We start from the raw sequence: 53,526 nt of genomic DNA, 5'->3' as shown, positions 1-53,526 counted from the left end.
ATCCGGAATCGATTCGATCAAGGCGGTACTGCTGGTGTTGTGCAGCTGGCTGGCGATGGCGGGCAGCGCGCTTGCCGCTGGCCCGGCCGGGCATTGGGATATCGGCCTGTACGGCAATCTGTTCGGCGCCCGCGAGTACCAGGTATGGGTGCCGGCCGGCTATGACGACAGCCGGCCGCTGCCGCTGCTGCTGGTGCTGCATGGCTGTGTGACCGGGCCGAACCTGATGGGCGAGGCGTCAGGCTTCAATGATGTGGCCGACACGGAGGGGTTCATCGTGGTCTACCCCCGGCAGAACGTCACCTCCAATCCGGCCCGCTGCTGGAACTGGCAGCTGCCGATCAACCAGGCCCGCGACAGCGGCGAAGCATCGATCCTGGCCGGCATCGTGGACAAGGTGAAAGCGGGCTACAGCGTGGATCCGCACCGGGTCTATGTCACCGGCATTTCCGCGGGCGGCGCGATGACCTCGATCATGCTGGCCTGCTATTCGGATGTGTTCGCTGCCGGCGCCATCCATTCCGGTGGCATGTTCAAGGGTGCGACCACGATTTCCGGTAGCGCCTATGCGTTGCTGGCCGGCAGCATCTATTCGCCGGACAGCAATGGCCGTCTGGCCTGGCAGTGCTCGGGATCGCCGTCGCCGCGACCGCTGCCGGTGCTGGTGTTCCATGGCAGCGCCGATCTCACCGTCAATCCGGTGAACGGCCAGCAGGCGGTGCGCCAGTTCCTGCAGACCAATGATCTGGCCGACGACGGCCTGGACAACGACTCGGTGAAGTACCTGCCGACCAGCACCTATCACGGCCAGGTGCCGGGTGGACGTGCGTATACGGTGGATACCTACGCCTACGGTGGCAGGACGCTGGTGCAGCACTATGTTGTGCAGGGCATGGGCCATGCCTGGAGCGGCAGCCAGTCCGGCCTGCCGTTCACCGACCCGAAGGGACCGGATGCCACGCTGATCACGTGGTTGTTCCTGAAGGATCAGCAGCGCTGAGTGATCGCTGCGCCCGGGCGCAGCCTGGGCGTGCCCTTGCCAGCCGCCGGGCGCACGATCAACCGCAGGCGGGCCACGCCCGCGGTTGATCGCCTGCGTCGGGCGCCTGCAGCCAGGCCCCGCGTTCGGCGAGGAAGCGCTTGGGCGGGGCGCCGACCGCCTTGCGGAACATGGTCACGAAGGCGCCAGCGCTGTCGTAGCCAAGGTCATCGGCAATGGACTGCACCGTCCTGCCCCTTGCCAGCATCGGCAGGGCAACCATCACATGCATCTGCCGCCGCCAGCGCCTCACGCTCAATCCGGTTTCAGCGCAGAACAGGCGGGACATGTTGCGCTCGCTCATTCCAATCCGGCCGGCCCACAGGTCGAGCGTTTCGCGCTCGGCCGGTGCAGCCAGCATGGCATTGGCCAGGGTGCGCAGTCGCGGCTCGGAAGGCATGGGCAGGTGAAGCCACTCCGGCGGCGCCGCAGCAAGCTCATCCAGCAGCACGGTCATCAGCCGGGCATGGGCGCTGCCGTCCTCGTACTGCAGCGGCAGGCGTGCGGTGCGTTGCAGCAGGGCATGCATGAACGGGGTGATCGCCATCGCGAAGCAGTGGGCTGGCAATCCCGGAACCGCCTCGGGATCAATGAACACGACGAACCCATGGGGTTTTCCGCTGCTGCTGGCGCGGTGGGTCAACCCGCCGGGAATCCAGATCGCCCCCTGCGGCGGCACCACCCACAGGCCGGCTGGCGACTCTAGCGTGATCAGGCCATGCGTGGCCACCAGCAGCTGCGCTTTCCGATGCGAATGAAAGTCCATTTCCCACGCATCCGGGATCGGGTCCAGTTCGAACACCATGACCGTCTGCGCGACCCGATCCGGGTAATCGGCGCCCACGTCATTGCGCCCGGCAACCGCCTTGGTCACGCCTGCACCTGCGCAACCCTGGTCGGCCGGGCGCCACAGCGTGCCTCACTCCTCATCACGGGCCTGCCCGGGTTCATGTCGGTGCCAGACGCAGATGAATCCCATCAGGACGTGAATGATGGGCAGACTGCTGTGTGTTGCTTCAGTGGCGGGGGCGGTGTCATTCATGCGGGCATCCTCTGGAACCGAGGAGGGGAAGCGTATTCGGCGGGCCGGAGACCGTCATTCGACAGTTCCGCCAGGTGATTCACCAATCCGGCCATCTCTGTCGACGTGGCCCCAGGGAAGGGAGGGTTCGGCCCAGGATTACAGCGCCGGAACCGCGATCCTCTGCAGGTCGAGCGTGGCCCGCAGGGCGTAGTGCTTGCGGGTGACCGGCACGACGCAGGTCAGGCGGGGATCGACATAGTCCTTGAACAGCGGCGGACGCGGGGAAGACAGGTAGAACCCGCGATCCTGCTTGACCGCCGCCGGCAGCAGAACCTCGCTGAGGTCGCTGTCGGAGGCATCGGTGACGAGGCAGGGCGCATGGCGGAACCCGAGCCGGCGCAGCAGGTACAGGCGATGGGAGCCATTGGTCAGCACAATGCGCCTGCCGAACCGGGTGGCGCTGATCAGGTTGTCACTGAAACCCAGATAGATGACGACGGCGTGGCTGGCTGCGCCGAACGGCTCGTAGTCGGCGATGGCAGCCGGATCGAGGGTCGCCACATCGAGGAAGCGCAGGTCGTTCGAGGTGGACGCGAAGGTGTAGCTGCCATCGGACTGGGTGAAGCGCACTTCCGGATGTGCATGGCTGCCGCTGCGCGCGACAAGGTGCATGACCTCCTGCGCGCTGGGCGAGGCGGTCAGGGATGCCGCCAACTGATCGATGTGACGCAGGTTGATGCACTCCTGGAAGATCACCAGTCGATCGATCTCGACCATCTGCCAACTGCGTGGCAGAACACTCGTCATCCGGTGCATCGAGGGTTGTCGCAGCGCCTGCTCAGCCAGCGGCAGCATCTCATCCGGCAACGCATGGACATTGATGGCTTCGGCCTCACCGGCTTCCTCCTGCTGTAACTTGGGCACCTCGGCACGTGCCGTCCGCCATTCCTCCACCAGCGCAGCCTCGTCGAAGCGTCCCGGTGGGCAACGCTCCCGTACGAAACGGATGAGCTTCGGCAAGGGAAACATCCCTTTCAGCAGAAGCGTGGGATCCAGGCCGTCGTCTCTGATCTCGCTGCTCATCCCTCTCGCCTCTCGTAGGTCCTATCGACAACGGGCCACTGGCGTCATTCGTCACGCCAAAATAATATGTTATATCGTAACATTTGGGTGCCTTGGCGGCAATCGCCCTGCAATGTCGCGGCGATGGTGGCTTGGCTGCTCCGTATCCAATGCAACGCGATCCAACGCAATGCGCGGGTACATCCACTGACGATAGGAGATGTTCATGAACGAGCTGATTGAGCTGGGTGTAGTGGCAGGACAGCAGAACCCTGAGGATCAGGGCATGGGTGGCGAACTGATCGAGCTGGGCTCGGTGGTTTCGGAAACGAAGGCGCACAACCACGGCACGTTGTGGGATGGCGTGTTCCCGACCACGTCGCCCTGATCTACCGCGCAATGTCGCATCTGCGGTGCATGCCCTGCATGCACCGCTTCTCCGGTTCCGGCGCAGGAGCGCATGATGGAGCAGGCTGCCGCCCCGTATTTCCTGTCAAAGCACGCCCACGTCTGTGTCACCGGCGATGCGATGGTGATTCTGGACCAGGCCACGGGAAAGTATCTTTCCCTCGAAAAACGCGGCGCCGCAGGCCTTGGCAAGCTCGTTCTCGATTGGCCCCTGCAGGCCGATGACGCAAGCACGCCAAGGCTTCTGCAGGCCTTGATCGACCGCCGCTTGATCACCGCGGATCCGCAGCAGGGGAAATCCGCTGCCAGCCCTGCCATTGCGCTGCCTCGGTACTGGGCGCGCGAAGGCGCGCCGCGAGGCCGTCCGCCCATCATGGCGCGCGACCTGCGTCGATTCATCGCCTCGTGCGCCCATGCCGCCTGCAGCAGAACGTTCCTTCCTTTCAGTTCCACGGTGTCGGCCGTGCGCCGTCGGGCGGATCGCGGCCACAGCCGGCCGGTAAGCGCTGAAGAACTGGCCCTGCGGGTGCGGGTGTTCGACTGGCTTCGACCCCTGGCCTTCAGGAAAACCGATGAGTGCTTTCTCTACTGCCTGGCGATGCGCGGATTCCTGTCGAACTACGGCATCGTTCCGGCCTGGGTGTTCGCCGTCAGAACCCAGCCGTTCGCCGCGCATTGCTGGCTGCAGTATGGCGATCAGGTGCTGACCGACATTCCCTTCAACCTGCGCCGGATGGTTCCCATCCTGGTGCTGTAACGAAACCTGCCATGTACCGATACCTCGCCGTGCTCTGGAACACCCACTCGGAATCCGCGACAGCGCAGGCGGAACGGATCGTGGAAAGGATCGGCGCCAGGCTGCCCGGCATCGCCTGCGTGATGAACGGCAATGGCGCAGCGATCCATGCGCAGAGTGACAACCACGGCTATTTCGAATGCCGCCGTGCGAACTCCCTGGTAGTACTCGGCAAGCTGTTCCACAAGGATTTCGGCGCAGGCACCGTGCCTGGGTGCGCTAACCTGGATGCCGAAACAGCGGACGACGCCTGCAGCAGCCAGGGCCGCAGCATCGTAGAACACTACTGGGGCCGCTACGTGGCGTTCGGCTTCCAGCAGGAAACGTCGAGCTGGTTCGTCCTGCGCGATCCCACTGCGGAGATCCCGTGCTATATGACCACGGTGGGCCAGTTGACGCTGGTCTTCTCCAACATGGAAGACTGCCTGATGCTGGGTCTGCGCGAATTCAGCGTTGACTGGTCCTTCCTGTCGTACTCGCTGCTGTACCCGTTTCGTGATGGCCTGCAGACCGGCTTCGAGGAGGTCACGGCGGTCGAAGCGGGTGAAGCGGTTTCAATCCGCGATGGAGAGCCGGTGGGCCGGCACTGCCAGTGGGACGTGGTGCGGCTGGCCCGCGACGCGCCGATCGAAGATCTTCAGGAAGCCGTGTCGCTGGCGCGTTCCACGCTGCTGGGCTGCATCGGTGCACTGGCCAGCCCGCACCGGCGCATCCAGCTGCAGCTGTCGGGCGGGCTGGATTCCTCGATCATCCTGGCCGGCCTGTTGCAGGCGCCGTCGGCACCGGAGGTGACGTGTGTCCACCACTACGATGATGGCATCGGTGCCGACGAGCGGCTGTTCGCGCGGATGGCAGTGCAAGGGGCCAGTGATTCCTCGGGCAGGCGTTGCGAGTACATCGAGTATCGAAGGCAACCTCACTGCGCGCTGGAAGAGATCATGACCTTCCCGCGTACAGCCCGGCCGGCGCATTGTTCCGGCTATCTTCTCCACCGCCGTGACGTGGCCTTCGACGGTGACACCGTGCAGTTCACCGGCGTTGGCGGTGATGCGGTGTTCCTGCGTTTCAAGGGCAATGCCGCTGCGATCGACTACGCCTGGCGGCGCGGCATCGACCGGGATTTCTTCCGCGTCGCCTTCGAAACCGCGCAGTCCGGCGATTGACTGTACGGGGTGCTGAAGGATGCGATGGTCCATGGTCTGCTCAAGCGGCCAGGCAGCATCAATGGCCGTTGGGGCAAGCCCTGCCCATGGGTGCGGGTGGACCGCGCCGAACAGAATGGCATGCAGCCGGCCTGGTTGCGGCATGCGCAGGCGCAGGGGCATCGCGTATCACCCTACAAGCTGGCCCATATCGGCCGCATGGTGTTTCCGACCAGCGTCCTTGATCCCCTCGAAGGTGCAGGCCACTGGCATGGCGTATCGCCGATCAGTGCGCAGCCGCTTGTCGAACTGTTCGCGCGCATTCCGCTGCACCTGCTCATCGCGGACGCGGAAGACCGCACCATCGCGCGGCGTGCAATGAAAGGCCTGTTGCCGGAGGTGCTGCTGTCGCGGAAGGTGAAATCCTATCTGGATGATCACTCCGTGGCGGTCACCCAGGGGCACCAGCAGTTCATCAGGAATCTTCTGGTCGATGGAATGCTGGCCAGGCGCGGCTATCTCGACAGCGCGCTGGCCGATGCCGGCATCCAGCAGGTCGGCCCGGACCACTCGTCGCAGGTGCTCGGCATCTTCGGCCCGCAGATCAACATCGAAGCGTGGCTGCGGCGCTGGTCCGGCCAACGTGGCGCGCAGGCGGCCGCCGTGGCCTAGGCGCTGCGGCTCATTTCTTCCAGGTACAGGCTCTCAAGATCGTTCGCGGTGATCGTGCTGGCATCAAGCGTTCTGCGCAGGCGGCCGGCCCGCATCAGGCCGATCGTGGTCGCCACCTCACGGGCACGGAACAGATCGTGGGTGGCCATCAGGATCGCTGTGCCGCGATCGCGTTCCCGCACGATCAACTCATGGAATTCGGCTGACGCCGTAGGGTCCAGGCCCGAGGTGGGTTCATCCAGCAACAGAGCCCTGGCTTCCTTGACGATGGCCAGTGCGATGCCGACCTTCTGCCGCATGCCCTTGGAATAAAGGCCCACGCGTCGCCCGAATGCGTCGGTCGCCAGCCCGGCCGATCTGAGCGCGTCCTTCAGCCGCGCCGGCGAGCGCTCCTCGACACCGGCCAGGCGGGCGAAGTAGTCCAGATTCTCGTAGCCGGTCAGCTCGTCGTACAGCGCCACGGTCTCGGGGATGTACAGCAGCCGCCGGCGTACCTCCTGCGGCTGCTGGTGCGCACTGAGACCGTCCACTTCGGCCGCACCGGAGGTGGGTTTCAGAAAGCCAAGGAACAGCTTGATGGTGGTCGACTTGCCGGCTCCGTTGGCGCCCAGCAGGCAGAAGATCTCGCCGGGCTTCACCTCGAAGCTGACGTCATCCAGCGCCCGATGTGCACCGTGTTCCATGACCAGGCTTTTTGCAGACAGCATGCGGACGTCTCCTCAGGGCGTTGCCAGCCGGCTGCGCAATGCACCGGCTGCAAGCAGGACAAGCAGGGTGGCAATGATCAGTGCGGCGAGATCGGCCAGGACACCACGTTGGGCGACGCCGGCTGTTTCGTGGAACTGGAAGCGGGGCAGGGTGTCGTACTCTTCGAAGGTCTGCGGCGCGTCACGATCCAGATAGGCCTTGTGCAACAGCCGCCGCGCCTGCCAGAAGGAGTGGACCTGCCCCTGGAAGTCGAGCGCGCGGTCGGCATCCGAGCCTGCGATGCGGTCGAGCGCGTCCTGTGTCACGACGGCCGGCAGCAGCAGCCGCACCTTGTCCAGAACCTGGCGATGTGCGGCCTCGGCCTGCGCATGCGAGGCGATCAGACGTTCCAGTTCCCGGTCAGCTGCAACCCGATCGGCGTAGGCCTGGCGCACAGTGTCGGAGATGACGGGGGGCGGCAAATTCACTGGCGCCGACGTCGCATGCTCGCGCCGCTGGCGCGTGGCGATGTCGGACTGCATCGCCTTTACTTCGGTGGCGAACTGCATCTGTGACGGCGGCGGCGCGATCAGATTCACCGTGGCCAGCGCCAGCGACGGCGCCATGACCACGATCAGCAGCCACAGCGCGCCGGCGGCGATGGCCGCCTCGGTGGTGCGCCGGGCAAGGCAGCCGATCAGCAGTGCAAGGGCCAGCCAGAACGCGCCGTACAGGAGGACGGTCAGGGCCAGCATGGCCAGGCCCGCAGGACTGCGCGCGCCGGCCCCGATCGTCACCGCAAGGAGGATGGCCAGTGCGGGCAGCAGCACCATCAGGCCACGGGCCAGCACCTTGACCACCAGCAGACGCGTTGCCGACACCGGCTGTGACAGCACCAGCGCCGCGATGCCGCGCTCGCGCTCACGTGACCACAGATCGTGGGTGGCCACGAGAATGACCAGCGGCAGCAGGAAGACGATGACGAAGGCGAGGTCGAACCGTCCCGCAGCCCGTGCCGCTGGATTGCCGATGTCGGCCCAGACGTGCTTGAGCATCAGGGTCGGATCGCCCAGCGCGACCACATCGGCGGTGTAGGGGTAGTCGTCTGCCTGGCCGATCGACAGCGTTGCCATGGCGGCGGGCGCCAGCACCGGCTGGGCGCGGGGCAGCACCGAGGGCGCCTTGCCGACGAATGCCCGGCTGCGTTCCTTCGTCTGTTGTTCTTCCTGCTTGATCAGGGCGATGGCCGCCTCGCGCTGGTCCACCCACGCGCGGCCGTTCCACGCGGCGTAGGCACCCAGCCCGAGCAGCAGGACAAGCAGCACCGGCAGCGCTCGATCGCGCAGCAATCGGCGGATCTCATAGCGGGCAATCGACACAACGTTCATGGCGATCTCCCCAGCTTCCGAGCGGAGATGAGCACCACCACGCAACCCAGCATCAGCCAGACCAGCAGAATGACGAGATTTCCGCGCTGCGCGGTAGCGGTACCGGCCAGGGTCTGTTGCGGCGGCCGGTAGTGCACTGAACGGGTGATGCCGGCGATGTCGGCCACATGCTTCCCGCCTTGTGGTGCCTTGTGCAGTTTCACTTCCTGGTTGAGTGCCTGGATCAACCGATAACGGTAGTCCTCCACGCCGCGCAGGAACGCCAGATGCGCCGGGAAATCCGTGCCGGAGAAGGCGCGCGACCAGGACTGCAGCGCCAGCGTCGGCGAGGCAAGGCCAAACAGGCGCTGGGTGGCGTCCTGCTGCTGGTAGGTGGCATGCAGGCGATCGAAATGGCGGTTGTAGACGCGCGTCGAGTTGGCCTCGGCAAACTCAAGCGCCACACCGCGGAAGTTCAGCGGCAGGTCGTCAACGCTGTCGACCCGGTAGCGCGCCATCAACCCCGTGCGCAGGGCATCAAGGCGTTTGTCGGCCGGGTCATGGCCATCCGCGCCGTTCTCCGCTTCTTCGGTCACGCCGGTCCTGAACGCCGGTGCCGAAGGGGTCGGGTACAGGGATTCGGCAACCGCAGGCGCCACCCTCGGCAGCAGCAGCGTGGACACCACCCAGAAGCCGAGCAGCACGACCAGTGACGTCCTTGCCGAGCCGGCAAGTGCCGACACCCCCACGGTAAGTGCACAGAACACCAGCAGATAGAGCAGGTAGGCGGCCGCCAGTGCGAGCAGGGCGGCAAGATCCGTGGCGTCGCCGTACTGGATGGACAGCCCCGGAAGACTGATCAGCAGCATGGCCAGCACCAGCAGCAGCGAGGCGGCCGCCAGGGCAATCAAGCGTCCACAGATCAGCACGCCGGCCGAGGCACCGGTGCCGAGTTCCTGGCGCAGCGTCTCGCGGGCCACATCGCCGGACAGTGTGGCGAACCCGGCGAGGATGATCAGCAGCGGCGCCACCACCTGCAGCGCCCACGCCGCAGAGAAGCCCTCGAAGCGGCTGAGTGCGGTGCCACCATCCACGGCACGGTGCCGGGCCGGGTTCTGCGCGTGGCCTTCGATGAACACCGAGGTTCCCAGGTAGTCCGTCAGCCCCGGGTCCAGTGCAGCCAGTGGCCGCACCGGGGCAGCAACGGCACGCCCCACATGTGCGGCGCTATGCGGGTCGATTGTGCCCTGGCTGTCCCAGAGCCGCGCCTCTTCCTCGCTCATTGCCTGGCGCTCCTGCGCCTGCAGGGTCAGGCGTGCAGCACCACCGAGCACCGATGCTCCCGCAATCAGCAACAGGGCAAGGGCGAGCCACAGCACGCGCCGCTCGCGCCACATCAACGTGAGCTGGGTTGCCGCAACAGCAAACGCCTGCTGGATGGCCATGACGGACCGGGACAGGGCAGGGGCTTCGGTGCGCATGGCGGCTTACCAGCGGTGCGTCAGCGTCATGGACAGGAAGCGACCCAGCGCTGTTGCATTGGTGGGGTCATAGCCGGTGTTGATGCTGTTGACGATGAACGGCGGATCCCGGTCGAGCAGGTTCTGCACGTTGAACGCAAGCGAGGTGCCACGCTGCGGGTCCGCCGATGCACCGAAGTGGTAGGCGAGGTTCAGATCTACGGTCGTCCAGGAGCTGACGTGGGGCCGGGCGACATTGGCGGGGTCGCGATAACTGTCCACGTAGTTCACGAAGATCCCCGCCGCGGCCTGCTGCCGGCTCAGCGCGATGCCAACGCGCATCTTGAGGTCCACCGGGTAGTAAACCGAATTCACCGCATCCACCTCGGGCGACGTACTGGTCACGCGCCGCTTCGACTCGATGATGTACTGCCCGGCCAGGTTCAGCCCGATGTGGGTCTGGCCGGCATCGAAGCCATAGGATCCGCTGAAGTCGACACCACGCTGCCGGGTGAAGGCGTTGTTGCGGAAGCGGTTGTCGAGGATCACCTGGCTGTTGGTTTCGTCCATGCCTGGCGGCAACGCATACGGCCCCACGCGCGAGACGAACAGGCCCAGCCCCGATACGCCCAGCTGGCGTGCCTGCTGGATCTGCTGCTGCGTGGGATTGGTGGTCAGGATGTCTGCGTAAGGTGCGGTGGACTGCAGGAACAGCGACGGGAAGCTGCCGCCGAAGCCGCTGCCGATACGGTCGGCGTATTCGATGTGGTAGTAGTTCGCATCGATCTTGAGCCCCGGCAGCGACGGCGGCGCGAACGAGAAACCGCCGGTCCAGGTCTTGGCCCGTTCGGGGCCCAGATCGGGATTGCCATTGGAGAGCATCATCAGGATGGTGTTGCCGTTGGCTGCGCTCGGATTGGGCACGTTCGCCACCACCACGGTGTTGTTCAACTGCATGTCCTGGTACACCGGCGCCCGGTAGGAACGACCATAGCTGGTACGGAACGAAAGCCCCTGGGTCGCCTCCCACAGCAGGCCGAGCTTGGGGTTCAGCGTGGAACCGAAATCGCTGTAGTCGTCATAGCGCGCTGCGGCGGTCAGGGACAGGCTGCGCACGCCCGGCAGATCCTTCAGCAGCGGAACGTTGAGCTCGGCAAAAGCGGACCTCACGGTACGCTGCAGGTCGAGTGGCTTTTCCAGGCCGCGGTGATCGATCAGTTCATAGCCATCGCGGCGATAGCCCGCGCCGAATGCCGCGCGAACCCCACCGGCGGGCAGGCTGAACAGCTCACCGTCGGCGACCAGGTCCAGGTAACGCGATTCGGAGTTCGTATCGGTCGGTGGCGCCGTACTGGCCGAACTGCCGGTGATGGTGGTGCGCTGATAGGACACATCGCTCCTGCCGAACCCGGAATTCAGGCGCGCCTGCCACCCGCGTGGAAGATCCAGGGTGAGTCCCGCGAACAGGTCGAACTGGCGCGTATGCGGGAACAACCGGGTTTCGTCGGCCGTGCCGGAAATGGTGGTGTCCATCTCGCGCTTGGCGAACGAGCCGGTCACGTTCAGGGTCAGCACATCGCTGAGCTGCTGCACGCCGTCCACGTACAGGCTGTGGCGCTTCGAACCGGGGTAGAGGTCGTACGGCTTGACCCGCACGTTCTTCGAGAAATCCTTGTCCACCGCCGGCAGGTTGCTCTGCTTCAGGAACTCGTAGCTGGCCAGCACATGGCCACCATCCCACGACCAGCCTGCCGACTGCGAGGCCTGGTATTCCTCCATGCCGCCGGTGGTCACGGCGCCGTAGCGCACAGCGGTCTCATACCCGGTGAAGTCGCGGCGCAGGATGATGTTGACTACACCGCCGACCGCATCGGTGCCATAGATGGCCGAGGCACCATCGGTGAGGATCTCCACGCGTTCCACCGCACTCAGCGGTATCAGCGAGACATCCACGTACTGGTAGCGGTTCGACGAGGTCACGCGGTGGCCGTTGATCAGGGTCAACGTGGTGCCGGTTCCCAGACCGCGCAGGTTGATGGCGGTGCCCTGGCCGAAGTTGTTGCCGGTATCGCGGTCGACGCCAAGGTTGGCGACGTTGGCACCATTGGCGCCACCGCCGAAGTTCTGCGGCAGTTTCTCGAACAGCTGCTGCACGGTGGCCACGCCGGTGCGGTCGATGGCCTCCTTGTCGATCACGATGATCGGGGATGCGCCGCCGCCAATGGCATCGCGGATGTTGCTGCCTACCACCAGCACCTTGTCGAGGGTGGCGGTCGGCGCCTCGGGCGCTGCGCCTGCGGCCCGCGAACGCCGGGCATCGCCGGGGTTCTGGGCGATCGCAGGCACGCTGGCCAACAGTGCAGCGGCAATGCTGAGGGCCATGAGCGCGCGTGGCATGGCAGCGGATACGTTCGTCATTCCCCGGTCCATCGATCCCATCCGAAAGTGGCCTGCGACGTGGCGACGTCGCTCCTGAATGGATATGTTATAGCATATCATTCAAGGGTGGAGTCCACGCCGGAACAAGGCCGATGAAGAAGACTGCTGTTCCGCCGCCCGTCGCTGAAATCCTGGGCGCGTACTGGAAGGCTGACCGCAGGCTGCTGCTGCTCATCGCCGGCAGTGTCGTGCTGTCCAGCCTGGCCAGCGTTGCTGCGCCGTACCTTTTCTCGCGCCTGATCGACCGGTTGCCCATCGACGGGGTCGGCGCTCTCGCGGGCGGCTTCCTGCTGTATGCGGTCATGCTTGGCGCTGGCAGCGCCCTGCAGAACACCGTGCAGTACCTGTCGTTCCTCAGCGGCGAGAATCTTGGCTTCATCACCAGTACCCGCTACTTCGCCCGTCTGCTGAAGAAGACCAACAGCTTCTTCCTGGAGTACAACGCCGCCGAGCTGCAGGTTGCAGGGGAGAAGGGCCGTGGCGCGCTGAAGATCGTGGTGCAGTTGGGGCTGGTGGCCTTCATTCCCAGCGCGCTGCAGATCCTGCTGACGCTGATAACGTTGGGTGCGTTGATCAACCTGCAGGTGGTGGCCATCGTGCTGGCCTACGGCACAGTAGCCGTCACGCTTTCCGCCATCGCTACCCGGCGCGCACGCATCCATCGCGAAGCTGCGGTCGAGGCCGGCCAGCAGAACGCGCGCTTCGTCGGCAATGCCATGAATGCCATGGAGACGCTGCGCCAGTTCGGCGGCAGCGCCTGGATGGTGCAGCGCTTCGAGCAGAAGGCCCAGGAGGTGCGCGACAGCTGGCGCGCCTACGTACTGCAGCGGATCGGCTTCATTGCGCTGCTGGGCATCGGCCTGGCGGTCGAGTTCATCGTTACCTTCCATCTGTTGCTGCCGCGCTACCAGAGCGGCGGTCTGAGCGTCGGCGACATCGTCCTGTTCAATCTGCTGCTGCTCCAGCTCAACATGCCGTTCGAGATGATCGCCCGTTCGATCGATGACGTCGCGCGCTCGTGGAGCATGCTGGCTCCGCTTTCCACCTTGTGGGCGGCGCCCGAGGAGCAGCAGGCAGCCGATGCCCAGCGCTTCGCCGGGGAAAGCGGTCGCCTGGCGTTCCAGCAAGTCAGCCACCGCTATGGCAACGGTCGCGGGGTAAGCGATGTGTCCTTCGAGGCCGAACGTGGCGGCATCAATTTCCTGATCGGGCCGACCGGGGCAGGGAAGTCGACGCTGTTCAAGCTCGCCCTGAAATCGATCGATCCCCAGCGTGGCCGGATCCTGGTCGATGGCCTTGACCTGTCCTGGATCGACCGTGCGGCCTGGCATGCCGCTGTCGCGGTGGTTCCGCAGGATGTCATCCTGCTCAACGAAAGCCTGGCCGACAACATCCTGCTCGGGCGCGCGCGTGATGATGATCGGCTGCGGCATGCCGCACGCAAGGCTGCGATCCTGCCGTTGATCGAGGCGCTGCCCGAGGGGCTGGAAACCACGGTGGGCGAGCGGGGCCTGAAGTTGTCCGGCGGGGAACGCCAACGCATCGCGATTGCCCGTGCACTGTATGGCGAGCCGGCGATCCTGTTTCTGGACGAGGCAAGCTCCGCGCTGGATGAGGCCACCGAACGCGAGATCATGGACCATATCCGCGCACTGGCGAACGATGTAACCGTGGTGGCCATCACCCATCGGCGAGGCATCGTGAGCCCGACTGACCGGGTGATTGATCTCGGGGGCGATGCTTAGGGCCAGGAGGCGCTCCGCAGCCAGCGTGTTCGTCTCGACAATCGGCTATCGTGAGCGCTCTTTCCTGATCGCCCTTCAAGCGCCAACGCATGGAAGCCACTTCGATGACCGTTCGAAACAGACGTTGGTTTCATGCCTTCGTCGTGTCCGTCGTACTCCTTGGTGCCGGATGCACGGGCGGGAAGGCGCCATCGAAGGAACCGGGGGCAGAGATCGACGAGGTTGCGGAGACCCTGATCGAGCAGCCCTTGCTGCACTCGGCCTCCATTGGCGTGGTGTACCGGGGCAGGACCTTCATCCGCCATCGCGGCGATATGGTGGCCGGTACAGCCGGCGCGCCGTCCGATGCCACGCTCTATGAGATCGGCTCACTGAGCAAGACGCTGGCCGGCACCTTGATGGCCAATGCGGTGCTGGAAGGCAGGGTGGGCCTGGAGGATGACGTTCGCACGTACCTGCAGGGCGACTATCCCAACCTGCAGTACCAGGGCCAACCCATCCGCGTCCGCCACCTGCTGTCGCACACCAGTGGCCTGCCGAACATGCTGCCGGAGCGCGCGAACACGGTACTGGAGGACTTTACCGATCACCGCACGCCGGGCGAACTCAATGCGCTCTACGCGCACTACGGCAAGACGGATTTCCTCCGGGACCTGCACGCCGTACAGATCCCGCGGATGCCAGGCAAGGAGTACGCCTACTCCAGCGCAGGGACCGAGCTGGCGGCGCATGTTCTGGAGGTGGCCTACAAGACCGACTACGCGTCACTGCTGCGTGGCTTCTTCAGCGACTCCGCGGCGATGACCGGCCTCCGGATCAGGCTGGATGATGCCGAAGCGCCGCGGTTGGCGGCCGGCTATCACAGCGACAATCCCGTACCGACCACGCCGATGCCACAGTTGCCATGGGGCGCTTCCGGCAACGTCAAAGCAACCGTCCCGGACATGGTGAAGTACCTTCAGTTCCAACTGGCCAATGGGCCGGTGGTAAAGCAATCGCATCGCGCCCTGGCCAGATTCGACGACGAGTTCAGCATCGGCTACTTCTGGAACATCGTCGCCGGCGATCGCCAGAAGGGCGTCTACTATGCCCACCACGGTGGCGTACCGCGCTCACAGTGCTACATCTACATCATGCCGGAGCACGATCTGGGCATCTTCGTGATCACCAACCAGAGTGGCGACCAGACCGCGCATGCCATGGAAGCGGCGATCGATGCCCTGGTCGGGAAGATTGCTGCAAGCGAGACCCCATAGTCCGGGTGGCGCCCGGCAGCGCCCGACTAGAGCAGCAACAGCGCCCCGATCAGCGCAGGCGGCATCACCAGCGCACCGACGCGCAGGAAGTCGAGCGCGCTGACATGCTCGCCCTCGCGGCGCAGCGCCACCAGCCACAGCATCGTGGCCAATGAGCCGGTCACCGACAGGTTGGGGCCCAGGTCCACGCCGACCAGCAATGCGGCGCGCGTCTGTGCCGGCAGGTCGGCCATCTGGCCCAGCGAGCCTACGGCGAGGCCGACCGGCAGATTGTTGGCCACGTTGCTCAGCAACGCCGCCGCGCCACCGGCCAGCCAGCTGGCCTGGTGCGGTGATGCCTGCGCCACGGCCTGCAGCGCGCTGGCCGCCGTCTGGATGACACCGGTCTGTGCTACCGCTTCCACCAGCACGAACAGGCCGGCCACCAGCGGCAGTACGCCCCATGACACATGGCGCAGCAGCGGCAACGGACTGCGCCGCTGGCGCATCGCCACCACTGCCACGCTCAGCGTGCCTGCGCAGAACGTGGCCAGGCCGAGCGGACCGTTCAGTGCGGACGTCACCAGCAGCACGGTGCCGGTGAACAACACGCCCAGCGCGCTCAGCCGGCCACCTTCGGTCAGCGGGCGATGCGCCGGCGCCGCCACCAGCGGCTGCGCGATCTCGCGCCGATGCACCCAGCGCAACACCAGATAGGTGGCGCCGATCGCGGCCAGTGACGGCAGCGCGAACTGTGCCAGCCACTGCATCAAGGGCGGCATGTGCTGGCCGTACACCACCAGGTTGGCCGGGTTGGAAATGGGCAGCACGAAGCTGGCCGCATTGGCGATGAACGCACAGACGAACAGATAGGGCAGGGGGTTGGCACGGGCCGCCTTGCAGGCTGCGTAGACCGCCGGGGTCAGCACCACCGCCGTGGCATCGTTGGAAAGAAACACGGTCACCAACGTGCCGACCAGGAACACCAGGTCGAACAGGCGTCGTCCCGAGCCGCCTGCGTGGCGGACCGCGTACAGCGCCAGCCAGTCGAACAGGCCCTCGCGCCGGGCCAGCTCGGCCAGCACCATCATGCCGACCAGGAACAGATAGACATCGCGGCCCTCGGCCACCGCGTGCAAGGTCCTGCCGAACGACACCGCTCCCAGCAGTGGAAGCAGAAGGGCAGCCCCCAGTGCCCACACATATTCCGGAATGCGGAACGGCCGGAACAGCAGGCCGACGGTGGCAACGGCCACGGCCGCCCAGATGAGGAAAGAGGAGTAGGAAACGAGCATCGGGCGGGGTGTCTCAGCGGCGCCGACGCGTACCTCGCAGGAGCGCGCCCGCTGCAATCACGGCAGTTCGGGGAAGGCGGCATCATACTCCGTGAGCCGCGCCCGAGCTGTGGAGCCCAGCCCATGCTTGTCTGCTTGCCGCGTGCCCCCGGCACCCACGCTCCGCGAACGTTTTCTTCGGGCGCTCTTCACCGTCGCTCCGCTTAGAGTGAAGGCCACTCAAAGTGTCACGCATGGAATCAACGATGTCCGAATACCGGGACTGGATCTTCAATGCCAACGGCCGAACCCTGGTGGCCCGGGTGGAGCTGGATGGCGACGGCGGCGGCACCATCAACCGCTACCAGTTGACTCCGGGTCCCGCGCAGTCCGGGCTGTGCATCAAGGTAGCCTCGCAGGCCGAAGCCGCAAAGAAGCTCGAAACCGAGGTGGAGAAGCTGCTCGGCCCAGAGTGGTGAGAGGGCTTCGCTACGGCAGAAGCGTTGAGAGGTCGCCAGCGCAAATCCGCAATCTCATTCCATGCGACGGCCGACCGTATTCTTCGGGCCATGCATTCACCCTCCAGCCCTCCCGATTTCATGACCGCTACCCGGCCCTCCGGCTGGGTGCAGAGCGGTGACCGCTGGGACCTGTGGTGGAACGGCCGCTGTGTGGCCAACGTCGTGCCGCATGCCGTGCTCGGCGTCCGCCTGTTCCTCGACGCGCGGAAAATGTCACAGACCAAGGTGGTGGCTGCCGCGAATGCGCGGCAGGCCAAGCGCTACGCCGAACGCTGGTGCGCCGCCCGGCTCTGCCCGCAGTTGCGGTTGCGCGATGCGGTGGCGCGGCTGTTGGATGCCGGTACTCCACCACCTTCCGCGCTCACGCGGGAGCAGCGGCAGCAGGCCCGCCGCCTGGCCGAGGCCGGGTCGCGCGAGATGGGCCGGATCAAGGAGGCGCTGGCGCTGAGACGGACCCCTGCGATGTCGCGAGCGCAGGAGCAGGCACGCCCGCTACCCAGATAGAACCTCGGCCACGTGGTCCTGCGCGCACCTATAATGCCGCCCCCGGCCCCGATCACTTGCTGACCAAGGCACCTGCCGGGTCTACCTGCGGCATCCATCTGGAGTTGATCAAGAATGCAGACGTTCACGGAAGAATGGATTGGCGCCCTGCGGCGCGTCGCACTCTGTGCGGGACTGGCTGCCCTGGCCTGCAGCACGCCGGCACTTGGCAATGACAACGCAGCCGAGCGGGATCGCGTGATGGCTGCGGCGAAGGCCGGCAACGCGGAAGCCCAGAATGAACTTGGGGACAGGTATCTGCGCGGCGCAGGCGTCGACAGGGACGCAGCGAAGGCAGCGGACTGGTACCGCAAGGCGGCCGATCAGGGCTATGCGCCGGCACAGTCCATGCTGGGTGTGCTGTATCTGCGAGGCAATGGCGTGCCGAAGGATTCCGCTCAGGCCCTGCACTGGGTACGCAAGGCTGCCGATCAGGGCAATGCGGACGCACAGTCCGATCTCGGGATCATGTACCTGCAGGGCCTGGGCCCGCAGCAGGATGATGCCCAAGCTGTCCTGTGGCTCCGCCGAGCCGCTGAACTCGGCTCGCCGGCCGGGCAGTACAGCCTTGCCAATCTCTATCAGAAGGGACGCGCCGGCCTCACGAAAGACGAGGCCCAGGCCATGCAGTGGTATGCCAGGGCAGCCGTGCAGGAGCTCGGCCTGGCGGGAGTCAAGGAGGCCCGTCTGGAGCTGTGCCTGAATCGCAAGGAGAACGAGGTATGGTGTGCCGAGATGGACACGCCCGGCGCATTTGGCCCGGTTGAAGCACTCACAGCGGCTGCCGATGGCGGTGATGTGGAGGCGCAGACCAGGCTCGCCCTGATGCATGCCAAGGGTATCAGCGTAGAGAAGGATGAGGCACGATCCGCCGACCTCTATCGCAAGGCGGCTATGGCGGGCTACGCGCCTGCACAGGCCGAGCTGGGATACCTGTACTCCATCGGGCATGGGGTGCCCAAGGACCAGGATGAGGACATCTACTGGACCTGTGAGGCTGCAGCGCAGGGAAATCGCAGGGCGATCCGTAATCTGGCCATCAAGCAGACCTACGATCTGTTCGATCCGAAGGAGTGCCCCGAGCGACGCGCGCGCAAGCGCTGAGTGCCGATGCGTCCGGACCCCGCACAGAGGTCCGGACGCTGATCTCTTTCAGCGGTTACGCCGAGAGCTCCTCGCGCACGATCCTGGCCCCTTCGCTGAGCGCACGCAGCTTGCCCCGTGCCACGTCACGGGCCAGCGGCGCCATGCCGCAGTTGGTGCTCGGGTAGAGCTTGTCGGCATCCACGAACTGCAGCGCCTTGCGCAGGGTGTTGGCCACTTCCTCAGCCGTCTCCACCGTGCTGGAAGCCACGTCGATGGCACCCACCATCACCTTCTTGCCGCGCACCAGCTCGATCAGATCGATCGGCACGTGCGAGTTGTGGCATTCCAGCGAGATGATGTCGAGGTTGGAGGTCTGCAGCTTCGGGAACGACTCTTCATACTGGCGCCATTCCGAGCCCAGCGTCTGCTTCCAGTCGGTGTTGGCCTTGATGCCGTAGCCGTAGCAGATATGCACGGCAGTCTCGCACTTCAGTCCTTCGATCGCACGCTCCAGTGCGGCCACGCCCCAGTCGTTCACTTCGTCGAAGAACACGTTGAAGGCGGGCTCGTCGAACTGGATGATGTCGACGCCAGCGGCTTCCAGCTCCCTCGCTTCCTCGTTGAGGATCTTCGCGAATTCCCAGGCCAGCTTCTCTCGGCTCTTGTAGTGCGCGTCGTACAGGGTGTCGATCATGGTCATCGGGCCGGGCAGGGCCCACTTGATCGGCTGCGTGGTCTGCCGGCGCAGGAACTTCGCATCCTCCACGAACACCGGCTTGGGGCGGCTCACGGCGCCGACCACGGTCGGCACGCTGGCGTCGTAGCGGTTGCGGATGCGCACGGTTTCGCGCTTCTCGAAATCGACGCCGTTGAGGTGCTCGATGAACGTGGTAACGAAGTGCTGCCGGGTCTGCTCACCGTCGCTGACGATATCGATGCCGGCGTGCTGCTGTTCCTGCAGGGACAGGCGCAGGGCATCCTGCTTGCCTTCGGTCAGTCCTTCATCCTGCAGCTTCCAGGGCGACCAGAGCTTTTCGGGCTCTGCCAGCCAGGAGGGCTTGGGCAGGCTGCCGGCGGTGGAGGTGGGGAGCAGTTTCTTCGTCGACATTGCGTTCTGTGTCCTGGGGCGAATGGAGAATCGGTGGATCAGCGGGCAGCCCACTGCTCAAGCACGGCGCGATACGGCTTGATGAAGTGCTCTTCGGTGAATTTGCCCTGCTTGACCGCCAGCTGGCTGCGCTCTTCGCGGTCGTAGACGATGCGGGTGGAGGAGTAGTCCTGGTGCTTCAGGCTGGGCTGGTAGACCTTGCCGGCCACGGAATTGGCGTTGTAGATCTCCGGCCGGTAGATCTTCTGGAATGCCTCCATCGTGCTGATGGTGCCGATCAGTTCCAGGTTCGAGTAGTCGCCCAGCAGGTCGCCCTGGAAGTAGAACGCCAGCGGCGCGACGCTGCCCGGCGGCATGAAATAGCGCACCTGCAGGCCCATCTTGTCGAAGTACTGGTCGGTGGGGGAGAACTCGCCCTGGCGATACTCCACGCCCAGGATGGGATGGTGGTTCTCGGTACGATGGTAGGTCTTGCTGCTGGAGACGCTGATGCAGATTACCGGCCCCTTGCTGAAATTGGCGCGGTAGGCCTCCGATTCCAGGAAGTGCTGGAACAGCTTGCCGTGAAGATCACCGAAGCCTTCCGGAATGCCGAAGGTGGCCTTTCCCTCGTTGCTGGCCGGCAGTACCACGCTGAAGTCGTAGTCGCGCACATAGGACGAGAAGTTGTTGCCGACGATGCCCTCGGTGCGCGCGCCGGTGTGCGTGTCGACGATGGTCGGGCGCAGCACTTCGATCAGCGGGAACGGATCGCTGCCGTCGGCTCCATCGATGTGCATCTCCACCGAGATGATGTCCAGCTCGACGGCGTAGCGGTCCGCACTCGGGTTGTCCCAGTGCGCCAGATCGTTGAAGCGGTTGTTGATCATGCTGATCGTGTTGCGCAGGTTCTCCCGGCGGGACTCGCCGCGAGCGAGGTTGGCGAAGTTGGTGGTGATGCGCGTGCCGTCAGCGGGCTGGTAGTCCTCGTTGAAAGGGATGCGCGTGATGCTGAAGGTGAAGTTCTCGGTCGTCATGGGCGGCGTTCCGGGTTGCGGAGGTGACATCCGAATGCGGGTCGCTGGCATTCGGCATTCAAAGGACTGCAGCGGTCTCGGCAGTGGCAGGCGCTATGCGATGGGACAGGGCAAGCAGGGGCATCGCCCGCTGCACCGCCAGCCGTGCGCGCTGGATCAGAGCGTCGTTGTGCACGCGGCCCTCGGCGAAATCGCGGTCGGTGGCGTAGACGCCGAGGGGCAGGGTGCGCGCCTGGAAGAAGCTGAAGAGCGGCCGCAGCTGATGATCGATCACCAGTGCGTGGCGCTCGCTGCCGCCGGTGGCGGCCAGCAGGATGGGGGTGTCGACCAGCGCATCCTGGTGGATGAAATCGAAGAAGTGCTTGAACAGGCCGGTGTACGAACCGCGGTAGACCGGCGTGGCCACCACCAGTACGTCTGACTGTTCAACGGCCACCAGCTGCCGCTCCACAGCCTCGGGCAGCTGCGAGCGCCACAGCGCACCGGCCAGCTGCGGCGCCAGTTCGCCCAACTCGATCAGGTGCGGCTCGCAGGCAACGTCCTCGCCGATGAGGTCCAGCAGGTGCTCGGCCAGGGTTGCAGCCCTGGAGGGGCGCTGCAGTCCGCCTGAAACGGCGACGATACGGAGGGGGCGGGTCATCTGTTCGCTTTCAGCAGGGGAGGGGCTCCTTCGGGCAATCTGCGGGGGCGCAGTCCTGCAGGCCGGCGAGGTGACCGGGCTGGCAGGCAACCGAAGGCATGACCCGATCCTAGTCATGCCCTTCCATGACGTAAAATGGTATTACTTCACCAATCCATGAGCGGTATTCATCGTCATGTTGGAACGGATCCACCTCAGCATCGTGCAGCAGGTCGAGCAACAGGGCTCGCTGACTGCTGCCGCCGGCGTGCTCAACCTGACCCAGTCAGCCCTCAGCCACAGCATGAAGAAGCTGGAGCAGCAGCTCGGCACCGATGTCTGGTTGCGCGAAGGCCGCAGCCTGCGCCTGACCCAGGCCGGGCAGTACCTGCTGGCGGTGGCCAACCGCGTGCTGCCGCAACTGGACCTGGCCGAGGAGCGGCTGGGCCAGTTCGCCCAAGGCGAGCGCGGCGCGCTACGCATCGGCATGGAATGCCACCCGTGCTACCAGTGGCTGCTTAAGATCGTCTCGCCCTACCTGGCGGCGTGGCCGGACGTGGATGTGGACGTCAAGCAGAAGTTCCAGTTTGGTGGCATCGGCGCGCTGTTCGGCTACGAGATCGACCTGCTGGTCACGCCCGATCCACTGCTGAAGCCGGGCCTGAAGTTCGTGCCCGTGTTCGACTACGAGCAGGTGCTGGTGGTGGCCAAGGGCCACGCCCTGGCCAAGGTGGACCACGTAAAGCCGCGCCAGCTCGGCCAGGAAGTGCTGATCAGCTATCCGGTTCCGTTCGAGCGCCTGGATATCTACAACCAGTTCCTGCTGCCGGCCGGCATTACGCCGCGGCGCCACAAGACCATCGAAACCACCGACATCATGATGCAGATGGTGGCCAGCGGCCGTGGCGTGGCCGCCATGCCGCGCTGGCTGGTGGAGGAATATGCCGCACGCATGGACGTGGTGCCGGTGCGCCTGGGGGCGAAGGGCATTCCCAAGCAGATCTACCTGGGCGCGCGCGAGGCCGATACCGGTATCGACTACCTGCAGGCCTTCGTCGAACTGGCGCGTAACAGCACGCCGATTGCCGGCAATGTGGGCGGAGCGCGTTGATGCCGGCCGGTACCTCATCGCAGGCGGACGCCTTCATCAACGCCTTTTCATTGGAAGTCAGCGCGAAGGCCATGCCGGCACTGCGCGCCGAGGCGGCCCGCATCCGGCGCGGCACGGTCATCTCCATTCCCTGGCTGGCCAGCGAGGACGACGATGCACGCCTGGCCGCCGCACGCACGGTGCGCGAGCTCGGCTTCGCGCCGATGCCGCATCTCTCCGCCCGCCGCATCGGCTCGCACGCAGCGCTTGAGCGCTTTCTGGAGCGCGCCACCAGCGAAGCCGGGATCACCCGCTGCCTGCTGGTCGCGGGTGACCTGGCCACACCCGCCGGGCCGTTTGCCGACAGTGCTTCAATCATCCAGACCGGTCTTCTGGAGCACTCCGGGATCAAGGTCGTTGGTATCGGCGGGCACCCGGAAGGCCACCCGGTGATGAGCGCTGACGATCGCTGGGAGGTGCTTGGGCGTAAATGCCAGGCCATCGAAGCGCGCGGCATGGCCCCCTTGGTCGTCACCCAGTTCGCCTTCGATGCCGATATCGTGCTGGCCTGGCTGGATGCGCTGCGCGCCCGTGGCATCACGGTTCCGGTACTGGTGGGCGTGCCGGGGCCGGCCAGCATTGCGCGGTTGGCCCGCTACGCCGCGATGTGCGGCGTGGTGGCCAGTGCATCGATGCTGGCGCGGTATGGCATTTCGATCGGTCGGCTGCTGGGAACGGCGGGGCCGGAGGTGTTTGTGGATCGGTTGGTGAGTGGGCTGACGGCCGGGCACGGCCAGATCAGCCCGCACTTCTTCCCGTTCGGCGGCATTGCGCCGTCACTGGACTGGATCGAGCGGTACCGGCAGCGCACGTCGGCCGCCAGCGTCTGATGCTCTATCGATGATCGCGTGGCCGGGCCCTTCAGCCCGGCAGTTCGCACTTCATCTTGCCGTCCACGTAGTACGGCTTGGTACGTTCGGGTTCTCGCTGGTCTTCTCGAAGACCACTTCGAACGAAGCCGCATCGGGTGAGCCCTTGCGGTCGGCGCACGCCTCCTGCAGCTTCTTCTTGACCGCAGCGATGCCCGCATCGCGGTTGGCGCCGTCGGCACTGTTGGTCAGGTTCACGGTCTCGGCTGAGGCCAGTGAGCTCAGTGCCAGCAGGCAGCCGGTCAACATCAGGGTGCGCAGCTTGGTCATGGTCGTACCTCATGGGTCTCCAATGAGGCACCAGCATAGAGCGCAGCTGTTAACGCCCTGTGGCCGCCCCGGCTTCGGGGCAGGTTCTGCGGCATTCGTCGTCGAACATGGGAGGTTGGTCGGACGTTTCCCCTTCGCCGGAGGTGTTCGGCTAGGCTGCAGCAACTGACCGCAAGGATGAAGGCACTCATGATCCGCTGGCTGTTTCTGGCGCTTGCCACGCTGCCGTTCGATGCTGGGGCCGTGGTCATCCGCCACGATGTGGACGATGCCCGATACCGGATCGATGGATCCGCGTTTCCGGCCCTGGCCGACATGCCGGGCGAAGGGCAAGGCGTTCTGATCGCGCCGCAGTGGGTGCTGACGGCAGCGCATGCCGCACCGATGGAGGGGATGGGGCAGACCATCACCATCAAGGGGAAGGACTACGGCGTGGAACGCGTATTCCTGCACCCCGGTTACCGGAGAATGCCTGACGCATTGGGCAAGGAGGCATTGGCAACGGGAAATCCTGCGAAGATCCACGCCTTCCTGGCCGGGTCGGATGACATTGCACTGATCCGGCTCGCAGCGCCCGTGAACGACGTGCAGCCCGTGGCGCTGTATCGCGGCAGCGCCGAAGTCACGCAGATCGCCGCCTTGATCGGGAAGGGCGCCACTGGCAATGGTACGGTTGGACTGGTGCCGGGCGGGCCGCATCGCACCACGCTGCGGCGGGCATACAACGCCATTACCGGCGGCAATGATCGCTATCTCTGGTATCGGTTCGATGCCCCGCCACAGGGCCTCCCACTGGAAGGCGTGCTCGGTAACGGGGACAGCGGCGGCCCATTGGTGATCAAGGATCACGGCGTCTGGCAGCTGGTGGGGCTGGGCTCCTGGATCACCGCCGTTCCCGAGCATGCCCTTGAGGCCGGCTTCTACGGACAGGTGGTGCACAACGTTCGGGTATCGCGCTATGTGGGTTGGATCGAGAGCGTCCTGGGTGCGCCCACTAATCGTCCCGTAACCCCCGAAGACTGACAGCTGTCACTGGTTGCAACCCGGGCGGAAGCGAATAGTGGGCGCCAAGGCGAGGGCACCTCGCCACCAACCACCAAGGCGACCGCTCATGAACATGCTCCAGCAACTCACCTCGCAGACGCCGATCTGGGTCTGGCTGCTCCTGGCGTTTCTGGTCACGCGTGGCCTCGCGGCTATGAAACCGGGTGAGACTTCGTTGCAGAGGCTGGCGATCGTGCCCGTCCTGTTCGCTGTGTGGGGCGCGTGGTCGATCAGTCATCGCTTCGGTGCGTCGCCGACCGCCCGGGGCGAGTGGTTGGCCGGCATCGGCACCGGTGCGGCACTGGGATGGCTGCTGCTGGGCCACGTGAAGCTGACCCTGGATGGCGCTACCGGAAAGCTCTGGCGCAGCGCGGACTTCAGCCTGCTGCCGCTGCTGCTGGTCACCTTCCTGGTGAAGTACGGCTTCGAAGTTGCATTTGCAGTGTCGCCGTCGCTGACCGCCAACGCTGGCTTCAGTGCCGCCTATCTCCTGCTGGCAGGTGGGTTCACCGGCCTCTTCGTCGGCAAGTACTGCCGCTATCTGGCCTCGTTGCGACTGGGCGAGGCAGTTAAAGGGGTTGGGGTCGCAGGCTGAAACCAGCTCCGTCGTGACGCGTCACATTAATAGCCCCAGAGGGTAGTGCCGGCCGCTGGCCGGCCCCCCTTGTCCCTACAGGCTCCAATCAACCCGCATGCCCGCAATCAACGCATTCGGCAGGTCCCGCTGGCGTCCAGCACCATCACTGGTGAGCTGCTGCTTGCATTTCATTACGGCGCCGGGGCGGGGCAAGTGGTTCCAATTGCAAATGACTCTCACTACACTTGCGACATCCCACCCCTTCCGCCGCCTATGGCGGCCAGAACTCCGGCTCCCGACGTGAATTCCCCGCCCCACCTGTGCAGACCGCTGGCATTTGCCCTGAGGGTGATGTGTCCACGCTAGGCCGGGGCACGGGCAGCAACGCGGATCGGGCCTCGTCCACGGAGGCGGGCATTCCGGAAGACGCCTCGCCAATGGGCGGGAACCTCCTTGCGAAAGCCTATGCCCGCTGGCGCGGGCCCATTCTGCGCAGCCTTGCGCGTGTCAGAGGTGCGGACGGTGAGGACGCCCTGCACGACGGTGCAGTCAAATGGCTGGCGGCAAACCCTGCACTGGCCTCGTGCGACCAGCAAGGCGCCTATTTCCGGCGAACGGTGATGAACACCGTGGCCGATGAGTATCGTGAGCACACCGCAGGCCGCCGTCTCCAGACCCTGCCACTGGCAGATGCCGAGGATGCGGGCCAGGCCATCACCAGCGATGAATCACAGTGCCCGTTGCAGCTCAGCGCCCAGCGGCAGCGCCTGGAGCGCCTGCGAGAAGCGCTGGCCGAGCTGCCCGAGCGTCAACGCGAGGCATTCGTGCTCTGCCGCTTCGATGGGCTGACCCAGGAGGACGTGGCCGCTCGCATGCAGATCTCCCGCCGCATGGTGGTCAAGCACCTGTCGCGAGCGGTTGCCTACTGCGAAGTGCGGGTACGCTATGCATCTCTGGCACAGATGCAGGAACTGCATCGCCCGATCAAGGCGGGCGAGGCGTTGGCGCCTGCCATCGATGCTGATTTTCCCTGCCGATGACCGATCTCCCTTCTGCCGCAGGTTCCGACCCGTTTGCCCTGCATGAGGCGGCCGCCGCGTGGATGGTGCGGCGGCAGGATGCGGACTGGCAACCGGAAGAAGAGGCGGCCCTGCAGCACTGGCTGGCCGAGAGCGAAGCGCACCGACAGGCGTTCGCCGACGTGGCCAGAACGTGGGACGACTTCGGCCAGCTGCCGCGCCCCGTACTGGCCTCGGACGCGCATGCGGTGATCACCCCAGCAGTACCTGCGCCTGCCGCTCAACGGCGGGGCAGGGCGGTGCGGCACACTCGCTCGTGGCGCCTGCCCCGCATTGCGGCGGCTGCCGCCGTGGCAATGCTGGCCTTGGGGTACGTCGGCTACGGTTGGTACACCGCGCCCAGCTACGTAAAGGACGTGGCCACCGGCGCGGGCGAGATACGTGATCTTCAATTGCCGGACGGCTCACGGATTTCGCTCAATGCACGCAGCACGCTGGCCGTGCATTTCTATCGATCCCGCCGTGAAGTGGTGCTCAGCCAGGGCGAGGCGTTCTTCGAGGTCGCCCCGGCGGCCGACCGTCCCTTCACCGTCGATGCCCAGCGCAGCCGGGTGACGGTGGTCGGCACGGCCTTCAATGTGCGCAATGGGCCGGGCGAAGTCGTGGTCAAGGTGCTGCATGGGCACGTGCGGGTACAGCCGGATCGCGCCGAAGGCACCGCGCCGGTCAGCCTGCACGCCGAACAAGGCCTGGCCGTTACCACGCTTACAGCCGCCTACCGCTCCATTGCCGCCAGCGCAGACAGCATTGGCGGCTGGCGCAACGGGCGCCTGGTGTTCCGGCGCACGCCGCTGGACGAAGTGGCGCAGGAGGTGGGGCAGTATCTGGGCCATCCCGTTACGCTGGGACAGCCAGGGCTGAAGTTCCTGCCGGTCTCCGGCTACGCAGCCACCGATGCCCCGGCCACCTTCCTGGAAGCGCTGCCGGATCTGTTGCCCGTGCAGGTGACCCGCAATGCGCAGGGCGGCTATCGCATCGACGAACGGCCTGTGACCCGCTGACGCCGGAACGAAAATTTCTTCCGGCGCGGGTTCCCACCCCACCGCCATTTTCCGTTTACCCCAGTGAGGCCAGTAGCGGCCAAGCATGATGGAGCGGTAATGGGGTACATGAAGATCAAGCGCGCACTTGTTGCTGGCGCGTTCTCTACGGGGGTACACGCCAAGCGGCTGCCGTTGCTGGCGCTGTGCATTTCCAGCGCGCTGGCAGCGCCGGCCATTGCACAGTCGCAGCCGGCTGCACGCGTGCAGTTCAATATTCCGGCGCAACCGCTGGATGCCGCACTGCGCCGCTTTTCCGAGCAGTCCCGGCAGCAGGTGCTGTTCAGCGAATCGGCGGTGGCGGGCCGTCGCGCTCCGGCCTTGACCGGCAGTTACACGCCGCAGGAAGCACTGGCGCGCCTGCTGGAGGGCAGTGGAGTGCGTGTCAATGCCACCCGTCCGGGCGTGTTCACCCTGGCCCAGGAAGCAGCAGCGCCTGCGCGCAGCAAGGAGGCCCAGACCACCCTGCAGACGGTGAACGTGACCGCCAATGCCCCAAGCGATGGCGCTTACACGGCACGTGAACTGAGCCTGGGCAAGCTGGGGCAGAGCATCCGCCAGACCCCGCAGTCGGTCAGCGTGATCACCCGCCAGCAGCTGGACGACCGCAACCTCACCACGCTGGACGAGGCCCTGGCGCAGACCACGGGTGTGACCAAGACCGCCCGCAACTTCGGCAACCACAAGTTCTCGATCCGCAGCTTTACCGTGGACGACAGCAACTATCTGGTCGACGGCGTGGCCGGCATCGTCTATGCCCCCGTGGGTTGGCTGCCGATCGACACCGCGGTACTGGAGCGCGTTGAAGTGCTGCGCGGTGCTGGTGGCATGATGCTGGGTGCAGCCGACCCCAGCGGAGCAATCAACATGGTGCGCAAGCGCCCGCGCGACCAGGCTCATCTGGATCTGGCCGCAACCGTGGGCTCGTGGGACAACTACCGCGTCGAGGTGGATGGCGGTGGCCCGCTCAATGCTACCGGCAGCGTGCGCGGCCGACTGGTCGCCGCCTATCAGGACCGCGACTACTTCCAGCGGGGCACCTCATCGAAGACGCCGGTGGCCTATGGGGTGATCGATGCCGATCTGGGCACGGATACCACGCTGACCTTCGGCCTGCGCCATCAGGCCAGTGACACCGACGGCTACTGGCTGTTCGGCCTGCCGCGCTACACCGATGGCGGTGCGCTGGACATCAAGCGTTCCACCTCGCTCATCCAGGACTGGAACCGGCAGGAGGGCTCCGTCGACGAAGCCTTTGCAGAGGCGGAGCACCGCTTCAACGAACGCTGGAAGGCACGCCTGTCGGTGAACCGCACCGAGTCGGACCTGGACCAGCGTGTCGCGGTTCCGCTGGGCGGGGTGGACCGCGCCAGCGGCATCGGTTCGCGCTTCTATGACATCTATTTCAACCGCTCGCGCGTGCGCAGTGATGGCATCGACCTGCACACCACCGGCAGTTTCGACGCCTTCGGCCGCAGCCATCAGCTGCTGCTGGGCGCGATGTGGTCGCGCCAGCGTACCCGCCAGAGCTCGGCGGACCTGGCCATCGACGTGCCGATTGATGTCTACGCACCCGACCACAGCGCCATCGCGCAGCCGCTGCAGCCCGCGTGGGACTGGTCAGAAAACGCCCGCGCCCAGCAGAGCGGCGTGTACAGCAACCTGCGCCTGCAGCTGGCAGAACCGCTGCACCTCACGCTGGGGGGCCGGCTGAGCTGGGTGAAGTACCAGTCCAGCGATGGCTTCACCGGCGCCAAGAGCCGCGACTACGAACAGAAGCACGAATTCACCCCGTACGCCGGCCTTGTCTACGACCTGGGTCCGCAATGGTCGGTCTATGCCAGCTACGCCGATACCTTCCAGCCGCAGAGCTCGTACGTCACCGCGTCCGGCTCGGTGCTGGATCCGGCCATCGGCGCCAACTACGAGCTGGGCGTGAAGGGTGAGTTGAACGATGGCCGCCTGAATGTCTCCGCCGCAGTGTTCTCCATCCGCAAGACCGGCAACGCCGTGGTGGACGAATCCGACCCGGGCAGCTGCCGTGGCTCGCTGGCGTCGTCCGATTGCTACCGCAATGGCGGCAAGCTGCGCAGCAAGGGCTTTGAGCTGGAGGCCAGCGGCGAACTGGCGCCGGGCTGGCAGATGATGGCGGGCTATACCCACGTCACCAGCCGCGACGATGAGGGCGCGACCATCAGCGCCGAGACGCCCCGCCATCTGCTGCGCCTGTCGACGTCCTACCAGCTGCCGGGCAAGTGGAACGCGTTCTCCGTGGGCGGTGGTGTATCGGCACAGAGCAGCTATTCCTATCCGGCCTACGACGACCCGGACTGGCGCATGGGCGCAGCGGGACGTGCCGTGTGGGACCTGCGTGCCGGCTACCGGATCAATCCGCGCTGGAGCGTGGGCGTCAACGTAGCCAACCTGTTCGACACCCGCTACTACGCGATGATCAGCCAGATCCGCCGCGGCAACTTCTTTGGCGAACCCCGCAATGTGATGCTGACGCTGCGCGGCTCGCTGTGACCTTCCGCAACCGGCGGGGCAACGGCCTGCCCGCCACGGGGCAGGCATGAAAGCGGGCTTCCGGCAGAGCATGTCGTGGCTGCACACCTGGTGCGGCCTCACCTGTGGCTGGCTGCTGTGCGCGATCTTCCTGACCGGCACGCTCAGCGTGTTCCGTGAGCCGATCACGCGATGGATGGAGGCCGGCCCCGTGCCGGCCTCCTCGCCGGCGGTGGACACGGGAATGCAGGCGGTACGTGCGCAGCACTGGCTGGCTGCCAACGCCGCCGATGCCCGGGAATGGCAGATCCGTTGGCCTGCCCAGCCGGGCTGGCCACTGGAGCTGTCATGGGAGGATGGCGACGGCACCGCGCACGAACGCTGGGTGGATGCCGGCACCGGCATGCCACAGCCTCCACCTCGTCTTCGGGAAACCGAAGGCGGGCGCCACTTCATGTCCTTCCATTACACCCTGCACGGCGGCATGGCCGGCTACTGGCTGGTCGGCTGGATCACGGCCTGCATGCTGCTGGCGCTGGTGTCCGGCGTGGTGGTGCATAAACGCATCTTCAAGGACTTCTTCACCTTCCGCCCGGGCAAGGGACAGCGCAGTTGGCTGGATGCGCACAACCTGAGTGCCGTGCTGACCCTGCCGTTCCTGTTCATGATCGGCTACACCGGGCTGACCTTCTTCTACAGCAGCTATCTGCCGTGGCCGGTGCATGCGGCCTATGGCGATGCCGATGACGCCTATGCGCGCTACGAAGCCGAGCTGGCGCCTGTGCAGCCAGCTCCGCCAGGCATCCTGGTATCCACCGCGCAACTGCCGGACCTGCAGCAACTGCTGGCACGCGCGCACGCCATCAGCGGGCAGCCACCGGCACTGATCGTGATCCAGGCGCCCGGCACCGTGCACAGCGTGGTGGAGGTGATCGGTCGCAAGCCCGTGGGGCGCGCAGACAGGCATCTGCTGACCGAGGCCAGCCGGGCGGCGTTCGATGCTGCCAGCGGCGCGCTGCTGCAACAGCATGGTGCACATCCGCATGTCATTGGCGCCGTACAGGTGCACGAAACCATCGAAGCACTGCACAAGGCCGATTTCGGCGGCTGGCCGATGAAGTGGCTGTACTTCATCAGCGGCCTGCTGGGCACGGCGATGATCGCCATCGGCACGCTGCTGTTCTCCATCAAGCGGCGCAAGCGCAGCGAGCATGAGTTCGGCGCGGCCACGGCGGGCATCTACCGCTGCGTGGAAGCCTTCAACGTGGCATCGCTGGTCGGGGTGGCGCTGGCAAGCATCGTCTACCTGCATGGCAATCGGTTGCTGCCATTGGGAATGAGCGATCGCAGCGCATGGGAAATACGCATTTTTCTTGCTGCCTGCGCTGCCTCGGTGCTGCACGCGCTGTGGCGCCCACCGCGCCTGGCCTGGATCGAGCAGTTGTGGCTGGCTGCAGCACTGTGCCTGGCGCTGCCGCTGGTGAACATGGCAACCACCGGGCAGGGGCTGCTGATGTATCTGCAGCGGGGCGCGTGGCAGCAGGCCGGCGTGGAGCTGGTCGCACTGGCATTCGGGTTGATGCTGGCAAGAATGGCCCTGATGCTGCAGCGCCGCTGGCCCCGGGCACCGGAGGCGGCGCGTACGGCCAAGCCTCCGGCCGGGCGGGAAGCGGCCTATCGCTGGCAGGTGGCGAGCCGTGTGCTGGCCGCCTCGCTGGGCGGCTACGTGTTCACCGCCGTTACCGCTGCGGCACTGGCGTTGTTGCTGCCCGCGCTGGTGGGGGTAAGGACGTCCGTTTCGGTCCTGGCCAGTTCACTGCTGGGGTTCGTGCTGTTCATTGCCGTTGCTGTGGGCGTCTTCAGTGCCCGCAGTGTTGGGAGGGTGTGGCTGAGTCTGGCGGCGGGGAGTGCCCTGATGGGGTTGCTGGTGGCGATGCTGCGGACGGGGTGAGGCCAGGGGGGGCGTTGGCCTGTCACATGCTTCCGTCCAGGCTCTTCCGGAAGAACGCTCCCAGCGCTGCAAACGGAATCAGATCGGTGCGGTCGTACAGATCCACATGGCCTGCACCCTTCACCCACAGCAGTTCCTTCGGCTGTCCCGCCAGCCGGTAGGCCTCCTCACTGAATTCCTTTGAATGCGCCTGATCACCCGCAATGAACAACATCGGACGCGGGGAGATGGTCTCGATGTCGTTGAACGGATAGAAGTTCATGAACTTCACGTTGCTGGTCAGCGTCGGGTGGGTGGTGAGCTGCGGTGATGAACCAGTCGGCGTGAACTCGCCGCGCGAAGTGCGGTAGAAGTCGTAGAACTCGCGCTGGATCGGATGAGTATCTGCCTCAAGCCTATGCACCGTGCCGGAGGTGTACTGTGCGGCGCCGCCCTCGGCTTCGACCCAACGCTGGCGCGCGGCAGCAGCAATCACGGCCTTGCGCTGCTCAACGCTCTGCGAGCGGTTGAGGGCACTGCGGTTCGCAGCGCCCATGTCGTACATGCTGACGGTAGCAATGGCTTTCATGCGCGGGTCGATCTTGGCCGCACTGATCACGAAACTGCCACTGCCGCAGATGCCAAGCACGCCGATCCGTTCGCGATCCACCTGTGGCTGCGTGCCCAGGTAATCGACGGCTGCACTGAAGGCCTCGGCATAGATGTCCGGCGCAACTGCATTGCGGGGCTCGCCCGCACTTTCACCCCAGAATGACTGGTCGATAGCCAGGGTCACGAAGCCTTGTTCAGCCAGCTTCTGTGCGTAGAGATCCGCACTCTGCTCCTTCACCGCGCCCATGGGATGGCCCACGATGATCGCGGGCAATGCTTGCCCAGGCCTGCGGTTCTTCGGTACGTACAGATTGCCGACGATCTGCATGTGGTACTGGTTGTTGAAGCGCACCTTCTCGCTGGTGAGCTGGGTGCTGCGATAGAAGTTGTCCGCGCCGTGGGCCATGTCCTGTCCAACTGCAGTGAGGGGGATGGCCGCGAGGACCAGAGAAAGCATCAGCGTCTTCATTCGCGCATCTCCGAATACTGTTCGTCGCTTACTTTCTCCAGCCACGTCACCGGGCTGCCATCAACCGCCTCGGCAATCGCGATGTGGGTCATCGCCACTGTGGCACTTGCACCATGCCAATGCTTCACGCCCGGGGCGATCCACACGGTGTCCCCCGGACGGATCTGCTGGCGTGGCTGACCCCACTGCTGCACCCAGCCCACGCCTGCGGTCACGATGAGGGTCTGGCCCAGCGGGTGGGTGTGCCAGGCCGTGCGTGCGCCGGGCTCAAAGGTGACCGTTGCACCTCCTACGCGTGCCGGCGCAGGGCGTTGGAACCCGCCATCGATGCGCACGTTGCCAGTGAAGTAGTCAGCGGGGCCCGCCACGGACGATGCGCTGCCAGCAGGCGCTATGCTCAGATCATCGCTGGCCGGGCCGCCGCCGGTCGCAGGCGCAGCCATGGATATCAACGTACCGAGAAGCATGGACATGGGGAGTACTCCAGGAGTTGGGGGATTACCAGGCGTAGGCATTGGGCGCCTCGCCACCGGGGCCAGGCCAGATCGCATCCAGTCGAGCCAGTGAAACATCTGAGAGCTTCAGCGCAGGGGCCTTCAGGTTCTGCAAAAGCTGGTCCACCGTGCGCGGCCCGCTCAGCGCGGTGGTCACCACCGGGTTGTGCAGCAGCCAGGCCAGCGCCACGGCGGCGGGCGCCTCACCCAGTTCATCGCAGAACGCTTCATACGCTTCCAGCTGAGGACGCAGCTGTTCGATACGCTGCAGGAGGTGCGGGGTAGCGCGTCGGCCATTGGCGACATTCTTCAGCACGCCGCCCAGCAGGCCCATGCCGATCGGGCTCCAGGGGATCAGGCCCAGCCCGTGGTAGCGCAGGGCCGGGATCACTTCCAGCTCCACCGTGCGCTGGGTCAGGTTGTACAGGCTCTGCTCGGCCACCAGGCCGAAGGTGTGCCGCGCGGTGGCCACGCCCTGTGCGGTGGCGATGTCCCAGCCGGCAAAGTTGCTGCTGCCCACGTAGGTGATCTTGCCTTCGCGGATCAGCTGTTCCATGGCCTGCCAGATTTCTTCCCATGGCGTGGCCCGGTCCACATGGTGCATCTGGTACAGATCGATGTGGTCGGTCTGCAGTCGGCGCAGGCTGGCCTCGCAGGCGCGGCGGATGTGGTACGCCGACAACCGGCGATCATTCGGGCCCAGCCCCATCGGCTGGTACACCTTGGTCGCCAGTACCAGACCATCACGCTTGCCACTGCGCTTGAGCCAGCGCCCAATGATCTCTTCGGAGAGGCCGAAGCCCTGCGCCATGTCCGGCGACTGCGGTCCGCCGTAGACGTCGGCGCTGTCGAAGAAGTTGATGCCGGCATCCACGGCGGCATCCATGATGGCGAAGCTGGTCGGCTCGTCGGCAAGCTCGCCGAAGTTCATGGTGCCAAGACCCAGCCGGCTGATCTTCAGGCCCGAGCGGCCCAGAGAGGTGTAGTGCATGGGGAACTCCTTCAGGAATGGACAGGCAGGCGATGGTGCTGCGCCGAGCGCGCAGCGATGCAAGACGTCACCACCGAGCCCAGCAGCAGGACAGCGCTGAACCAGAACGTGGCACGGTAGCCCTGGTGGTCCAGCAGCAGGCCGCCCACGGTCGCACCGATGGCGATGGCCATCTGCACCACGGCTACCATCAGGCCGCCACCGGCCTCGCCGTCATCGGGCAGGGTGCGGGCCAGCCACGACCACCAGGCCACGGGCGCCGACGTGCCAAGCAGGCCCCACAGGGCGAACAACACCGCCACCCTCGGCAGCGTGTTGCCGAGCAGGATCATGCACGCCGCCACCACGGCCATCAGTGCGGGCAGCAGCACCAGTGTACGGAAGAGTGCCTTGTGCACGAAGGGCTCGATCAACAACGTGCCGGCCAGGCCCGCAGCACCCATCAACAGCAGCAACAGCGACAACGTCGAAGGTGATACGTGCAGCGTGCCTTCCACGAACGGGCGCAGGTAGGTAAACAGCGAGAACTGGCCCATGAAGAACAGGCTCACGCCCGCCATGCCCCACGCCACCGGCGGGCGCTTCAACAGCGCGAACACATTCCAGGAAGCGCGACCGGCGGTCGCCTTCATCGATGGCAGCGCGGCGATCTTCCACAGCAGAGCCACCACAGCCACCGGCACCAGCGAGAAGAACGCACCGCGCCAACCGATGATGGCGCCGAAGTAACTGCCCATCGGCGCCGCAATGACGGTGGCAAGCGCGTTGCCGCCGTTGACGATGGCCAGTGCGCGGGGCACCTGGTGCGAAGGAACCAGGCGCATGGCGGTGGCCGCCGACATGGCCCAGAAGCCACCGATGGCCACGCCGATCAGCGCACGGCCCAGCATGAACACCGGGAAGCTGGGCGCCAGTGCCGCCAGCGTTCCCGAGAGGATCATTGCGGTAGTGAGGCCCAGCAGCAGCCATTTGCGGTCCAGCTGTCCGGCCAGTGGCGAGACCAGCAGGCTGGTGACCAGGGCGAACCCGCCGGACACCGCGATGGCCTGTCCGGCCTGGCCTTCACTGACCCGCAGGTCCGTGGCGATGGGCGTCAGCAGGCTGACCGGCATGAATTCGGAAGCGACCAGCGCGAAGGCGCCGAGTGACAGGGCCAGCACGGCACCCCATTCCCTGGGAGATGCCGAGCGGACAGGCGCGGCCGTGCTCGCCCCGGTCGGGGGGAGATTGAGTGAACTCATGAAGGTTTCCAGGCCCAGAATGGCGATGACGGCGGAAAGCTCCGGCTGCCGGAGCTCCCGTGGTGGGGGAGGGGGCCAGTCTGGACCACGCGCGGGTGTTTGATTAGATAATCAATTGCGAATGGCTCAATTAGTTGTGCTAATTAATTCCTGTGACACACTGCACGCATGGCACGACGCAACTTCAATGACCTGCTGGCTTTCGTGACCGTAGCGCGGGAGGGCAGCTTTACCCGCGCGGCGGGCGTGCTGGGGGTTACCCAGTCCGCACTGAGCCAGGCCATCAAGACCCTGGAAGAGAGTCTCGGCATCCGGCTGCTGACCCGCACGACGCGCAGCGTTTCGCCGACCACGGCAGGCGAGCGCCTGCTGCAGTCGATCGGCAACCACTTCGACGACATCGAAATGGAGCTCGAAGCCCTTACTGCATTGAGGGACACGCCAGCCGGGCAGGTCAGGATCACCAGCGGCGACCACGTACTGCGCACGGTGCTGCTGCCCAAGCTGATGCCGCTGCTGCACCGCTATCCGGACATCCGCATCGAGTTCGACGTCAGCTATGCACTGCGTGACATCGTTGCCGACCGCTTCGACGCCGGTGTTCGCCTTGGCGAATCCATCGACAAGGACATGGTCGCCCTGCCCATCGGCCCACGCCTGCGCATGGCCACCGCAGGGACGCCGGGCTACTTCGCTGCGTACGGAATGCCGAAGGTGCCGGGCGATCTGACTGGTCACCGGTGCATCAACATCCGTCTTCCCACCAGCGGTGGACTGTATGTGTGGGAGTACGAGAAGAAGGGTCGCGAGATCAATGTGCGCGTGGATGGCCCGCTGGTGTTCAGCACGTCACCGCACATGATCGATGCCGCGCTTGACGGCCTGGGCCTGGTGCATCTGCCCGTTGATGAGCTGGCCCCCCATCTGGAAAGCGGCCGCCTGGTGCGGGTACTGGAGGACTGGTGCCCGCTGTTCCCCGGCTATCATCTGTATTACCCGAGCAGGCGGCAGCCTTCCCCGGCGTTCAGCCTGGTGCTGGAGGCATTGCGGGTCTAGGTCGATGTTGCCTCGATGACCGTCCGGCATCACAGCCGCGATGGGCTCACTGGAACAGGATCGCCGCCCTGCAGCCGAGCCTGGATGAACTCCAGCAGCGCCCGAACCCGCGCGGTGACCGAGCGCCGGTGGCTATAGGCACCCAGCAGCTGCAGCGGCGCCGGGCTCAGATCCAGCTGCACGTTCTGCAGCCGGCCCCTCGCGTGCGGCCTCTTCGCTACCGATCCGGAAACGTGCCGAAGTCCCACCGATGCAGAACGCGGCAAGCGTTTGACCAGGCAAAACGCACGCATGGATAGTCCACCCGTCAACTGGGCGGGGCACGTTTTACGAGCACCTTGCAATGCGTATTCTGGACCTTCTGGACACACTGCGTTCACGGCCACCGACAACCGCACTCACCACACTCCCCCTTCCTTACACACAAAGGGGTGCCACATGGCCACCTGTGATGTCTGCGGCAACAACTACGACAAGAGTTTCACCCTGCAGCAGGGCGGACGCAGCGGAACCTTCGATTCGTTCGAATGCGCGATCCATGCATTCGCGCCGCGCTGCGCACATTGCAACTGCGCGGTTATCGGGCATGGCGTTGAAGGAAAGGGCCAGATCTTCTGCTGTGCACATTGCGCCGGTCATGCCGGTGTACAGGGTGTAGCGGACCGGGCCTGAACTGCCTCGATTTGATCCTGCCGATTACGCAGAGACCAGCGACGAAAGTCGGACGACCCGGGCTGCGCCCGAGTCTGCCAGCACTGCCAGTGCACGCCGTTTCTGCGAGGGCATCGCCGCCACAGCTTCCAATGCCACCACGACCTCGAACTCCCTGGCGTTGGCGTCCAGCGCCGTGGCCAGGACACACGAGTCGGCCGTCATGCCAGTGAGGCAAAGACGGCGTACTCCCAGCTTGGCCAGCAGAATCGGCAAGGGACTCGCGAGGAACGCCGAGTGCTTGGGCTTGAGCACGAAATAGTGGCCGGGCAGGGGGGAGAGGGTTGTGGCAATTCGGGCAGCCGTCCCCCCGTCCCTCTGGCACTGCTCCACTTGCTGGCGGAAGTCCCGCTTCCAATCTGAGAAGTTGTCATTGGCATAGATGACTGGCCACCCTTGGTCATCGAAGTGGTCTCTCAGGCGGCGGATCTGCCGGGCCGCGTTCTCTGCCGCTGGCGCCAGCGCGTCTGCACCTGGGAAGTCGAAACGACTGAACATGTCGATGATCAGCAGGGCGGTAGAAGGGCGGCGTGCCATGCCTCAATCTCCTGTCTGCGCATGCGGCGCTTCGACCGGCTTGGACTGTGGCGAATCCTTCTGGCGCAGGAAGATGGTCAGCACAACCAGAGACAGCACGGCCAGAAACTCACTTTGCCAGTTCTGCATCGATTCGAACCAGAACGTGCTGCTGGCCAGGTGCTCGAGAAAGCCCGGCACTGGCAAGCCCTGCAGCCGCTGCTCGGCCTGCTCGGCTCGCCAGCTTCCCAATGCGTGCAGCGTAAAGCTGGCCAGGAACAACAGGCCGAAGGCGATGGCAAGCGAATGGCCATAGATGATTTTCCATGCGCCACCACGCCTCACGGGCCAGGGCGTGGGCCCCGGCTCGACGCGATTCTGTTCCTGCGCAGGGTCCAAGGGCCGCGATTCGGCCGAACCGCGCTGGCGAAGGCTCACTGTCAGAAGGACATACATCCCCATCTGCAGGAATTCGCTCTCCCAGTTCTCGAATGTGGCGCTGACGAAATGCCCGGTTGCCAGGTAGTGCCAGAGATCGATCGGCGTGCGTCCGTGCTGCAGCAGCTCCTGGTTGTGCACGTGATGTCCCGCAATTGCCTGCCCACCAATGAATACAACGGTGAGCACAAGCAGCACCAGCGAGAGACCGTTGCGCTTCCACATGCAACACCTCGTTCAGGCTGTTTCAATGGCCATGATGAAGCTTGCGCCGCCAGCGGGCCATGAGCTGTGAATCCGGCGCATCCAGTATGTGAGGCGGTCTCAACGTTTCCCTGTTGGATCGGGATCAGGACGCTCGTAGTCCTCGGGTACAGCCTTGGGCCCATCGCCATCGTCGGGCATGTCGTGCTCCTTCCATCTGGCTCGATCATTGCGCCGCTTGTCCGGCGTATGTGCCTTCGACTGATCATCCACGTCCGTGGTCGGATTGAAGGGGAGCTTGTCGGTCATGGGTTGCTCCTGCAGCAGGAGGTTGAAGCGTGCAATCAATCCGGTTAACGCGGTGACGTCGCGAAATGAACACCATGCACACCGGGATGTCACCGCAGGGGGAGGGGGGTGTTGCGATGCTGGAACCCCCTCTTGCTGGAGAACCGCGATGCAGGCATTGACCTACCACGGCCGCAAGGATGTACGCGTCGAGACCGTGCCGGACCCGGTACTGGCGGCTGATGACGATCTGATCCTGCGTGTTACCGCTACCGCCATCTGCGGCTCGGACCTGCATCTGTATCGGGGCAAGATTCCGGATCTGCACGATGGCGATGTTCTCGGCCACGAATTCATGGGCATCGTGGAAGAGGTCGGCAGCGGCGTTACTCAGGTAAAGCCAGGGGATCGGGTGGTGATTCCCTTCGTGATCGCCTGTGGTGAGTGCTTCCACTGTCGGCTGGCCGAGTATGCCGCTTGCGAAACCACCAATACCGGCAAGGGCGCGGCGCTGAATCAGAAGGGCCTTCTGCCGCCGGCCGCGCTGTTCGGATACAGCCATCTGTACGGTGGGGTTGCCGGTGGCCAAGCGGAGTTCGTGCGCGTGCCCAAGGCGAATGTGGGCCCGCTACGTATTCCGGAAGGCGTGGCCGACGAGCAGGTCCTGTTCCTGTCTGACATCCTGCCCACCGGCTACCAGGCCGCGCTGAACGCAGGGGTGAAGCCGGGCTCAACGGTGGCCATCTTCGGTGCGGGCCCGGTCGGGCTGATGAGCGCGGCCTGCTGCCGCCTGCTGGGGGCCGAGACCATCTTCATGATCGATCATCTTCGGTACCGCCTTGACTATGCGCGCCGCGCCTACGGGGTGACCCCCATTGATTTCAACGAGATCGAAGACCCGGCCGATTTCATCCTCGCCCAGACCAGTGGACGGGGTGTGGACGCCTGCATCGAGGCGGTGGGCTTCGAGGCCGAGGGCAGTGCGCTGGAGTCAGCGTTGACCGCCGTAAAGCTGGAAGGCAGCAGCGGCGTGGCGATCCGGCAATGTATTGCAGCTGCACGCCGCGGCGGGGTGGTCAGCATCCCAGGCGTCTACGCCGGCTTCATCCATGGCTTCCTGCTGGGTGACGCGTTCGACAAGGGGCTGACGTTCAAGATGGGGCAGACCCATGTGCAGGGACTGATGCCGGAACTGCTCGACGCAATCATGGAAGGAAAGCTGGACCCGGGCGACATCATCTCGCACAGGATGCGACTGGCCGATGCGGCGCAGGGCTACGCGATGTTTGACGCCAAGGACGACGACTGCCGCAAGATCGTATTGACACCCTGAGCATGCCGCCATGAGCGCGATCGTCATGGCATGCGTCTATGCGCTCTGGTTGGCCGCCGGTTGGCTCGACTTCCATTTCCACCGGCGTACCGACCTGCCGCACACCTCTGCGTTGCGGGAAAGCGCATTGCACGGGCTGCAGCTACTGCTGATTGGTAGTGGCGTGCTGGCATGGCTCCTGCTGGAGAATACCCGGTCACTCGTCGCGCTCCTGGCGCTTCTGGTGATCGCACACGCGATCACCGGCTATTTCGACACCGTCAGCGCGGACGGCCGCCGGCGTATCAGTCCAGCGGAGCAGCACGTGCACAGCGTGCTCGATGCCGCGCCCTGGGTTCTGCTGGGCTGGGTCGGCTGGCACGCGCAGCCGCGGTGGTCGCTGAGCGTGGATCCTGCGGCGCTTGAGGCCTGGTGGCTCGTGCTGTTGCCGGCGCTGGTACTGGTGGTGCTGCCATGGCTGTGGGAATTGCAGCAGTGCCTGCGCGTGAGGCAGCAACGGCGTGGGACAGGTGCGTGAGGATCACTGCGCGGGGCATTCATGTGCCCGCCACACCTCCAAGACAGTGATGTGACCGTCTGCCGCCTACGTTCATGACATATCTTCATTGCAGAAGCCCTCATGCAGGATGTGACGCCGCCATCATCGTTGATCAACCGCGCCCGCCAGGTGCTCGTCCAGCAGCCTGAACTGCCATGCCCGGGATGCGGGCAGACACTGGATCGTTGGAGGGCGCTTGCGGCGTTGGGGGGCGAAGATCTCTGCCTGGCCAAGGTGCTGGAGGCGCACTACGACGCGCAGGCGATCATGGCCGAGTTGAAGGCCCCGTCGGCTGCTGAAGGCCAACTGTGGGCGGTGTGGGCCGCAGAGGGCCCGGCGAGCACACTTCGCATCGACTCCGAGGGCAGGCTGCGCGGGGACAAATCCTGGTGTTCGGGCAGCGCCTGGGTGGATGCCGCATTGGTCACGGTTCGCAGTGCGCAGGGGGTGTGGCTATGCCAAGTGGCAGCGGAGCACTGGAGAATGCTGTCGGGTGAGCCATGGCCCGCCGTTGGCATGGCCGGGATTCCGTCCACCACCGTGCGCTTTGATGCCGCGCCAGTGGTGATATTGGGGGCTCGCGATGACTATCTGCAACGACCGGGCTTCTGGCATGGAGGCGCGGGTATTGCGGCGGTCTGGTTTGGCGCAGCGGTCGCGCTGGCCGAGCGCATGCGATCCGCCTGCACCGAGGGAAATCGCGCACGTCTACTGGGTGAAGTGGACCTCGCGTTGGCGCCGGCCGCGGCGCTGCTTCGCGAGCTGGCAGCACGCATCGATGCCGAGCCCGAATCGGCGCATCGCGAGGACGTGGTGCGGATTCGTTGCGTGATCGAGCGGGCGGCTACGCGCGTGCTGGATCTGGCGGGTCGGGCCCTGGGCCCGGCGCCCATGTGCCTGGAAGACGCCCATGCCCACCGCTGCGCGGACCTGACCGTGTTCCTTCGCCAGAACCACGCCGACCGCGATTGGGAGTGGCTGGGTGGGCAGCGGGCGGCCCAGGAGGCGACATGGGCGCTGTAGCCAAAGCACCGCTGCAAGGCGAAGGAACGCAGGAACAGGCGTGGCTGCGCTGCAATTGGCTCTGGCAGCAGCCGATTACGCCGGCAAGCGCGCTGTGCACCGGGCATGACCGCCTGGTGGTGGTCGCGCCGCACCCGGACGACGAGATCCTCGGCTGTGGCGGACTGCTCCATCACGCAGTGGGGCAGGGCATGGAGGTGAGCGTCGTTGCAGTGACGGACGGCGAAGCATGCTATCCGGGCGAGCCGTGGTGGACTCCAGCGCGCTTGCGGTCGGCACGGCGGGCGGAGCTTGCCGCGGCATTGGGCGAACTCGGAATCCCGGCCGGTTCCATATTTCACCTGGGTATCGCCGACGGCGCGGTCAGCACGCACGAACAGGGCCTGGAAGGCTGGCTGCAACAGCATCTGCAGCCGCGTGACCTGGTCCTGGCGCCATGGCGGTTTGATGGCCACCCCGACCATGAAGCGGCAGGGCGTGCTGCCTGCCGCGCCGCCCGGGCGGTGGGGTGCCGCCGCTTGGAGTACCCGGTCTGGGGATGGCACTGGTTGGATCCGGCCTGTGCACATATGGCGTGGGAGGTGCCCAGACTGGTCGACATTTCAGCAGTGGCGGCCGCGAAACGAAACGCGATCGCGCATTTCCGGACCCAGACGGGCGACGTGCCGGGCTTGAACAGCCCTCCGGTGCTGCCCGCGCATGTACTGACCCGATTCTTCCGAAACTACGAGGTATTCCTGGCATGAGCGCGCAACCGTACTTCGATGACCTGCATGAGCAGGAGGACCCGTTCGGCTACCGAAGCCGATGGTATGAAGAACGCAAGCGTGCACTGCTGCTGGCAAGCCTGAGCCAGCGCCATTTCATTCGCGGGTGGGAGCTGGGTTGTTCCAATGGCGTGCTGACCGAGGCCCTGGCCGCCCGCTGCGAGCGCCTTCTGGCAACCGACATCAGCCCGCGTGCTGCGTTCCAGGCGCGCCGCAACCTGGCCCACCTGCCGCACGTGCAGGTCCACTGCGCCAGCCATCCCGAGCAATGGCCGCCGGGCCGCTTCGATCTGATCGTCTGCGGCGAAATGGGCTACTACCTGGGAGCCGGCGCGCTGCGCGAGCTGCGCACCGGTATCGGGGAAGCGCTTCGTGATGATGGACTGCTGGTGGCCTGCCATTGGCTGCCCTCGTTCCCGGGGCGCGCGAGCCGCACCGAGGTCGTGCATCGATGCCTGGGTGAAGGCCTGCAGGAGGCCTTCCACTATCGCGACGCGGACTTCGTACTGCAGGGGTGGACGCGCGGCGCGCTGTCGTTGGCCCGTCTGGAGGGCCTGCGGTGATAGGCGTGCTGGTTCCGGCCCACAACGAGGCTGCCAGCATGGAGCGGTGCCTGCAGTCGATCAGGAGGGCGGCCCTGAATCCCGGGCTGGGGGGCGAAGCGGTGGAGGTGATTGTTGCGCTGGACGATTGTTCGGACGCCACGGAATCCATCTGCGCACAGCAACGGGTTGATACGCTGCGGTTGGATGCACGCTGCGTCGGCATCGCCCGAGCCGCCGCCGCCGCCGAGCTGCTGGGCCGGGGTGCAAGATGGCTGGCGAGCACGGACGCGGACAGCGAGGTACCTCCTGAGTGGCTGGTCGCACAGCTTGAGGGACGCTGGGACGTCTTCTGCGGGCTGGTGGACATCGCAACGAACTGCAGCGCCGAGGAGCGCCTGCGCAAGGCGTTCCGGAGGCGGCAGCAATGGGGGGACGATCATGGGCGTATCCACGGTGCGAACCTGGGTGTTTCCGCCCAGGCCTATCGTGCGGCAGGCGGCTTTTCGCCGCTGCACTGCGGGGAGGACGTCCAGCTGGTGAGGACATTGCAGCGTCTCGGCGCTGATGTGCGGTGGGCGGGTGCCCCGCTCGTCATGACCAGTGCCCGCCTGGCAGGGCGCGCGACAGGCGGGTTTTCAGCCTATCTGGCGGAGATGGGCGGGTTGGGCGCCGCCCCGGCGGCAGGCCAGCCGATCCTGTTGGCTTGAAAATCAGCCGCTTCGGCGCGCCATGGCAGGATGCAACGGAAATGCTGTTAAAAACCCCGGTTCGCCGGGCAATATGTGACCAATTCACGTTTGGCGTTTACGGTCTCTCAACGACACCGGCCTTAGATTGAGCGACCGGGAGAGCAGGAGCGCCACCATGCCGAACAGAGCCATTGTCTATGTCAGCGAAGCCGTCGCTGGATTCACGTCCGCGCGCCTGGAAGCACTGATGGAAGATGCGGCCCGCTTCAACCGATCAGCGGGTGTGACCGGCGTCCTTTTATTCGACGGCCGGCACTTCCTGCAATACATGGAGGGCCCCGCCGATGGCCTGGATGTGGCCTTTTCCCGCGTCAGCGGCGCCGGTAGCCACACCGCCCTCATGGAACTTGCTCGCGGGCGTGTCGGGCAACGGCGGTTGCCGTTCTGGCCAATGCGCTGCCTGCCAGTCCGTGCGGATGAGCTGCGGATGATCGCTCTTGCTGACTGGACCAGTTTCATCCAGCGAGCGGCGACGAACCAGGCGGGAGCTACCGCGATGGAAATGCTCCTCTCGATCGTCGAACCCTATGCTAAAGCGGCCTGACTGGTCGATGCGCTGCTGTAGGCCGACCCTCCCGAATTTCGCAGGGCGGCGCAGGGCAAGTGAAACGGGTTTTCCCTTGCTGACACCCCACTGAGTTGACTGCGACGCAGGATCAGTGCGTGGTCAAGGGCGTGCAGGCATCGCCCATTACGCGTTGGACGGCCTGCTGCAACTGGGCGATGTGGAAAGGTTTGGCCACGAAGGCCGCGCTTCGGTGGCGCTGCGGCACCAGTTGGTCATAGACCGCAGACACAAACAGGAACGGGATGCCAAGCTCGGCCAAGCGATCGGCAACCGGAAAGACCACGCCGTCACGAAGCTCCACATCCAGCACGGCGCCATCGAACGTCTGCTTCTCCAACAGCCCCATCGCATCAAACACGCTATACGCATGGGTTACCTGGCCCCCCCCGTCTTCGAGCGCCTGCTCCATCAGTGCGGCCAGATCGAACTGATCCTCCACCAGCAGCAGGTTGCACCTGCGCCGGCTCATATCGGGTTGCATGCGCGCATGCCTGTATTGCCTCGGGAACTGCAGTGTGTGCTGTGCTGCATCAAGGCTGCGAGTGTGGAATGTCAGCCCGGTGCGAAGCTGGGAAGGTGTCGCCAGTGCTGTCGAGGTGGCGTGGAAAGAGCCCGGTGTTTTTTGACGGCATATTGGCAGCGGCCATGGATTATTGCCGCCATCTTCGACACTGGAGCTTATGTCATGCATCGACCTGGAACCGATCCCGCTTCGCCACGCGTGCTGCGTGTCGAGAGCATGTCCCTGGACTGCGGTGGCACCGCCGTTGTTGTAGAGCTTGACCGGACACCCGAACGGTTATGGATGAAGTCGCTGAAGCGAGCCGTTCAGGCCAACACCGCCCTGGAGGGGGCGCAGGCCAAGTTCGATGGCCGTTTTGTGTATTTCGTGGGCATAGAGGAGAGTGGGAATCGCGTCCAGCATCACGTGATGCAGGCGCTGATTTCGGCGGAACCGGGCCGCGACCCGGCCAGGCCCAAGGGTTTCCCGGGCGCAGCACTCTCCAGCTCGATGACCGCCTGAGTGCGACCTGGGCCGATACGGCATTCCGCCTTGATTGCCACTGTCAGCCCATGCCGGCCGCCCTCGCGGCTGAAGCCCGCCATGTGCTGGCACGCGTGCGCACATCTGAAGCGCACGTTGCGTGTAGACGCGATGCGCAGCGGCCACGCCACAGCTCGACGCAACCTCCACACCGGTGTCACCGCGCGTACGATGCGCGTCGCTAAGGTAGGGCTGTCTGCAACAGCCGGTGGTGTCATGCCTCTTCGCGCAATTGCCTATGTAAGTGAAGCGTCCGACAGCCTGACTGCGGAACGACTGCAGCAGCTTGTGATGGACGCGGTGCTGTTCAATGAATCCGCCGATGTCACCGGTACGCTGTTATTTGATGGCAGCCGCTTCCTGCAGTACCTCGAAGGCCCCGAGGCTGGGGTCAACGCCGCGTACAAGCGGATCCTGGCAGCCGGCAGCCACAGCGGCGTGGTTGAGCTCAACCGGGGGAGGGTGGGGCGGCGGCAGTTCCCCCATTGGCGGATGTGCTGCGTGCGGGTGGATGAACTGGCGCTGGGAAAGATCGCCATCTCCGACTGGACAGGCTTCGTGCGCAGCGCATCGGCGCTGGATTCAGGCACCAGCGCGCTCGATCGCCTGTTGTGGGTGACGCAATCAAATCTGGAAGGCGTTGCCAGCCGCGCTATCGAACCTGACGGCTGGGTGGCGCGATGAATACAACTCCGTCGCCGTCTGGTCCGGTACGCATCGGTTGTGCCGGCTGGTCCCTGTCCCGGTCGGCGCAGGAAGCCTTTGGGCAGGGCAATAGCGTTCTTCAACGCTATGCCACCCGCCTGCCCATGGTCGAGATCAACTCCTCGTTCTATCGTCCGCACTTGCCCAGTACCTATGCGCGGTGGGCTGCGAGCGTACCGGACCATTTCCGTTTCGCAGTGAAGATGCCGCGCTCGATCAGCCATGAACATCGGCTTCGCGATGCAATGCCGCCGCTGCAGCGGTTCCTTGATGGGGTGCTGGCACTGGGTGACAGGTTGGGTCCGCTGTTGCTCCAGTTGCCACCCAGCCTGGCATACGAACCGGCGACGGCGGAGAGCTTTCTGCAGGGGCTGCGCGAACGCGTCCAGGTCGATGTGGCCTGTGAGCCGCGCCATCCCAGTTGGTTCACTACGGAAGCGGACGCCCTGCTGAGCGACCATGGTGTTGCACGGGTTGCAGCGGACCCGGCACGGGCGCCCTCAGCCGCGATTCCTGGCGGGGACCGCTCGTGGAGCTATTGGCGCTGGCACGGCCAGCCACAGATCTATCGCAGTGCGTACTGTGAACAGACCCTGGCGGAGTTGGCGCAACGGCTGCGGCGCGAAGCCGACACGCAACGATCAGTCTGGTTCGTACTGGACAATACCGCGCTGGGCCACGCCACAAGCAACGCCCTGCGCCTGCAGGCCTTGCTGCAGGAGGACGAGCATGCCTGAGGGCCCATCCATTGTCCTGCTGTGCGAGGCTGCGAGGCATTTCAAAGGGCACGTCGTCCGCGCGGTTTCAGGGAACAGCCGGATCGATCTGTCGCCACTTCAAGGACGCAGGGTGAAAGCCGTTCGAAGCTGGGGCAAGCATTTCCTGTTGGAGTTCAGCCACCAGACCCTGCGCATCCATCTGATGATGTTCGGCAGCTGGCGCATCGACGAACGGAAGCCAACCCCTGCGCGGGTGTCCCTGGGGTTCGACAATGGCGAGCTGAACTTCTATGCCTGTTCCGTAAAGCTCATTGGCGAGCCATTGGACGACGTCTATGATTGGCGCGCGGATGTGTTGAACGATGCCTGGGATCCGAAGCTGGCCCGGCGCAAGCTGAAGGCAATGCCGGACGTCCTGGTCTGTGACGCGCTTCTGGACCAGACTGTCTTCGCCGGCGTCGGCAACATCATCAAGAACGAGGTGCTGTTCCGCATAGGCGTGCACCCGGCCACTCGCTTGGGTAACCTCCCGCCGCGCGAGCTCACCGCCTTGATCACGCAGGCACGCACCTACAGCTTCGATTTCCTGGAGTGGAAGCGCCGCTTCGAGCTGAAGAAGCACTGGCAGGTACACACGCGCAGGATCTGCCCGGTCTGCGGTGGCCCGATCAGCAAGCTGTACATGGGCACCACCCGGCGGCGCACCTTCTTCTGCCCGAACGACCAGGTGCTGTACGAACCCTGAGGCCGCCTTCCATGGCGGCCGGGCTGCATTCCACGCGGCTCAGGCAGCCTGCGCGGCCTTGGCGTTGCCGCCGCCCTTGGCCAGCAGGGTGAGCTTTTCATCGGTCGCCTTCTCTTCCTCCAGCGTCTCCAGCAGCAAGGGGAGGGCATCCTTGTAGCCCAGCTGTTTGGCCAGCGCGGCGATGGTGCCGTAGGACGCAATTTCGTAATGCTCGACCTTCTGCGCGCCACCAATCAGCGCGGCATCACGCACAGGGCCCATGTCGATGCTGTCAATCACCTCCTTGCCTTCCTCTACAAGACCCTCCATCGCCGCGCACTTGATGCGCTTCAGGCGGATGCCAAGCACCTCCACCACCTGGTCGATGCGCTCGATCTGGCCCTGGGTTTCTTCCAGATGCGTTTCGAACGCCGCCGCCAGATCCGGATTCTCGGCCGCACGGGCCAGGCGCGGGAGGGCCTTGGTCAGCTGCTTCTCTGCGCTGTAAATGTCCGAGAGTTCGTGGATGAACAGGTCTTCCGCCGTCTTGATAGCCATAGGGGCTCCGCGTTGAGTGGAGCGCTCAGCGTAGGCGTCGCCCGGTTGCGCCAAAGCAGGGGCCAGGTGAAGGCTGCATGGGAACGTCAGCAGAAAGCCTGCGCGCCGTCTTCACGAAGCGGCGCCCGTCACCGTGTGTGGCTGCATTTCGCTGCCGGCAGGCCTTCGGCATGGCTTCACGATGGCATCGCAGCTTGGGACTGCTTGCGTCCCCGGTCGATGGCCTCCGTCGGAACAGCCCTGCAAGGCCCTGCCAGGCAGTGCCTTGCCCCAGGACATCCACACGCGGGTCTGCCGCCGTCGCGGCGCCCTTCATGCCTCGGCGGCCGCGTCCGCATCGCAGGGCATGCAACGCTCTTTCTTGAACCTGATGTCTGCAGCGGTCTTCGCCAGCGCCTCGTAATGCTGGCGTATCTCTTCAAGGTGAGCGGGCTCCATCGATTCCAGGTTCAACAGCTCCTGGTTGGCATCCTTGCTGACCCGGATCAGTTCATCCAGCTTGATGTGCAGCGCGGGCTATCGGCGTTCTGCGTATGCTGGATCAGGAACACCATCAGGAAGGTCACGATGGTCGTTCCCGTATTTACCACCAGCTGCCACGTATCATTGAAGTGGAAGGCCGGCCCGCTGGCGGCCCAGGTGATGATCACCCCCAGCGCGGCGACGAATGCGCCCAGGCTGCCGGACAATCGTGCTGTTGCGGCCGCCACACGGGCAAAACCGCGCCGGATCACGCCTCACCTCCCGCGGCCTCCTTATCCGTGCGGCGGTCTGGCAGCGTGACCCGCTCCCCAAGGCGCTTGGCCTGCTCTTCGGGGGTTGGTGCAGCAACAAAGGGAGAGATCGGGTCACTGGCGGGGAAGGTTTCCTGCAGCGCTTCGTCATGGTTGCGGCGGTTGTGCAGCTTCGCCTGCAGTGGACTGACAGGATCGGGATTCTGCGCTTCCGGGTCCGGGTGGGGAAGGTCTTTCTGATCACGTTGCATGGCGCGGTCTCCAGGTTGGGTGCCACGGCTCAGGTGGCGCGCCCAGCATAGGAACTGCATCGTGAGCGGCCCCATCAAGGGCGGAGCAACGTGGCGTCAAGCCTTCAGGCAAAGCGCGTTAACAATCAGCAGGGCGGGGGTGTTCGGGGTCGGCCGCGACGGCGCCAGGCCATCACCTGGCCCACCACGGCCGTCAACAGCAACATCGCATTGGTCACCACGAAGACGGTGCTGCCCAGCATCGCGCTGTATACCGTAAACAGCGCGGACGCGGTCATCTGGCCCACGAACAGCCACTTCGATACCGCCTCGGGGTTCGGCGACTGCCACTGCTTCACCATCTGCCGGATCAACGTCGCCATCAGGACCGCCGTGGCGATCCAGCCAAGTACATCGGGGTGCATGATCGCCTCCTAGCGTGCAGATGCCTCACGCTAGCCCTTGGCCGCGCAACGGCGTAGGAAGGGGAGGTGAAGGCGGCCTTCCACCTGCTGCGCCCTCACACCATTCACCCCGCAGCAGCGAGAATGGCCTACCGGGCGCGCCCATTGCACGGCCCGCCCACCGAATGCAGGAACGCTGAAATGTCCAACACCCCCTTTGGTGAATCGTCATGCGCTGCCGCCGCCAGCGGTTGCGTCGAGGTGCGTGGTGCGCGCGAGCACAACCTCAAGAATGTCGACGTCTCCATTCCGCGTAATGCACTGGTGGTGTTCTCCGGCGTATCAGGTTCCGGCAAGTCATCGCTGGCCTTCGGTACTGTCTTCGCCGAGGCGCAGCGGCGTTACTTCGAGTCCGTCGCGCCCTATGCAAGGCGCCTGATCGACCAGGCGGGCGTGCCCGATGTGGACGCCATTGATGGCCTGCCGCCGGCAGTGGCCCTGCAGCAGCAGCGCGGCGCCAGCAATGCGCGTTCATCGGTGGGCAGCGTGACCACGCTGTCCAGCCTGGTGCGCATGATGTACTCGCGTGCGGGGGCGTACCCGGCCAACCAGCCCATGCTGTACGCCGAGGACTTCTCACCCAACACGCCGCAGGGCGCCTGCAGCACCTGCCATGGCCTGGGGCATGTCTACGAAGTGACCGAAGCGCTGATGGTTCCGGACCCCTCGCTGAGCATCCGCGAGCGCGCCATCGCCTCCTGGCCGCCGGCATGGCATGGCCAGAACCTGCGCGACATCCTGGTCACGCTCGGCTACGACATCGACGTACCGTGGAAGGCGCTGCCGAAGAAGGACCGGGACTGGATCCTGTTCACCGAAGACGCGCCCAGCGTGCCGGTCTATGCCGGGTTCACGCCCGCAGAGACGCGTGCCGCGCTCAAGCGCAAGCAGGAGCCCAGCTACATGGGCACCTATACCGGCGCGCGCCGCTATGTGCTGCACACCTTTGCCAATACCCAGAGCGCGCTGATGCGCAAGCGCGTGTCGCGCTACATGGAAGGCCGGTTGTGCCCGGCCTGCCACGGAAAGCGCCTGAAGCCGGAGGCGCTCTCGGTCACCTTTGCCGGGGTGGATATCGGTGAGTTCATGCGGCTGCCGCTGGACCAGCTGGCGGCGCTGCTGGAGCCCATCGCACAAGGTGATTTCGGCGCGCACAGCACGGGCGCTCGCACCAACAGGAGCGCGACACCCCGCGATCGCGCCCGGAGGGCCGCGAGTGGCCAGGCGACCCATGAGGGTGCCCCCGATGTGCGTCTGACTTCCGCCCTGTCGGAAGAGAAGCGCCTGGCGGCACAACGATTGGCAGGCGGGGTCATGGCGCGTGTACGCCAATTGCGTGACCTGGGCCTGGGGTATCTCTCGCTGGACCGCGCCACGCCAACCCTGTCGGCCGGCGAACTGCAGCGCCTGCGGCTGGCCACCCAGCTCAGCTCGTTGCTGTTTGGCGTGCTGTACGTACTCGACGAGCCCTCGGCCGGCCTGCATCCTGCCGACAGCCAGGCGCTGTACGACGCGCTGGAGCGCTTGCGCGACGGCGGAAACTCGGTGTTCGTTGTTGAACACGATCTGGAACTGATGCGCCGCGCGCAGTGGCTGGTGGATGTTGGGCCAGAAGCAGGCGAGCACGGTGGCCAGGTCCTCTACAGTGGCGAGCCCGACGGCCTGCGCCAGGTTCCGGATTCGCGCACGGCCCTGTATCTGTTCGACCAGGTGCCGGCACCCGCCAGCCGCCAGCGCAGCGCGAACAGCTGGCTGGAACTGAAGGGCATCCACCGCCACAACCTGCAGGGCGTGGACGCACAGGTGCCGCTGGGGCTGCTGACGGCGGTGACCGGCATTTCCGGCTCCGGCAAATCCAGCCTGATGGCGCAGGCGCTGCCCGAGCTGTTGCTGCTGCACCTCGGGCATGAGCCTGCCGACGACAACGCCGATAGCGCGCCCACCGACGGACCGACCGTGATCGAAACGACGCGGGGCACATTGGCAGGCGATATGGACGCGATCCAGCGGGTGGTGCAGGTCGACCAGAAGCCCATCGGCCGCACGCCGCGCTCCAACCTGGCCACCTATACCGGGCTGTTCGATCACGTGCGCAAGCTGTTCGCCGCAACGCCGGCCGCGCGCCGCCGCCGTTTCGATGCCGGCCGCTTCTCGTTCAACGTGGCCAAGGGCCGGTGCGAGACCTGCGAGGGCGAGGGTTTCGTCAGCGTCGAACTGCTGTTCATGCCCAGCGTCTATGCGCCGTGCCCCACCTGCCACGGTGCGCGATACAACGAAGCGACGCTGAAGGTGCAGTGGAATGACCGCAACATCGCCGAGGTCCTGCAGATGACGGTGGACCAGGCGCACGCGTTCTTCAGTGAAGAGGATGCCATTGCGCGCCCGCTGCAGTTGCTGCAGGAAATCGGCCTGGGCTACCTGCGGCTGGGCCAGCCGGCCACCGAGCTTTCAGGTGGCGAGGCCCAGCGCATCAAGCTGGCCACCGAGCTGCAGCGCAGCCAGCGCGGGCGCACGCTGTACGTGCTGGACGAGCCCACCACCGGCCTGCATGCATCGGACGCAGACAGGCTGCTGGTGCAGCTGCAGCGGCTGGTGGACGCCGGCAATACCGTGGTGATGATCGAGCACGACATGCGCGCGGTTGCACAGGCGGACTGGGTGATTGACATAGGCCCCGGAGCTGGCGGGGCAGGGGGCACCATCGTGGCGAAGGGAACACCGCAACAGGTGGCGCGCGCCAAAGGCAGCAGGACGGCGCCGTACCTTGCGAAGGAGCTGGCGTCCCTGTAGCGCCGAGCCATGCTCGGCTATCGATGTCCGGCGCCGGAAGGCCAGCATCGAGGCAGCGCCTTTCAACAGGAAATGGGCTCCGGCACATTGCCGGAGCCCGGGTTGCTTACTTTTCCTGCAGGAACGTCAGCAGGTCCTGGTTGACCCTGTCCTTGTGGGTATCGGTCAGGCCATGCGGCGCACCCGGGTACACAATCAGCTTGGCGCCCTTGATCAGCTTCGCCGACTGGCGGCCCGAGATGTCGATCGGCACGATCTGATCGTCGTCGCCGTGAATGACCAGCGTCGGCACATCGAACTTCTTCAGGTCGGCGCGGAAGTCGGTAGCCGAGAACGCGGCGATCGAATCGTAGGTGTTCTTGTGGCCACCCTGCATGCCCTGCGCCCACCAGGCATCGATCAGGCCCTGCGACACCTTTGCACCCGGGCGATTGAAGCCGTAGAACGGCCCGGACGGGATGTCCTTGTACAGCTGTGCGCGGTTGTCCATCTGCGCCTTGCGGATGCCATCGAACACTTCCATCGGCAGACCATTGGGGTTATCGGCGGTCTTCAGCATCAACGGCGGCACCGAGCTGATCAGCACCGCCTTCTTCACCCGTCCGGTGCCATGACGGCCGATGTAGCGCGCCACTTCGCCGCCGCCGGTGGAGAAGCCCACCAGGGTGACATCGTGCAGGTCCAGCATGTTGATCACCGTGGCCAGGTCATCGGCGTAGTGATCCATGTCGTTGCCATCCCAAGGCTGGCTGGAACGGCCATGGCCACGACGGTCATGGGCGATGACGCGGTAGCCGTGGTTGGCGAGGAAGATCATCTGCGATTCCCAGCTGTCCGAGTTCAGCGGCCAGCCGTGGCTGAAGGTGACGACCGGGCCATCCTTCGGGCCCCAATCCTTGTAGTAGAGCTGCACGCCATCGGTGGTGGTGATGTAGCTGGCGGTGCGCGCGATGCTGGTGATTGCAGCCGGCTTGGCCGGTTCGGTGGCCTGCGCGGACAAGCCGGCCTGAACCGAGAGGGCGAGGGCGGCAACGGCCAGGGTACGGGCAAAGGTGTTCATGCGAGGCGTCTCATGGGTGGGTGGTGAGACGTACTTTGCGACCGAAATCAGGCGCCTGGATGATGACATGTACGAATTTCTTGATAGATCGTCCTGCGCGAGCTTGCCCGCGCGAGAGGTCGCCGCGCCACCCGTTGACAGGGTAGAACGCTCGTTCTACCTTGGCGTCGTGAACACAACTACCTCCGATACCCAGCAGAAGATCCTGGCCACGGCCGAGGCGCTGATCTACCAGAACGGGATCCAC

General features: G+C 65.3%; 57 protein-coding genes and 2 pseudogenes (2 of these 59 running past the window's edge). 33 read left to right on the top strand and 26 right to left on the bottom strand.

Translation table 11 applies throughout. The features are described from left to right. Window positions 1-1,000 carry the 3' portion of an extracellular catalytic domain type 1 short-chain-length polyhydroxyalkanoate depolymerase gene (locus ACZLHH_RS12115; RefSeq protein WP_180844295.1) on the top strand. 5 nt of this gene lie to the left of the window's left edge, so only the last 1,000 of its 1,005 coding nucleotides appear in the window; the start codon falls outside the window, past its left edge; the stop codon is at window positions 998-1,000. 58 nt (window positions 1,001-1,058) lie between these two features. Here the strand turns inward: ACZLHH_RS12115 and ACZLHH_RS12110 are convergent, their stop codons facing one another. From ACZLHH_RS12110 to ACZLHH_RS12100, 3 genes are all read right to left on the bottom strand, one after another. Then, a complete protein-coding gene (locus ACZLHH_RS12110) occupies window positions 1,059-1,913 on the bottom strand; it encodes an AraC family transcriptional regulator (RefSeq protein ID WP_180844294.1) in 855 nt (284 codons plus the stop codon). 45 nt (window positions 1,914-1,958) lie between these two features. After that, complete coding sequence (locus ACZLHH_RS12105; protein WP_256200927.1) at window positions 1,959-2,081, bottom strand: hypothetical protein; 123 nt, start codon at window positions 2,079-2,081, stop codon at window positions 1,959-1,961. Window positions 2,082-2,219: 138 nt separating this feature from the next. Then, complete coding sequence (locus tag ACZLHH_RS12100; protein WP_440977600.1) at window positions 2,220-3,092, bottom strand: hypothetical protein; 873 nt, start codon at window positions 3,090-3,092, stop codon at window positions 2,220-2,222. 259 nt (window positions 3,093-3,351) lie between these two features. Here ACZLHH_RS12100 and ACZLHH_RS12095 point away from each other — a divergent pair, with 259 nt between their 5' ends. From ACZLHH_RS12095 to ACZLHH_RS12080, 4 genes are all read left to right on the top strand, one after another. Then, the gene (locus tag ACZLHH_RS12095) at window positions 3,352-3,513 is read left to right on the top strand and encodes a hypothetical protein (protein WP_162292259.1); all 162 of its coding nucleotides are present in this window, start codon (window positions 3,352-3,354) and stop codon (window positions 3,511-3,513) included. A gap of 75 nt (window positions 3,514-3,588) precedes the next feature. Beyond that, the gene (locus tag ACZLHH_RS12090; RefSeq protein ID WP_180844292.1) at window positions 3,589-4,290 is read left to right on the top strand and encodes a lasso peptide biosynthesis B2 protein; all 702 of its coding nucleotides are present in this window, start codon (window positions 3,589-3,591) and stop codon (window positions 4,288-4,290) included. Between the two features lie 11 nt (window positions 4,291-4,301). Next, entirely contained in the window at window positions 4,302-5,492 is a 1,191-nt protein-coding gene (locus tag ACZLHH_RS12085) for an asparagine synthetase B family protein (protein ID WP_258014034.1), read from the top strand. Between the two features lie 24 nt (window positions 5,493-5,516). Beyond that, on the top strand, window positions 5,517-6,143 hold the full coding sequence (locus ACZLHH_RS12080) for an asparagine synthase C-terminal domain-containing protein (protein WP_258014033.1): 627 nt from the start codon (window positions 5,517-5,519) through the stop codon (window positions 6,141-6,143). Here the strand turns inward: ACZLHH_RS12080 and ACZLHH_RS12075 are convergent. Genes ACZLHH_RS12075 through ACZLHH_RS12060 form a run of 4 tightly spaced genes read right to left on the bottom strand, consistent with a single transcriptional unit; the run spans window position 6,140 to window position 12,075 of the window. Continuing rightward, window positions 6,140-6,850 (bottom strand): ABC transporter ATP-binding protein, encoded by a 711-nt coding sequence (locus ACZLHH_RS12075; RefSeq protein WP_100468543.1) that lies wholly within the window; start codon window positions 6,848-6,850, stop codon window positions 6,140-6,142. The genes ACZLHH_RS12080 and ACZLHH_RS12075 overlap by 4 nt on opposite strands. Window positions 6,851-6,862: 12 nt before the next feature. Next, window positions 6,863-8,218 (bottom strand): ABC transporter permease subunit, encoded by a 1,356-nt coding sequence (locus tag ACZLHH_RS12070; protein ID WP_180844291.1) that lies wholly within the window; start codon window positions 8,216-8,218, stop codon window positions 6,863-6,865. Then, the gene (locus ACZLHH_RS12065; RefSeq protein WP_180844290.1) at window positions 8,215-9,678 is read right to left on the bottom strand and encodes a DUF3526 domain-containing protein; all 1,464 of its coding nucleotides are present in this window, start codon (window positions 9,676-9,678) and stop codon (window positions 8,215-8,217) included. The genes ACZLHH_RS12070 and ACZLHH_RS12065 overlap by 4 nt, the downstream gene beginning before the upstream one ends. A 6-nt stretch (window positions 9,679-9,684) precedes the next feature. After that, window positions 9,685-12,075: a TonB-dependent receptor plug domain-containing protein gene (locus ACZLHH_RS12060; protein ID WP_258014032.1), complete on the bottom strand. Its 2,391-nt coding sequence runs from the start codon at window positions 12,073-12,075 to the stop codon at window positions 9,685-9,687. A 113-nt stretch (window positions 12,076-12,188) separates the two neighbouring features. Here ACZLHH_RS12060 and ACZLHH_RS12055 point away from each other — a divergent pair, with 113 nt between their 5' ends. Then, window positions 12,189-13,841: an ABC transporter ATP-binding protein gene (locus ACZLHH_RS12055; RefSeq protein ID WP_180844288.1), complete on the top strand. Its 1,653-nt coding sequence runs from the start codon at window positions 12,189-12,191 to the stop codon at window positions 13,839-13,841. A 104-nt stretch (window positions 13,842-13,945) separates the two neighbouring features. Continuing rightward, a complete protein-coding gene (locus ACZLHH_RS12050; RefSeq protein WP_258014031.1) occupies window positions 13,946-15,097 on the top strand; it encodes a serine hydrolase domain-containing protein in 1,152 nt (383 codons plus the stop codon). Window positions 15,098-15,123: 26 nt separating this feature from the next. On the opposite strand, the gene ACZLHH_RS12045 is transcribed toward ACZLHH_RS12050, so the two are convergent. Continuing rightward, the gene (locus ACZLHH_RS12045; protein WP_180844286.1) at window positions 15,124-16,371 is read right to left on the bottom strand and encodes an arsenic transporter; all 1,248 of its coding nucleotides are present in this window, start codon (window positions 16,369-16,371) and stop codon (window positions 15,124-15,126) included. 245 nt (window positions 16,372-16,616) lie between these two features. Here ACZLHH_RS12045 and ACZLHH_RS12040 point away from each other — a divergent pair, with 245 nt between their 5' ends. From ACZLHH_RS12040 to ACZLHH_RS12030, 3 genes are all read left to right on the top strand, one after another. Continuing rightward, on the top strand, window positions 16,617-16,829 hold the full coding sequence (locus ACZLHH_RS12040) for a hypothetical protein (protein WP_012511105.1): 213 nt from the start codon (window positions 16,617-16,619) through the stop codon (window positions 16,827-16,829). 24 nt (window positions 16,830-16,853) lie between these two features. Continuing rightward, entirely contained in the window at window positions 16,854-17,375 is a 522-nt protein-coding gene (locus ACZLHH_RS12035; RefSeq protein WP_258014030.1) for a hypothetical protein, read from the top strand. A 114-nt stretch (window positions 17,376-17,489) separates the two neighbouring features. After that, entirely contained in the window at window positions 17,490-18,518 is a 1,029-nt protein-coding gene (locus tag ACZLHH_RS12030) for a tetratricopeptide repeat protein (protein WP_180844284.1), read from the top strand. Window positions 18,519-18,573: 55 nt separating this feature from the next. Here ACZLHH_RS12030 and ACZLHH_RS12025 read toward each other — a convergent pair whose 3' ends face one another. The 3 genes from ACZLHH_RS12025 to msuE are packed head-to-tail and all read right to left on the bottom strand — an operon-like array spanning window position 18,574 to window position 21,264. After that, window positions 18,574-19,608, bottom strand: coding sequence for a methionine synthase (locus ACZLHH_RS12025; protein WP_049422263.1), 1,035 nt, complete (start codon window positions 19,606-19,608; stop codon window positions 18,574-18,576). Between the two features lie 38 nt (window positions 19,609-19,646). Further along, a complete protein-coding gene (locus ACZLHH_RS12020) occupies window positions 19,647-20,624 on the bottom strand; it encodes a DUF1852 domain-containing protein (protein ID WP_071228282.1) in 978 nt (325 codons plus the stop codon). Window positions 20,625-20,682: 58 nt separating this feature from the next. Beyond that, a complete protein-coding gene (gene msuE, locus ACZLHH_RS12015; RefSeq protein ID WP_134951244.1) occupies window positions 20,683-21,264 on the bottom strand; it encodes an FMN reductase in 582 nt (193 codons plus the stop codon). A 175-nt stretch (window positions 21,265-21,439) separates the two neighbouring features. Between msuE and ACZLHH_RS12010 the strand changes: the two genes are divergently transcribed. Further along, window positions 21,440-22,354 carry a LysR family transcriptional regulator gene (locus ACZLHH_RS12010; protein ID WP_071228280.1) on the top strand — a complete coding sequence of 305 codons (915 nt, stop codon included), beginning with the start codon at window positions 21,440-21,442 and terminating at the stop codon, window positions 22,352-22,354. Continuing rightward, window positions 22,354-23,223 (top strand): methylenetetrahydrofolate reductase, encoded by an 870-nt coding sequence (locus ACZLHH_RS12005; RefSeq protein WP_180844283.1) that lies wholly within the window; start codon window positions 22,354-22,356, stop codon window positions 23,221-23,223. Before ACZLHH_RS12010 ends, ACZLHH_RS12005 begins: the two co-directional genes overlap by 1 nt. Before the next feature lie 31 nt (window positions 23,224-23,254). Here ACZLHH_RS12005 and ACZLHH_RS12000 read toward each other — a convergent pair. Continuing rightward, window positions 23,255-23,532, bottom strand: a pseudogene (locus tag ACZLHH_RS12000) (hypothetical protein). Window positions 23,533-23,721: 189 nt separating this feature from the next. On the opposite strand from ACZLHH_RS12000, the gene ACZLHH_RS11995 reads away from it, so the two are divergent. From ACZLHH_RS11995 to ACZLHH_RS11970, 6 genes are all read left to right on the top strand, one after another. Next, the gene (locus tag ACZLHH_RS11995; protein ID WP_180844282.1) at window positions 23,722-24,555 is read left to right on the top strand and encodes a S1 family peptidase; all 834 of its coding nucleotides are present in this window, start codon (window positions 23,722-23,724) and stop codon (window positions 24,553-24,555) included. Between the two features lie 88 nt (window positions 24,556-24,643). After that, window positions 24,644-25,171, top strand: coding sequence for a DUF6622 family protein (locus ACZLHH_RS11990; protein ID WP_180844281.1), 528 nt, complete (start codon window positions 24,644-24,646; stop codon window positions 25,169-25,171). A gap of 419 nt (window positions 25,172-25,590) precedes the next feature. After that, window positions 25,591-26,193, top strand: coding sequence for an RNA polymerase sigma factor (locus ACZLHH_RS11985; protein ID WP_258014045.1), 603 nt, complete (start codon window positions 25,591-25,593; stop codon window positions 26,191-26,193). Continuing rightward, window positions 26,190-27,233 carry a FecR family protein gene (locus ACZLHH_RS11980; protein ID WP_180844280.1) on the top strand — a complete coding sequence of 348 codons (1,044 nt, stop codon included), beginning with the start codon at window positions 26,190-26,192 and terminating at the stop codon, window positions 27,231-27,233. The genes ACZLHH_RS11985 and ACZLHH_RS11980 overlap by 4 nt, the downstream gene beginning before the upstream one ends. A 108-nt stretch (window positions 27,234-27,341) precedes the next feature. Beyond that, the gene (locus ACZLHH_RS11975; RefSeq protein WP_258014029.1) at window positions 27,342-29,798 is read left to right on the top strand and encodes a TonB-dependent siderophore receptor; all 2,457 of its coding nucleotides are present in this window, start codon (window positions 27,342-27,344) and stop codon (window positions 29,796-29,798) included. A 46-nt stretch (window positions 29,799-29,844) separates the two neighbouring features. After that, window positions 29,845-31,728 carry a PepSY-associated TM helix domain-containing protein gene (locus ACZLHH_RS11970; protein WP_180844278.1) on the top strand — a complete coding sequence of 628 codons (1,884 nt, stop codon included), beginning with the start codon at window positions 29,845-29,847 and terminating at the stop codon, window positions 31,726-31,728. 22 nt (window positions 31,729-31,750) lie between these two features. Here the strand turns inward: ACZLHH_RS11970 and ACZLHH_RS11965 are convergent, their stop codons facing one another. The 4 genes from ACZLHH_RS11965 to ACZLHH_RS11950 are packed head-to-tail and all read right to left on the bottom strand — an operon-like array spanning window position 31,751 to window position 35,514. Next, window positions 31,751-32,788, bottom strand: a complete 1,038-nt coding sequence (locus ACZLHH_RS11965) for an alpha/beta hydrolase (RefSeq protein ID WP_049422285.1) — start codon at window positions 32,786-32,788, stop codon at window positions 31,751-31,753. Next, window positions 32,785-33,261 (bottom strand): (R)-mandelonitrile lyase, encoded by a 477-nt coding sequence (locus ACZLHH_RS11960; RefSeq protein WP_180844277.1) that lies wholly within the window; start codon window positions 33,259-33,261, stop codon window positions 32,785-32,787. The genes ACZLHH_RS11965 and ACZLHH_RS11960 overlap by 4 nt, the downstream gene beginning before the upstream one ends. Window positions 33,262-33,286: 25 nt before the next feature. After that, window positions 33,287-34,273 carry an aldo/keto reductase gene (locus tag ACZLHH_RS11955; RefSeq protein ID WP_180844276.1) on the bottom strand — a complete coding sequence of 329 codons (987 nt, stop codon included), beginning with the start codon at window positions 34,271-34,273 and terminating at the stop codon, window positions 33,287-33,289. A gap of 11 nt (window positions 34,274-34,284) precedes the next feature. After that, on the bottom strand, window positions 34,285-35,514 hold the full coding sequence (locus tag ACZLHH_RS11950; protein ID WP_180844275.1) for an MFS transporter: 1,230 nt from the start codon (window positions 35,512-35,514) through the stop codon (window positions 34,285-34,287). Between the two features lie 168 nt (window positions 35,515-35,682). On the opposite strand from ACZLHH_RS11950, the gene ACZLHH_RS11945 reads away from it, so the two are divergent. After that, window positions 35,683-36,570 (top strand): LysR family transcriptional regulator, encoded by an 888-nt coding sequence (locus ACZLHH_RS11945; RefSeq protein WP_049422289.1) that lies wholly within the window; start codon window positions 35,683-35,685, stop codon window positions 36,568-36,570. Window positions 36,571-36,599: 29 nt separating this feature from the next. Here ACZLHH_RS11945 and ACZLHH_RS11940 read toward each other — a convergent pair whose 3' ends face one another. Then, window positions 36,600-36,752 (bottom strand): hypothetical protein, encoded by a 153-nt coding sequence (locus ACZLHH_RS11940; protein WP_197572999.1) that lies wholly within the window; start codon window positions 36,750-36,752, stop codon window positions 36,600-36,602. Between the two features lie 256 nt (window positions 36,753-37,008). On the opposite strand from ACZLHH_RS11940, the gene ACZLHH_RS11935 reads away from it, so the two are divergent. Continuing rightward, window positions 37,009-37,242 carry a hypothetical protein gene (locus tag ACZLHH_RS11935; RefSeq protein ID WP_049463413.1) on the top strand — a complete coding sequence of 78 codons (234 nt, stop codon included), beginning with the start codon at window positions 37,009-37,011 and terminating at the stop codon, window positions 37,240-37,242. Between the two features lie 24 nt (window positions 37,243-37,266). Here ACZLHH_RS11935 and ACZLHH_RS11930 read toward each other — a convergent pair whose 3' ends face one another. The 3 genes from ACZLHH_RS11930 to ACZLHH_RS11920 form a co-directional block, all read right to left on the bottom strand. Further along, window positions 37,267-37,818 carry a cysteine hydrolase family protein gene (locus tag ACZLHH_RS11930; protein WP_049463411.1) on the bottom strand — a complete coding sequence of 184 codons (552 nt, stop codon included), beginning with the start codon at window positions 37,816-37,818 and terminating at the stop codon, window positions 37,267-37,269. A 3-nt stretch (window positions 37,819-37,821) separates the two neighbouring features. Further along, on the bottom strand, window positions 37,822-38,460 hold the full coding sequence (locus ACZLHH_RS11925; protein ID WP_071228258.1) for a DUF6766 family protein: 639 nt from the start codon (window positions 38,458-38,460) through the stop codon (window positions 37,822-37,824). Between the two features lie 99 nt (window positions 38,461-38,559). After that, window positions 38,560-38,748 carry a hypothetical protein gene (locus tag ACZLHH_RS11920; RefSeq protein ID WP_080355380.1) on the bottom strand — a complete coding sequence of 63 codons (189 nt, stop codon included), beginning with the start codon at window positions 38,746-38,748 and terminating at the stop codon, window positions 38,560-38,562. Between the two features lie 148 nt (window positions 38,749-38,896). Between ACZLHH_RS11920 and ACZLHH_RS11915 the strand changes: the two genes are divergently transcribed. The 7 genes from ACZLHH_RS11915 (at window position 38,897) to ACZLHH_RS11885 (ending at window position 44,226) form a co-directional block, all read left to right on the top strand. Next, entirely contained in the window at window positions 38,897-40,060 is a 1,164-nt protein-coding gene (locus tag ACZLHH_RS11915) for a zinc-dependent alcohol dehydrogenase (RefSeq protein ID WP_180844341.1), read from the top strand. A 10-nt stretch (window positions 40,061-40,070) separates the two neighbouring features. Further along, the gene (locus tag ACZLHH_RS11910; protein ID WP_049463406.1) at window positions 40,071-40,577 is read left to right on the top strand and encodes a hypothetical protein; all 507 of its coding nucleotides are present in this window, start codon (window positions 40,071-40,073) and stop codon (window positions 40,575-40,577) included. Window positions 40,578-40,679: 102 nt separating this feature from the next. Next, on the top strand, window positions 40,680-41,621 hold the full coding sequence (locus ACZLHH_RS11905) for an acyl-CoA dehydrogenase middle domain-containing protein (protein ID WP_180844274.1): 942 nt from the start codon (window positions 40,680-40,682) through the stop codon (window positions 41,619-41,621). Beyond that, window positions 41,609-42,367 carry a PIG-L deacetylase family protein gene (locus tag ACZLHH_RS11900; RefSeq protein ID WP_180844273.1) on the top strand — a complete coding sequence of 253 codons (759 nt, stop codon included), beginning with the start codon at window positions 41,609-41,611 and terminating at the stop codon, window positions 42,365-42,367. Before ACZLHH_RS11905 ends, ACZLHH_RS11900 begins: the two co-directional genes overlap by 13 nt. After that, window positions 42,364-42,951 carry a class I SAM-dependent DNA methyltransferase gene (locus ACZLHH_RS11895; RefSeq protein WP_180844272.1) on the top strand — a complete coding sequence of 196 codons (588 nt, stop codon included), beginning with the start codon at window positions 42,364-42,366 and terminating at the stop codon, window positions 42,949-42,951. The genes ACZLHH_RS11900 and ACZLHH_RS11895 overlap by 4 nt, the downstream gene beginning before the upstream one ends. Continuing rightward, complete coding sequence (locus tag ACZLHH_RS11890) at window positions 42,948-43,640, top strand: glycosyltransferase family 2 protein (protein ID WP_180844271.1); 693 nt, start codon at window positions 42,948-42,950, stop codon at window positions 43,638-43,640. The genes ACZLHH_RS11895 and ACZLHH_RS11890 overlap by 4 nt, the downstream gene beginning before the upstream one ends. A gap of 157 nt (window positions 43,641-43,797) precedes the next feature. Then, the gene (locus ACZLHH_RS11885; protein ID WP_180844270.1) at window positions 43,798-44,226 is read left to right on the top strand and encodes a BLUF domain-containing protein; all 429 of its coding nucleotides are present in this window, start codon (window positions 43,798-43,800) and stop codon (window positions 44,224-44,226) included. A gap of 112 nt (window positions 44,227-44,338) precedes the next feature. On the opposite strand, the gene ACZLHH_RS11880 is transcribed toward ACZLHH_RS11885, so the two are convergent. Beyond that, a complete protein-coding gene (locus ACZLHH_RS11880; protein ID WP_180837258.1) occupies window positions 44,339-44,731 on the bottom strand; it encodes a response regulator in 393 nt (130 codons plus the stop codon). 204 nt (window positions 44,732-44,935) lie between these two features. On the opposite strand from ACZLHH_RS11880, the gene ACZLHH_RS11875 reads away from it, so the two are divergent. From ACZLHH_RS11875 to ACZLHH_RS11860, 4 genes are all read left to right on the top strand, one after another. Then, window positions 44,936-45,274: a hypothetical protein gene (locus ACZLHH_RS11875; protein WP_180844269.1), complete on the top strand. Its 339-nt coding sequence runs from the start codon at window positions 44,936-44,938 to the stop codon at window positions 45,272-45,274. Between the two features lie 237 nt (window positions 45,275-45,511). Beyond that, window positions 45,512-45,979, top strand: a complete 468-nt coding sequence (locus tag ACZLHH_RS11870; RefSeq protein WP_180844268.1) for a BLUF domain-containing protein — start codon at window positions 45,512-45,514, stop codon at window positions 45,977-45,979. After that, complete coding sequence (locus tag ACZLHH_RS11865) at window positions 45,976-46,737, top strand: DUF72 domain-containing protein (RefSeq protein ID WP_180844267.1); 762 nt, start codon at window positions 45,976-45,978, stop codon at window positions 46,735-46,737. The genes ACZLHH_RS11870 and ACZLHH_RS11865 overlap by 4 nt, the downstream gene beginning before the upstream one ends. Beyond that, the gene (locus ACZLHH_RS11860) at window positions 46,730-47,464 is read left to right on the top strand and encodes a DNA-formamidopyrimidine glycosylase family protein (RefSeq protein ID WP_071228247.1); all 735 of its coding nucleotides are present in this window, start codon (window positions 46,730-46,732) and stop codon (window positions 47,462-47,464) included. Before ACZLHH_RS11865 ends, ACZLHH_RS11860 begins: the two co-directional genes overlap by 8 nt. A 39-nt stretch (window positions 47,465-47,503) precedes the next feature. On the opposite strand, the gene ACZLHH_RS11855 is transcribed toward ACZLHH_RS11860, so the two are convergent. From ACZLHH_RS11855 to ACZLHH_RS11840, 4 genes and pseudogenes are all read right to left on the bottom strand, one after another. Beyond that, window positions 47,504-48,001 carry a YciE/YciF ferroxidase family protein gene (locus ACZLHH_RS11855; RefSeq protein ID WP_049463394.1) on the bottom strand — a complete coding sequence of 166 codons (498 nt, stop codon included), beginning with the start codon at window positions 47,999-48,001 and terminating at the stop codon, window positions 47,504-47,506. 312 nt (window positions 48,002-48,313) lie between these two features. Next, window positions 48,314-48,735: pseudogene (locus ACZLHH_RS11850) on the bottom strand (low affinity iron permease family protein). Next, window positions 48,732-48,986, bottom strand: coding sequence for a hypothetical protein (locus ACZLHH_RS11845; RefSeq protein WP_180844266.1), 255 nt, complete (start codon window positions 48,984-48,986; stop codon window positions 48,732-48,734). Before ACZLHH_RS11845 ends, ACZLHH_RS11850 begins: the two are co-directional and overlap by 4 nt. 125 nt (window positions 48,987-49,111) lie before the next feature. After that, window positions 49,112-49,390, bottom strand: coding sequence for a hypothetical protein (locus ACZLHH_RS11840; protein ID WP_049463391.1), 279 nt, complete (start codon window positions 49,388-49,390; stop codon window positions 49,112-49,114). A 180-nt stretch (window positions 49,391-49,570) separates the two neighbouring features. Here ACZLHH_RS11840 and ACZLHH_RS11835 point away from each other — a divergent pair, with 180 nt between their 5' ends. Continuing rightward, on the top strand, window positions 49,571-52,219 hold the full coding sequence (locus ACZLHH_RS11835) for an excinuclease ABC subunit UvrA (protein WP_180844265.1): 2,649 nt from the start codon (window positions 49,571-49,573) through the stop codon (window positions 52,217-52,219). A gap of 106 nt (window positions 52,220-52,325) precedes the next feature. On the opposite strand, the gene ACZLHH_RS11830 is transcribed toward ACZLHH_RS11835, so the two are convergent. Further along, a complete protein-coding gene (locus ACZLHH_RS11830; protein ID WP_180844264.1) occupies window positions 52,326-53,279 on the bottom strand; it encodes an alpha/beta fold hydrolase in 954 nt (317 codons plus the stop codon). Window positions 53,280-53,448: 169 nt separating this feature from the next. Between ACZLHH_RS11830 and ACZLHH_RS11825 the strand changes: the two genes are divergently transcribed. Next, window positions 53,449-53,526, top strand: the 5' end (the start) of a protein-coding gene (locus ACZLHH_RS11825; protein ID WP_071228241.1) for a TetR/AcrR family transcriptional regulator. Its footprint extends 492 nt past the window's final position; the window shows 78 of its 570 coding nt (coding positions 1-78); its start codon is at window positions 53,449-53,451; the stop codon falls past the right edge of the window.

The organism is Stenotrophomonas sp. 28608_Sma (assembly GCF_056486185.1).
This window is presented reverse-complemented; position numbering and strand designations above follow the sequence as displayed.

What these genes read in the sequence shown, in the direction of transcription:
- ACZLHH_RS11975 (WP_258014029.1), top strand. Translation starts at nt 27,342, where the DNA reads ATGAAGATCAAGCGCGCACTTGTTGCTGGCGCGTTCTCTACGGGGGTA.
- ACZLHH_RS11840 (WP_049463391.1), bottom strand. Translation starts at nt 49,390, where the DNA reads ATGCACCCCGATGTACTTGGCTGGATCGCCACGGCGGTCCTGATGGCG.
- ACZLHH_RS11995 (WP_180844282.1), top strand. Translation starts at nt 23,722, where the DNA reads ATGATCCGCTGGCTGTTTCTGGCGCTTGCCACGCTGCCGTTCGATGCT.
- ACZLHH_RS11865 (WP_180844267.1), top strand. Translation starts at nt 45,976, where the DNA reads ATGAATACAACTCCGTCGCCGTCTGGTCCGGTACGCATCGGTTGTGCC.
- ACZLHH_RS11980 (WP_180844280.1), top strand. Translation starts at nt 26,190, where the DNA reads ATGACCGATCTCCCTTCTGCCGCAGGTTCCGACCCGTTTGCCCTGCAT.
- ACZLHH_RS11985 (WP_258014045.1), top strand. Translation starts at nt 25,591, where the DNA reads ATGGGCGGGAACCTCCTTGCGAAAGCCTATGCCCGCTGGCGCGGGCCC.
- ACZLHH_RS12095 (WP_162292259.1), top strand. Translation starts at nt 3,352, where the DNA reads ATGAACGAGCTGATTGAGCTGGGTGTAGTGGCAGGACAGCAGAACCCT.
- ACZLHH_RS12080 (WP_258014033.1), top strand. Translation starts at nt 5,517, where the DNA reads ATGGTCCATGGTCTGCTCAAGCGGCCAGGCAGCATCAATGGCCGTTGG.
- ACZLHH_RS11855 (WP_049463394.1), bottom strand. Translation starts at nt 48,001, where the DNA reads ATGGCTATCAAGACGGCGGAAGACCTGTTCATCCACGAACTCTCGGAC.
- ACZLHH_RS12100 (WP_440977600.1), bottom strand. Translation starts at nt 3,092, where the DNA reads ATGTTTCCCTTGCCGAAGCTCATCCGTTTCGTACGGGAGCGTTGCCCA.
- ACZLHH_RS11895 (WP_180844272.1), top strand. Translation starts at nt 42,364, where the DNA reads ATGAGCGCGCAACCGTACTTCGATGACCTGCATGAGCAGGAGGACCCG.
- ACZLHH_RS12020 (WP_071228282.1), bottom strand. Translation starts at nt 20,624, where the DNA reads ATGACGACCGAGAACTTCACCTTCAGCATCACGCGCATCCCTTTCAAC.
- ACZLHH_RS12105 (WP_256200927.1), bottom strand. Translation starts at nt 2,081, where the DNA reads ATGAATGACACCGCCCCCGCCACTGAAGCAACACACAGCAGTCTGCCC.
- ACZLHH_RS11920 (WP_080355380.1), bottom strand. Translation starts at nt 38,748, where the DNA reads ATGACCGACAAGCTCCCCTTCAATCCGACCACGGACGTGGATGATCAG.
- ACZLHH_RS11960 (WP_180844277.1), bottom strand. Translation starts at nt 33,261, where the DNA reads ATGTCCATGCTTCTCGGTACGTTGATATCCATGGCTGCGCCTGCGACC.
- ACZLHH_RS12005 (WP_180844283.1), top strand. Translation starts at nt 22,354, where the DNA reads ATGCCGGCCGGTACCTCATCGCAGGCGGACGCCTTCATCAACGCCTTT.
- ACZLHH_RS11945 (WP_049422289.1), top strand. Translation starts at nt 35,683, where the DNA reads ATGGCACGACGCAACTTCAATGACCTGCTGGCTTTCGTGACCGTAGCG.
- ACZLHH_RS11915 (WP_180844341.1), top strand. Translation starts at nt 38,897, where the DNA reads ATGCAGGCATTGACCTACCACGGCCGCAAGGATGTACGCGTCGAGACC.
- ACZLHH_RS11900 (WP_180844273.1), top strand. Translation starts at nt 41,609, where the DNA reads ATGGGCGCTGTAGCCAAAGCACCGCTGCAAGGCGAAGGAACGCAGGAA.
- ACZLHH_RS11955 (WP_180844276.1), bottom strand. Translation starts at nt 34,273, where the DNA reads ATGCACTACACCTCTCTGGGCCGCTCGGGCCTGAAGATCAGCCGGCTG.
- ACZLHH_RS12045 (WP_180844286.1), bottom strand. Translation starts at nt 16,371, where the DNA reads ATGCTCGTTTCCTACTCCTCTTTCCTCATCTGGGCGGCCGTGGCCGTT.
- ACZLHH_RS11870 (WP_180844268.1), top strand. Translation starts at nt 45,512, where the DNA reads ATGCCTCTTCGCGCAATTGCCTATGTAAGTGAAGCGTCCGACAGCCTG.
- ACZLHH_RS11970 (WP_180844278.1), top strand. Translation starts at nt 29,845, where the DNA reads ATGAAAGCGGGCTTCCGGCAGAGCATGTCGTGGCTGCACACCTGGTGC.
- ACZLHH_RS12070 (WP_180844291.1), bottom strand. Translation starts at nt 8,218, where the DNA reads ATGAACGTTGTGTCGATTGCCCGCTATGAGATCCGCCGATTGCTGCGC.
- ACZLHH_RS11830 (WP_180844264.1), bottom strand. Translation starts at nt 53,279, where the DNA reads ATGAACACCTTTGCCCGTACCCTGGCCGTTGCCGCCCTCGCCCTCTCG.
- ACZLHH_RS11990 (WP_180844281.1), top strand. Translation starts at nt 24,644, where the DNA reads ATGAACATGCTCCAGCAACTCACCTCGCAGACGCCGATCTGGGTCTGG.
- ACZLHH_RS12085 (WP_258014034.1), top strand. Translation starts at nt 4,302, where the DNA reads ATGTACCGATACCTCGCCGTGCTCTGGAACACCCACTCGGAATCCGCG.
- ACZLHH_RS12060 (WP_258014032.1), bottom strand. Translation starts at nt 12,075, where the DNA reads ATGACGAACGTATCCGCTGCCATGCCACGCGCGCTCATGGCCCTCAGC.
- ACZLHH_RS11950 (WP_180844275.1), bottom strand. Translation starts at nt 35,514, where the DNA reads ATGAGTTCACTCAATCTCCCCCCGACCGGGGCGAGCACGGCCGCGCCT.
- ACZLHH_RS11905 (WP_180844274.1), top strand. Translation starts at nt 40,680, where the DNA reads ATGCAGGATGTGACGCCGCCATCATCGTTGATCAACCGCGCCCGCCAG.
- ACZLHH_RS11875 (WP_180844269.1), top strand. Translation starts at nt 44,936, where the DNA reads ATGCATCGACCTGGAACCGATCCCGCTTCGCCACGCGTGCTGCGTGTC.
- ACZLHH_RS11925 (WP_071228258.1), bottom strand. Translation starts at nt 38,460, where the DNA reads ATGTGGAAGCGCAACGGTCTCTCGCTGGTGCTGCTTGTGCTCACCGTT.
- ACZLHH_RS11845 (WP_180844266.1), bottom strand. Translation starts at nt 48,986, where the DNA reads ATGCAACGTGATCAGAAAGACCTTCCCCACCCGGACCCGGAAGCGCAG.
- ACZLHH_RS12055 (WP_180844288.1), top strand. Translation starts at nt 12,189, where the DNA reads ATGAAGAAGACTGCTGTTCCGCCGCCCGTCGCTGAAATCCTGGGCGCG.
- msuE (WP_134951244.1), bottom strand. Translation starts at nt 21,264, where the DNA reads ATGACCCGCCCCCTCCGTATCGTCGCCGTTTCAGGCGGACTGCAGCGC.
- ACZLHH_RS12010 (WP_071228280.1), top strand. Translation starts at nt 21,440, where the DNA reads ATGTTGGAACGGATCCACCTCAGCATCGTGCAGCAGGTCGAGCAACAG.
- ACZLHH_RS11935 (WP_049463413.1), top strand. Translation starts at nt 37,009, where the DNA reads ATGGCCACCTGTGATGTCTGCGGCAACAACTACGACAAGAGTTTCACC.
- ACZLHH_RS12075 (WP_100468543.1), bottom strand. Translation starts at nt 6,850, where the DNA reads ATGCTGTCTGCAAAAAGCCTGGTCATGGAACACGGTGCACATCGGGCG.
- ACZLHH_RS11930 (WP_049463411.1), bottom strand. Translation starts at nt 37,818, where the DNA reads ATGGCACGCCGCCCTTCTACCGCCCTGCTGATCATCGACATGTTCAGT.
- ACZLHH_RS11880 (WP_180837258.1), bottom strand. Translation starts at nt 44,731, where the DNA reads ATGCAACCCGATATGAGCCGGCGCAGGTGCAACCTGCTGCTGGTGGAG.
- ACZLHH_RS12050 (WP_258014031.1), top strand. Translation starts at nt 13,946, where the DNA reads ATGACCGTTCGAAACAGACGTTGGTTTCATGCCTTCGTCGTGTCCGTC.
- ACZLHH_RS12090 (WP_180844292.1), top strand. Translation starts at nt 3,589, where the DNA reads ATGGAGCAGGCTGCCGCCCCGTATTTCCTGTCAAAGCACGCCCACGTC.
- ACZLHH_RS11910 (WP_049463406.1), top strand. Translation starts at nt 40,071, where the DNA reads ATGAGCGCGATCGTCATGGCATGCGTCTATGCGCTCTGGTTGGCCGCC.
- ACZLHH_RS12025 (WP_049422263.1), bottom strand. Translation starts at nt 19,608, where the DNA reads ATGTCGACGAAGAAACTGCTCCCCACCTCCACCGCCGGCAGCCTGCCC.
- ACZLHH_RS11885 (WP_180844270.1), top strand. Translation starts at nt 43,798, where the DNA reads ATGCCGAACAGAGCCATTGTCTATGTCAGCGAAGCCGTCGCTGGATTC.
- ACZLHH_RS11860 (WP_071228247.1), top strand. Translation starts at nt 46,730, where the DNA reads ATGCCTGAGGGCCCATCCATTGTCCTGCTGTGCGAGGCTGCGAGGCAT.
- ACZLHH_RS12030 (WP_180844284.1), top strand. Translation starts at nt 17,490, where the DNA reads ATGCAGACGTTCACGGAAGAATGGATTGGCGCCCTGCGGCGCGTCGCA.
- ACZLHH_RS12065 (WP_180844290.1), bottom strand. Translation starts at nt 9,678, where the DNA reads ATGCGCACCGAAGCCCCTGCCCTGTCCCGGTCCGTCATGGCCATCCAG.
- ACZLHH_RS11835 (WP_180844265.1), top strand. Translation starts at nt 49,571, where the DNA reads ATGTCCAACACCCCCTTTGGTGAATCGTCATGCGCTGCCGCCGCCAGC.
- ACZLHH_RS12040 (WP_012511105.1), top strand. Translation starts at nt 16,617, where the DNA reads ATGTCCGAATACCGGGACTGGATCTTCAATGCCAACGGCCGAACCCTG.
- ACZLHH_RS11965 (WP_049422285.1), bottom strand. Translation starts at nt 32,788, where the DNA reads ATGAAGACGCTGATGCTTTCTCTGGTCCTCGCGGCCATCCCCCTCACT.